56 protein-coding genes and 1 pseudogene (2 of these 57 cut by a window edge) are annotated in these 56730 nt (G+C 64.8%); 32 read left to right on the top strand and 25 right to left on the bottom strand.

The window, feature by feature from the left end:
* The 3 genes from A5753_RS20195 to A5753_RS20185 form a co-directional block, all read right to left on the bottom strand.
* Positions 1–940, bottom strand: partial view of an NAD(P)-dependent oxidoreductase gene (locus tag A5753_RS20195; protein ID WP_067132238.1) — the 5' portion only. The gene continues 161 nt to the left of window position 1, outside the view; the window shows 940 of its 1101 coding nt (coding positions 1–940); the start codon lies at positions 938–940; its stop codon lies beyond the left edge, outside the window.
* 7 nt (positions 941–947) lie between these two features.
* Positions 948–1466, bottom strand: a complete 519-nt coding sequence (locus tag A5753_RS20190) for a nuclear transport factor 2 family protein (protein WP_067132235.1) — start codon at positions 1464–1466, stop codon at positions 948–950.
* Between the two features lie 62 nt (positions 1467–1528).
* Positions 1529–2335, bottom strand: a complete 807-nt coding sequence (locus A5753_RS20185) for an acyl-CoA thioesterase II (protein ID WP_067132232.1) — start codon at positions 2333–2335, stop codon at positions 1529–1531.
* 131 nt (positions 2336–2466) lie between these two features.
* On the opposite strand from A5753_RS20185, the gene A5753_RS20180 reads away from it, so the two are divergent.
* The 5 genes from A5753_RS20180 to A5753_RS20160 all read left to right on the top strand — a co-directional run bounded on the left by A5753_RS20180 (position 2467) and on the right by A5753_RS20160 (position 6956).
* Positions 2467–2850: a DUF1801 domain-containing protein gene (locus A5753_RS20180; protein ID WP_067132229.1), complete on the top strand. Its 384-nt coding sequence runs from the start codon at positions 2467–2469 to the stop codon at positions 2848–2850.
* Positions 2851–2929: 79 nt separating this feature from the next.
* On the top strand, positions 2930–4159 hold the full coding sequence (locus tag A5753_RS20175) for an acyl-CoA dehydrogenase family protein (protein WP_067132225.1): 1230 nt from the start codon (positions 2930–2932) through the stop codon (positions 4157–4159).
* A gap of 14 nt (positions 4160–4173) precedes the next feature.
* Positions 4174–5040, top strand: a complete 867-nt coding sequence (locus tag A5753_RS20170) for a hypothetical protein (RefSeq protein ID WP_067132222.1) — start codon at positions 4174–4176, stop codon at positions 5038–5040.
* A 101-nt stretch (positions 5041–5141) separates the two neighbouring features.
* A complete protein-coding gene (locus tag A5753_RS20165; protein ID WP_067132570.1) occupies positions 5142–6065 on the top strand; it encodes a TIGR03564 family F420-dependent LLM class oxidoreductase in 924 nt (307 codons plus the stop codon).
* Between the two features lie 108 nt (positions 6066–6173).
* The gene (locus tag A5753_RS20160; RefSeq protein ID WP_067132219.1) at positions 6174–6956 is read left to right on the top strand and encodes an SDR family oxidoreductase; all 783 of its coding nucleotides are present in this window, start codon (positions 6174–6176) and stop codon (positions 6954–6956) included.
* On the opposite strand, the gene A5753_RS20155 is transcribed toward A5753_RS20160, so the two are convergent.
* From A5753_RS20155 to A5753_RS20130, 6 genes are all read right to left on the bottom strand, one after another.
* A complete protein-coding gene (locus A5753_RS20155; RefSeq protein WP_067132215.1) occupies positions 6949–9849 on the bottom strand; it encodes an RND family transporter in 2901 nt (966 codons plus the stop codon). The two genes, A5753_RS20160 and A5753_RS20155, sit on opposite strands and share 8 nt — an antisense overlap.
* Positions 9846–10280: an MmpS family transport accessory protein gene (locus A5753_RS20150; RefSeq protein ID WP_304441442.1), complete on the bottom strand. Its 435-nt coding sequence runs from the start codon at positions 10278–10280 to the stop codon at positions 9846–9848. Before A5753_RS20150 ends, A5753_RS20155 begins: the two co-directional genes overlap by 4 nt.
* A gap of 302 nt (positions 10281–10582) precedes the next feature.
* A complete protein-coding gene (locus A5753_RS20145) occupies positions 10583–11191 on the bottom strand; it encodes a TetR family transcriptional regulator (protein WP_067132210.1) in 609 nt (202 codons plus the stop codon).
* A 211-nt stretch (positions 11192–11402) separates the two neighbouring features.
* Entirely contained in the window at positions 11403–12329 is a 927-nt protein-coding gene (locus A5753_RS20140; protein WP_067132207.1) for an alpha/beta hydrolase, read from the bottom strand.
* Between the two features lie 73 nt (positions 12330–12402).
* Entirely contained in the window at positions 12403–13074 is a 672-nt protein-coding gene (locus tag A5753_RS20135) for an enoyl-CoA hydratase-related protein (protein ID WP_067132204.1), read from the bottom strand.
* A complete protein-coding gene (locus A5753_RS20130) occupies positions 13071–13730 on the bottom strand; it encodes a TetR/AcrR family transcriptional regulator (RefSeq protein ID WP_067132567.1) in 660 nt (219 codons plus the stop codon). Before A5753_RS20130 ends, A5753_RS20135 begins: the two co-directional genes overlap by 4 nt.
* 154 nt (positions 13731–13884) lie before the next feature.
* Between A5753_RS20130 and A5753_RS20125 the strand changes: the two genes are divergently transcribed.
* From A5753_RS20125 to A5753_RS20105, 5 genes are all read left to right on the top strand, one after another.
* Complete coding sequence (locus tag A5753_RS20125) at positions 13885–14898, top strand: GTP-binding protein (RefSeq protein ID WP_067132201.1); 1014 nt, start codon at positions 13885–13887, stop codon at positions 14896–14898.
* Between the two features lie 27 nt (positions 14899–14925).
* Positions 14926–15753 (top strand): acyl-CoA thioesterase II, encoded by an 828-nt coding sequence (locus tag A5753_RS20120; protein WP_067132198.1) that lies wholly within the window; start codon positions 14926–14928, stop codon positions 15751–15753.
* Between the two features lie 292 nt (positions 15754–16045).
* Positions 16046–16276, top strand: coding sequence for a DUF6400 family protein (locus A5753_RS20115; RefSeq protein ID WP_067132195.1), 231 nt, complete (start codon positions 16046–16048; stop codon positions 16274–16276).
* Positions 16277–18222: 1946 nt separating this feature from the next.
* Positions 18223–18798 (top strand): hypothetical protein, encoded by a 576-nt coding sequence (locus A5753_RS20110; protein ID WP_156656171.1) that lies wholly within the window; start codon positions 18223–18225, stop codon positions 18796–18798.
* 275 nt (positions 18799–19073) lie between these two features.
* Entirely contained in the window at positions 19074–19505 is a 432-nt protein-coding gene (locus tag A5753_RS20105; protein ID WP_082971402.1) for a hypothetical protein, read from the top strand.
* A 601-nt stretch (positions 19506–20106) separates the two neighbouring features.
* Here A5753_RS20105 and A5753_RS20095 read toward each other — a convergent pair.
* The 4 genes from A5753_RS20095 to A5753_RS20080 form a co-directional block, all read right to left on the bottom strand.
* Positions 20107–22869: an AAA family ATPase gene (locus A5753_RS20095; RefSeq protein WP_067132186.1), complete on the bottom strand. Its 2763-nt coding sequence runs from the start codon at positions 22867–22869 to the stop codon at positions 20107–20109.
* 450 nt (positions 22870–23319) lie between these two features.
* Positions 23320–23928, bottom strand: coding sequence for an LGFP repeat-containing protein (locus A5753_RS20090; protein ID WP_067132183.1), 609 nt, complete (start codon positions 23926–23928; stop codon positions 23320–23322).
* Between the two features lie 246 nt (positions 23929–24174).
* Entirely contained in the window at positions 24175–24972 is a 798-nt protein-coding gene (locus tag A5753_RS20085; protein ID WP_067132180.1) for a PPOX class F420-dependent oxidoreductase, read from the bottom strand.
* 167 nt (positions 24973–25139) lie between these two features.
* Entirely contained in the window at positions 25140–25721 is a 582-nt protein-coding gene (locus tag A5753_RS20080) for a dihydrofolate reductase family protein (protein ID WP_067132177.1), read from the bottom strand.
* Positions 25722–25869: 148 nt separating this feature from the next.
* Between A5753_RS20080 and A5753_RS20075 the strand changes: the two genes are divergently transcribed.
* Both A5753_RS20075 and A5753_RS20070 read left to right on the top strand, forming a co-directional pair.
* Positions 25870–26580 carry a cutinase family protein gene (locus tag A5753_RS20075; RefSeq protein WP_067132174.1) on the top strand — a complete coding sequence of 237 codons (711 nt, stop codon included), beginning with the start codon at positions 25870–25872 and terminating at the stop codon, positions 26578–26580.
* Between the two features lie 51 nt (positions 26581–26631).
* Positions 26632–27075, top strand: coding sequence for a hypothetical protein (locus A5753_RS20070; RefSeq protein ID WP_067132171.1), 444 nt, complete (start codon positions 26632–26634; stop codon positions 27073–27075).
* Here A5753_RS20070 and A5753_RS20065 read toward each other — a convergent pair.
* Positions 27072–27320 carry a hypothetical protein gene (locus A5753_RS20065; protein ID WP_067132169.1) on the bottom strand — a complete coding sequence of 83 codons (249 nt, stop codon included), beginning with the start codon at positions 27318–27320 and terminating at the stop codon, positions 27072–27074. The two genes, A5753_RS20070 and A5753_RS20065, sit on opposite strands and share 4 nt — an antisense overlap.
* 256 nt (positions 27321–27576) lie before the next feature.
* On the opposite strand from A5753_RS20065, the gene A5753_RS20060 reads away from it, so the two are divergent.
* The 6 genes from A5753_RS20060 (at position 27577) to A5753_RS24455 (ending at position 33435) form a co-directional block, all read left to right on the top strand.
* Entirely contained in the window at positions 27577–28284 is a 708-nt protein-coding gene (locus A5753_RS20060; RefSeq protein WP_067132166.1) for a DUF899 family protein, read from the top strand.
* Entirely contained in the window at positions 28281–28757 is a 477-nt protein-coding gene (locus tag A5753_RS20055) for an SRPBCC family protein (RefSeq protein ID WP_067132163.1), read from the top strand. Before A5753_RS20060 ends, A5753_RS20055 begins: the two co-directional genes overlap by 4 nt.
* 90 nt (positions 28758–28847) lie before the next feature.
* Positions 28848–30152, top strand: coding sequence for a cytochrome P450 (locus A5753_RS20050; RefSeq protein ID WP_067132158.1), 1305 nt, complete (start codon positions 28848–28850; stop codon positions 30150–30152).
* 291 nt (positions 30153–30443) lie between these two features.
* Positions 30444–31910 carry a biotin carboxylase gene (locus A5753_RS20045; protein ID WP_067132559.1) on the top strand — a complete coding sequence of 489 codons (1467 nt, stop codon included), beginning with the start codon at positions 30444–30446 and terminating at the stop codon, positions 31908–31910.
* Complete coding sequence (locus tag A5753_RS20040) at positions 31907–33118, top strand: serine hydrolase domain-containing protein (protein ID WP_067132154.1); 1212 nt, start codon at positions 31907–31909, stop codon at positions 33116–33118. The genes A5753_RS20045 and A5753_RS20040 overlap by 4 nt, the downstream gene beginning before the upstream one ends.
* 113 nt (positions 33119–33231) lie before the next feature.
* Entirely contained in the window at positions 33232–33435 is a 204-nt protein-coding gene (locus A5753_RS24455) for a hypothetical protein (RefSeq protein ID WP_067132151.1), read from the top strand.
* Between the two features lie 26 nt (positions 33436–33461).
* Here A5753_RS24455 and A5753_RS20030 read toward each other — a convergent pair whose 3' ends face one another.
* Positions 33462–34094, bottom strand: coding sequence for a TIGR03086 family metal-binding protein (locus A5753_RS20030; RefSeq protein WP_067132148.1), 633 nt, complete (start codon positions 34092–34094; stop codon positions 33462–33464).
* A gap of 51 nt (positions 34095–34145) precedes the next feature.
* Here A5753_RS20030 and A5753_RS20025 point away from each other — a divergent pair, with 51 nt between their 5' ends.
* Entirely contained in the window at positions 34146–34580 is a 435-nt protein-coding gene (locus A5753_RS20025; protein WP_067132145.1) for a MarR family winged helix-turn-helix transcriptional regulator, read from the top strand.
* 64 nt (positions 34581–34644) lie between these two features.
* Positions 34645–35202: an FKBP-type peptidyl-prolyl cis-trans isomerase gene (locus A5753_RS20020; RefSeq protein ID WP_067132556.1), complete on the top strand. Its 558-nt coding sequence runs from the start codon at positions 34645–34647 to the stop codon at positions 35200–35202.
* A 29-nt stretch (positions 35203–35231) separates the two neighbouring features.
* Here the strand turns inward: A5753_RS20020 and A5753_RS20015 are convergent, their stop codons facing one another.
* Positions 35232–35675: a limonene-1,2-epoxide hydrolase family protein gene (locus A5753_RS20015; protein WP_067132143.1), complete on the bottom strand. Its 444-nt coding sequence runs from the start codon at positions 35673–35675 to the stop codon at positions 35232–35234.
* 292 nt (positions 35676–35967) lie between these two features.
* On the opposite strand from A5753_RS20015, the gene A5753_RS20010 reads away from it, so the two are divergent.
* Positions 35968–36621: a heme oxygenase (biliverdin-producing) gene (locus A5753_RS20010; protein WP_067132141.1), complete on the top strand. Its 654-nt coding sequence runs from the start codon at positions 35968–35970 to the stop codon at positions 36619–36621.
* Positions 36622–36652: 31 nt separating this feature from the next.
* On the opposite strand, the gene A5753_RS20005 is transcribed toward A5753_RS20010, so the two are convergent.
* A complete protein-coding gene (locus A5753_RS20005; RefSeq protein WP_067132138.1) occupies positions 36653–37414 on the bottom strand; it encodes an SDR family NAD(P)-dependent oxidoreductase in 762 nt (253 codons plus the stop codon).
* Positions 37415–37836: 422 nt separating this feature from the next.
* On the opposite strand from A5753_RS20005, the gene A5753_RS20000 reads away from it, so the two are divergent.
* Both A5753_RS20000 and A5753_RS24070 read left to right on the top strand, forming a co-directional pair.
* Complete coding sequence (locus A5753_RS20000; RefSeq protein WP_067132136.1) at positions 37837–38520, top strand: GAP family protein; 684 nt, start codon at positions 37837–37839, stop codon at positions 38518–38520.
* Between the two features lie 78 nt (positions 38521–38598).
* Positions 38599–38829: pseudogene (locus A5753_RS24070) on the top strand (aldehyde dehydrogenase family protein); the annotation flags it as partial.
* 5 nt (positions 38830–38834) lie between these two features.
* Here A5753_RS24070 and A5753_RS19995 read toward each other — a convergent pair.
* Together A5753_RS19995 and A5753_RS19990 are read right to left on the bottom strand one after the other, a co-directional pair.
* Entirely contained in the window at positions 38835–40067 is a 1233-nt protein-coding gene (locus tag A5753_RS19995) for an osmoprotectant NAGGN system M42 family peptidase (RefSeq protein WP_067132553.1), read from the bottom strand.
* A 117-nt stretch (positions 40068–40184) separates the two neighbouring features.
* On the bottom strand, positions 40185–41081 hold the full coding sequence (locus A5753_RS19990; RefSeq protein WP_067132549.1) for a CoA ester lyase: 897 nt from the start codon (positions 41079–41081) through the stop codon (positions 40185–40187).
* A 102-nt stretch (positions 41082–41183) separates the two neighbouring features.
* On the opposite strand from A5753_RS19990, the gene A5753_RS19985 reads away from it, so the two are divergent.
* Entirely contained in the window at positions 41184–42107 is a 924-nt protein-coding gene (locus tag A5753_RS19985) for a class I SAM-dependent methyltransferase (RefSeq protein WP_067132133.1), read from the top strand.
* 25 nt (positions 42108–42132) lie between these two features.
* Here A5753_RS19985 and zwf read toward each other — a convergent pair whose 3' ends face one another.
* Positions 42133–43632, bottom strand: coding sequence for a glucose-6-phosphate dehydrogenase (gene zwf, locus A5753_RS19980; protein ID WP_067132130.1), 1500 nt, complete (start codon positions 43630–43632; stop codon positions 42133–42135).
* A 133-nt stretch (positions 43633–43765) separates the two neighbouring features.
* Between zwf and A5753_RS19975 the strand changes: the two genes are divergently transcribed.
* A complete protein-coding gene (locus tag A5753_RS19975; RefSeq protein ID WP_067132127.1) occupies positions 43766–43948 on the top strand; it encodes a hypothetical protein in 183 nt (60 codons plus the stop codon).
* Positions 43949–43978: 30 nt separating this feature from the next.
* Here A5753_RS19975 and A5753_RS19970 read toward each other — a convergent pair whose 3' ends face one another.
* From A5753_RS19970 to hrpA, 3 genes are all read right to left on the bottom strand, one after another.
* Positions 43979–44953: a hypothetical protein gene (locus tag A5753_RS19970; protein WP_067132124.1), complete on the bottom strand. Its 975-nt coding sequence runs from the start codon at positions 44951–44953 to the stop codon at positions 43979–43981.
* Between the two features lie 59 nt (positions 44954–45012).
* The gene (locus A5753_RS19965; RefSeq protein ID WP_255361371.1) at positions 45013–46554 is read right to left on the bottom strand and encodes an FAD-dependent monooxygenase; all 1542 of its coding nucleotides are present in this window, start codon (positions 46552–46554) and stop codon (positions 45013–45015) included.
* 114 nt (positions 46555–46668) lie between these two features.
* Complete coding sequence (gene hrpA, locus A5753_RS19960; RefSeq protein WP_067132120.1) at positions 46669–50598, bottom strand: ATP-dependent RNA helicase HrpA; 3930 nt, start codon at positions 50596–50598, stop codon at positions 46669–46671.
* A 136-nt stretch (positions 50599–50734) separates the two neighbouring features.
* On the opposite strand from hrpA, the gene A5753_RS19955 reads away from it, so the two are divergent.
* The 4 genes from A5753_RS19955 (at position 50735) to A5753_RS19940 (ending at position 53886) form a co-directional block, all read left to right on the top strand.
* A complete protein-coding gene (locus A5753_RS19955; RefSeq protein ID WP_067132117.1) occupies positions 50735–51757 on the top strand; it encodes a YhjD/YihY/BrkB family envelope integrity protein in 1023 nt (340 codons plus the stop codon).
* Between the two features lie 59 nt (positions 51758–51816).
* Entirely contained in the window at positions 51817–52590 is a 774-nt protein-coding gene (locus tag A5753_RS19950; protein WP_067132114.1) for an enoyl-CoA hydratase/isomerase family protein, read from the top strand.
* Positions 52591–52758: 168 nt separating this feature from the next.
* A complete protein-coding gene (locus A5753_RS19945) occupies positions 52759–53121 on the top strand; it encodes a DUF3253 domain-containing protein (RefSeq protein ID WP_231990113.1) in 363 nt (120 codons plus the stop codon).
* 102 nt (positions 53122–53223) lie between these two features.
* Positions 53224–53886 (top strand): cutinase family protein, encoded by a 663-nt coding sequence (locus A5753_RS19940; protein ID WP_067132111.1) that lies wholly within the window; start codon positions 53224–53226, stop codon positions 53884–53886.
* Between the two features lie 5 nt (positions 53887–53891).
* Here A5753_RS19940 and A5753_RS19935 read toward each other — a convergent pair whose 3' ends face one another.
* Both A5753_RS19935 and A5753_RS19930 read right to left on the bottom strand, forming a co-directional pair.
* The gene (locus tag A5753_RS19935; protein WP_067132541.1) at positions 53892–54566 is read right to left on the bottom strand and encodes an IF2 family translation initiation factor; all 675 of its coding nucleotides are present in this window, start codon (positions 54564–54566) and stop codon (positions 53892–53894) included.
* A 28-nt stretch (positions 54567–54594) separates the two neighbouring features.
* Positions 54595–55152: a CsbD family protein gene (locus A5753_RS19930; RefSeq protein WP_067132538.1), complete on the bottom strand. Its 558-nt coding sequence runs from the start codon at positions 55150–55152 to the stop codon at positions 54595–54597.
* A 294-nt stretch (positions 55153–55446) separates the two neighbouring features.
* Here A5753_RS19930 and A5753_RS19925 point away from each other — a divergent pair, with 294 nt between their 5' ends.
* The 3 genes from A5753_RS19925 to A5753_RS19915 form a co-directional block, all read left to right on the top strand.
* A complete protein-coding gene (locus A5753_RS19925) occupies positions 55447–55701 on the top strand; it encodes a hypothetical protein (RefSeq protein WP_067132108.1) in 255 nt (84 codons plus the stop codon).
* 203 nt (positions 55702–55904) lie between these two features.
* Entirely contained in the window at positions 55905–56393 is a 489-nt protein-coding gene (locus A5753_RS19920) for a hypothetical protein (protein ID WP_067132105.1), read from the top strand.
* A 14-nt stretch (positions 56394–56407) separates the two neighbouring features.
* Positions 56408–56730, top strand: the 5' portion of a protein-coding gene (locus A5753_RS19915) for a zinc-dependent alcohol dehydrogenase (protein ID WP_067132102.1). It continues 913 nt past the right edge of the window; the window shows 323 of its 1236 coding nt (coding positions 1–323); it begins with the start codon at positions 56408–56410; the stop codon falls past the right edge of the window.

Below are 56730 nucleotides of genomic sequence, written 5' to 3'. Positions count from 1 at the left end.
GGCCCTGTGATTCGGCGATCCACTGCAGCGTCTGACTCCAGTCGTGCTCTTGGAAATTCAGCAGCGTCTGCGCTTCGGTGGTGTCGTACCAGCCGGTGAAACTCCAGCCGCGGTCATCGGCGGGGTCGCCGGGCAGGCCCGCCGAGGGGCCGAGCGGACCCAGACCGGCGGCGCTCATCAGGTCGTCCTGCAGGCCGTGCTGCAACAGCACATACGTTTCGTTGCCGCCGATGAGCACGACTTTGCCGGATATCGATGCCGCGCGATCGACGCCGTTGGCGAAGGCCAGCGCCACATCGCGCGCATCCACCGCGTGTATGCGATTGTCGCTGGGCATCGAACGCATCAGGACGAGGTAGTCACCGTTGATACCGGCCTGAGTGTCCGGCGAGATAACCCCCGCGAGGCGGAAAAGCGCATAGGGCAGCCCGCTGGCGCGAATCGCCGCCTCGGCAAGCACTTTGTCCTGGCCGTATTGATCGATGGGATTCACTGGGGTGTCCGGGGTGATCCGCTCGGGCTGACGGTAGGGGTTGCGCGATCCGTATACCGCGGCGCTCGATGCCATGAGGAACAGAGGCGGCCGGGGCAGCGCCGAGCAGGCCGTCAACAGATTTTCGGTGCCACCGACATTGACGCGCCGGGCCCGTCCGGGGTTGCGGTAGGACGGCGGGGACACGATGGCGGCCAGGTGGACGATGGCCCCTGGCTTATGGGCGGCGACGAGCTCGTTCACCGCCTCGGCATCCAGGAGATCGGTGTACGTGGGTATCAACGTCCCGGGGTACCCACCGCCGGCGAGTTCTTTCTCGGCGGCGACGGTGTTGTCGTTGCCCAGATCCATCGCGATGACGGTTCGTCCCCGCTCCAGCAGGATCTGCGTGCAGCGCTTACCGACCTGTCCGAATGCGCCGGTGACCAACACGGTGTCGACTGTCATGACCGCGTCACTGATCCATCACCCGGCCGGCGATCTTGCCGATCGCGGTGCGGATTCGGGCCGAGACGTAGATCGAGAAGAACGGCGTCACGATGTCCTCGCGGAGTCGAGTTAGCTTGGAGCTCTTGATAAGCCACTGGCCGGCGAAACTCTCGTACGTCTCGTGGTAGTGGCCGTAGCCGACCAGGGTTACCCCGGGCCCGAATCGGACAACGTCTTGCAGAGCCCATATCCCGCGCGCGGTCGTCGCCGAGGTGAGCTCGATTTCGGGCGTGTGTACCTGGTGGGCGGTGGGCTGCGACGGGCGGCCAAGGGCGCGACGGGTGAACGCCACGAAGTCGTCGGCGCCGGCGATCACCTTGCCGCCGGCTTCGGACGTGTCGCTGACGAAATCGTCGGTAAAGATGGTCCGCCACGCCGCCCAGTCTTTGGTGTCCAGGTAGCGGCAGTAGCGGGCCTTGAGCTGTTTGATCGATTCGATCGCCGGCAGCGTCTCATCGATCAGGTCTTGCGCGCGCTCCGTCATTGCGGCTCGATTCTTTCCGTAAGCGTCTTCGCGTGACGTTTCACTGGCGAAGTGTAAACCCGTCAACCCTTGAAGTAGACGATCTGATGTGTGGTGGCCAGCAACCCGCCGTCGGCGGTCCACACTTTCGCGCTTTGGTCGAAATACCCGCGGGAGAAGCGGTTGGCGTGGGCGGTGGCCAGCACGAAGTCGCTCGCGACGGCGTCGAGTTGAGGCGGATCGGCGTGAAAATACGTGGTCAACGAAATGGTGCCGGACGGGATCAAGCGGCCGCGACGCAGGAACACCCGCGGATAGAAGATGTCACACAGCGCCGCGAGCGCCGGATAGTCGACCGGGCGTCCCGCGCCGTCACGGACCCACAGCGTGGAGGTGGACGAAGGGTTCGGATCGCCGCCCTTGCCGGGCATCGCACCTTCGACGTACCGCATGTCGTAGAGGCTGGTCCATTGAACGAGGCCCGGATCGACCGCAGGCACCTGCTCGGGGGCCGGCGCGTTCGGCGGGTCACTTTCCGTGTCGGCCCAGCTCTCGCGCCGGACCGCGAAGATCGCGGTCGCCGTCGTCTTGATCACATCGTCCTGGCTGAGCTCGACTATCCAGTGCTGATTGGTGCGGTTGGTGCGCGCCGCCCGCAGGGTGAGGTCGAAGTCACCGTCGGCGATGGGGGCGGCGTAGTTGACGGTCAGGGCCAGCGGTTCCCCGATGCGCTCGGGCTGTGCTTCGACGGCCCGCAGCATGACGGCGGCGGTGATTCCTCCGAACGGTCCGACCATATTGGCCCACGCGGGGTGGGTGCGGCCCCGGCTGACGCCCGGAGCGAGCGTCTCGAGCTCGAGGGCTTCGTCGAAGGGATGTGTATCCGTCATAGTGATCGACCGCAGATTACTTGCGGGCCGCGCCGCTGCCGAGCACCGGGGCCTTGGCGTGTGGCCCGCGGCGACCGCCCTCGGTTGATGTACGGTCCTGCCAGCGACAACCTCACCGAAAGCGAGCCCCGATGGCGAAGGACGACGCCCCAGCCAAGTCACCTGCCGAACTGATCGACGCCAGGATCAAGGAATTAGGGGATTGGCGCGGTGAGATGCTCGCTCGCATTAGGAGACTGATCAAGAAAGCCGACCCCGAGGTGGTCGAAGAGTGGAAGTGGCGGGGCGTTCCAACCTGGTATCACGACGGGATGATCTGCACCGGCGAGACGTACAAGACCGTTGTGAAGATGACCTTCGCCAAGGGCGCGTCGCTGCACGATCCCGCGGGTCTGTTCAACTCCGGCTTGGACGGAAACACCAGACGCGCGATTGATTTCCGCGAGGGTGACGAGATTGATGAGAAGGCGCTGACCGCGCTCATTCGCGCGGCGGTGAAGTTGAACGGCTCTTAAGGCGCTCATCTGTACACCCGCAAGGCGGTGCTGTACAGTCGCCCAGCACAAGGTCGACGCTCGAATGAGAGGCCAGCCGGTGACTTCCGAGTCGGTCGAGGAATTTCGGAGCCGGGCCAGGGCCTGGCTGGCCGCGACCATGCCGCGACTCGATCCGGCCAAGGCCGCGCTGCTGGAGCGCGATGAGCTGCCGTCGTGGCATCGGGCGCGAGAACTGCAAAAGCTGTTGTGGGACGGCGGATTCGCCGGGATCTGTTTTCCGCGCCAGTATGGCGGGCTCGGCCTGAGCTACGAATACAAGAAGGCATTCGACGCCGAGTCCCAGGCGTATGAGACCCCGCTGCTGCTCAACGTCCCATCGTTCGCCATTTGCTGCGCAACCATTCTCGACATGGGCAGCGAAGAGCAGAAGCGCACGCACATCGCGGCGGCGCTGCGCGGCGACGAGGTGCTGGTGCAGCTGCTGTCCGAGCCCAACGGGGGATCGGACCTGGCGGGCGTCATCACCCGCGCCGAGCGCCGGAACGGACGATGGATCATCAACGGCGCCAAGACCTGGAGCACATGGGCGTTCGCCGCCGACTACGGTTTGTGCCTGGCCCGGACCAACTGGGATGTCCCCAAACACGATGGGCTGACCATGTTCCTGGTGCCGCTGCACCATCCCGGCGTCACCATCAACCGGATCCAGCAGGTGAACGGCTCCATCGAATTCTGCGAAGAATTCTTCGATGACGTCGATGTCGGTGACGACGCCGTGGTCGGCGAACCGGGCAAAGGATGGGACGTCGCATCCCGGCAGCTGTACCACGAGCGGCGCACTATGGGCGACGGCTCGGAATACACCAGCGGGCCGGGAATTGCTGAGGCCCATGATGTTTCGGTGGATCTGATGTCGCTGATCGGAAAGACGAACCAGGCAGGCAACCTTCGACTCCAAGAAATGGTAGGCCGAGCGCTGGTGCACCGGGCCGTGCATGGCCAACTCAGTGAGCACGTCTTCCATGCCGTGGCCGGCGGCTCCCTCCCGCCCGCCGCGGGATCGATCATCCGCCTCTATATGGCCGAGGTGCACGACGTCGAGACCGATACCGCGCTGGCGGTTGCGGGTTCGGCGGCCGTGGTTGACGACGAGCGCGGGTTGGTCGACATCGGGACGCGCTATCTGGGCCGTCAGACCGCCAGCATCGGCGGTGGCACCACCGAGATGGCACGCAATGTGATCGGCGAACGGGTGCTGAACTTCCCGCGCGAGCGCGCCGACGACCGGGGCGTGCCGTTCAACCAGGTGCGGCGCGGCAAAAGTTAAGGAGGCAAGCGGAATTGAGCGGTCAACCTCGTGACATCCGAGAGTTGATGGGTGATTCCGACGCCTATCGGGACGAACTGTACCGGCGTTGGACAGGCCTGCTGAGCTACCGCTACATCGGCCGCAAGCACTCGTCGATGAATCTGGGGGAGACCGACGACACCGTCATCATCCGCCGTGACATGCGCAACGAAGCGGGCGGAATCATGGTGGCGCCGTTGGCCATTTCCTCCCCGGAGGGCTGTCAGACCGACATGGTCGCCGTGCCCAATCCGGTCATCGCGTCGGTACAGATCGTCGATCCCGGCTACGACGTCAACAGGATCGAGATTGTCGGGTCGGGCATCGTGCACCAGGGCCGCACCATGGGCTACGGGCGCTGCACCCTCGTCGACGCCGACAACCCGAGCCGGGTCATCGCCTTCAACGAGGGTCAGGGCGCGATCATCGGGATACCGCCGGAAGGCCTGGACCGCATGGATGTTTCGGGCACCGAGCTGGTGGTCGAGGACTCTCCTGATCTCCCGCCGCTGTGGCAGGCGTTCGGCGCCAGCCGGCGGGGCGACGGTCACTGGATACTGCCCGAGTTGAGTACCGAACTCGCGTCACCGGACGCCGCGCTGCACATCGGGCCCCAGCATGTCGTCCTCGAGACGGCGGCGATCGACCTCGCCGCCGAAGTCGCCGGGACCAAACAGCTGCAGGTCGTCAGCTGGCATGTCATGTTCATGTCGCGCGGCAAGGTCGGGCCCTTCCGGGTCGAGGGTTCCGCGCACCCGGGGGGATCCGGACGCGTCGGCGTACGCATGCTGCTGCACGACGAGGGCAACGCCGACAAGGCGGTCACCTCCGCCGCGGCGGTCTTCGACATCGTCAGCTGAGCACGGTTTCCTAACCCCGCCTCCGGGCATAGTTGTAAACGGGCCGGGCGGTTGGCGCTAACGTTTTCACAGCGGGGGCGATGCGAAGGAGCGTGACGGTCATGCAGGTTTCTATGTTCGGGCAACTCAGCGGATCGGGCAGCCAATCGCCGATCGACGCGACAATCGCCAACCTTACGATGCTTCGCGATGAAGGCTTCAAGCGGGTGTGGATGAGTCAATTGCCTTACGAGCCCGACCTTCTCATGATCCTGGCCATCGCTCTGCACGAGGTCGACACTATCGAGGTGGCCAGTGGTGTGGTGCCCATCCAAAATCAGCATCCGATGCAGATGGCGCAACGTGCCCTCACGCTCAGCCTCGCCTCCGGTGGCCGGTTCACACTCGGGCTCGGTATGACCCACCAGGCGGTCACCGAGGGGATGTGGGGCATCCCGTGGGACAAGCCGGTGCGCAGGCTGAACGAATACCTCGACGGTCTTTTGCCCCTGTTGGCCGGTGAACGCGCCGACGCGACTGGGCAGACGGTGACCACTCGCGGCGAGCTGATGATATCGGGGGCGCCGCGGCCCGACGTCTACATCGCGGCGCTGGGTCCCCAACTGCTCAAGCTCGCCGGCCGGCGCACATCGGGAACCTGCACCTGGATGACCGGCCCCAAAACGCTGGCCGATCATGTCGCGCCGACGCTGCGGCAGGCAGCCGCCGACGCCGGACGCGAGGACGGGGTGCGCGTCGCCGCATCGCTGCCCATCAGCGTCACCGATGACGTCGACGCCGCCCGCAAGCAAGCGGCCGAACAGTTCGCCATTTACGGCCAACTGCCGTCGTACCGCGCGATGCTCGATCGCGAGGGGTACGCGGGGCCGCAGGATGCCGCCATCATCGGCGACGAGGACACCGTCCGCGGTCGGCTCGACGAACTGCGTGCCGCGGGCGTCGATGAGTACGTCGCGGCGGCATTCGATCCGTCGCCGGAAGGCCGGGCTCGCACGCGGGCGCTGCTGCGGGAGCACGACTCCTGATCCTGATCGGGTGGCCCGGTATTTGGATGTCGCACCTTTCGGCTATGGCCATACATAGCCACCCGTACGTATGGTGCATAGACGAGCCCTCACGACAGGAGAAACGCAGTGGCAGAACGGTTGGCGGGTAAGGTCGCCCTGATCAGTGGCGGTGCCCGGGGGATGGGTGCATCGCATGTGCGGTCGCTGGTCGCCGAGGGCGCCAAGGTGGTGTTCGGTGACATCCTCGATGACGAGGGCAAGGCGGTGGCGGCGGAGGTCGGCAACGCCGTCCGCTATCTGCACCTCGATGTAACCAAGCCCGAGGATTGGGATGCGGCGGTGGCGACCGCGCTGAGTGAGTTCGGCCGCATCGACGTGCTGGTCAACAACGCGGGCATCATCAACATCGGCACGTTGGAGGATTACGCGCTCTCGGAGTGGCAGCGAATTCTCGACATCAATTTGACTGGCGTATTTCTCGGTATTCGTGCCGTGGTCAAACCCATGAAGGAAGCGGGCTGCGGATCGATCATCAACATTTCCTCGATCGAAGGCATGGCAGGAACCATCGCCTGCCACGGCTACACCGCGACCAAATTCGCCGTGCGGGGACTGACCAAGTCGGCGGCTCTCGAACTTGGCCCGAGCGGAATCCGGGTCAACTCAATCCATCCCGGGCTCATCAAGACCCCGATGACCGACTGGGTTCCCGACGACATCTTCCAGACCGCGCTGGGCCGGGCCGCCCAGCCCGTCGAGGTCTCCAACCTTGTGGTCTACCTGGCCAGCGACGAGTCCAGCTACTCCACCGGCTCGGAGTTTGTGGTCGACGGCGGCACCACCGCCGGCCTGGGCCACAAGGACTTCTCCAACGTCGAGACCGACGCGCAACCGGACTGGGTCACTTAGCGGCGGTAACCGGTTCGGCTTCTTTGGCCGGCTTGGGCCAGGGCGACGGAACCGGGCGCTGACGCACCCGTTGCGGCCACCAGAACCACTTGCCCAGCAGCGCGGCAATCGCGGGGGTCATCAGCGACCGCACGATCAGGGTGTCGAATAGCAAACCAAGTCCGATCGTGGTGCCCACCTGACCGATGACCGTCAGCTCGCTGACCGCCATCGTCATCATCGTGAAGGCGAACACCAGACCCGCGGACGTCACCACCGAACCGGTGCCGCCCATCGACCGGATGATGCCGGTGTTCAGCCCGGCGTGGATCTCTTCCTTGAACCGCGCCACCAGCAGCAGGTTGTAGTCGGCGCCGACCGCCAGCAGGATGATGACCGACATCGCGAGCACCATCCAGTGCAGCTCGACGCCGATCAGGTGCTGCCAAATCAGCACCGAAAGCCCGAATGACGCGCCCAGCGAGAGCAAGACGGTTCCCACGATCACCGCCGACGCCACCACACCTCGCGTGATGATCAGCATGATGATGAAAATCAGGCACAGTGAAGCGATCCCGGCGATCAACAGGTCGTAGGTGTTGCCGTCGCTGAGGTCTTTGTAGATCGACGCGGTACCCGCGAGATAGATCTTCGAGCCCTCCAGCGGCGTGCCCTTCAACGCTTCGTAGGCGGCCTTCTTGATCAACGGAATATGCGAAATGCCTTCCTGCGACATCGGATCGCCGTCATGGCTGATGATGAAGCGCACGGCATGCCCGTCGGGGGAGATGAAGTTCTTCATGCCTTTCTTGAATTCGGCGTTGTTGAACGTTTCCGGTGGCAGGTAGAACGAGTCGTCGTTCTTGGACGCGTCGAACGCCTTACCCATGGCGTTGGAGTTCTTCTGCGCCTCGTTCTGCTGATCCTGCAGACCCTTCTGGGTCGAATACATGGTCAGCATCGTTGTCTTCATCGCCTTCATGTTTTCGATCATGGAAGGCATCAGCGCCACCATCTGGGGCATCAGCGTGTCGAGGTGATCCATGATCGGCAGCAGGCTCTCGATGTCGTCGGTCATCGTGTCGATACCGTCCAGGCCGTCGAAGACCGAGCGAAGCGACCAGCACACCGGAATGTCGTAGCAGTGCTTTTCCCAGTAGAGGTAGCTGCGGATCGGGCGGAAGAAATCCTCGAAATCCGCCATGTGATCGCGCAATTCGTTGATGTCGATGGTCATGTCGTGCATCTTCTTGACCATCTGATGCATGTCATTGGTCATTCGCGCCGTGATGCTCTGCATCTTCTGCATGCTGTCGATAGTCGTCTGCATCATGTCGGCCTGGTGCAGCATGTCGGCCATCTGATCTTCTTGGTACTTCTGGTTCATCTGCTGGGTGACGCCCTGCATGCTGATCTGGAATGGAATCGAGGTGTGCTCGATAGGCGTGCCCTGCGGGCGGGTAATGGCTTGCACGCGACTGATTCCCGGCACCCGGAAGACGGTCTTGGCGATTTTGTCGATCACCAAGAAGTCCGCCGAGTTCCGCAGATCGTGATCGCTTTCGATCATCAACACTTCCGGATTCATTCGCGCTTGCGAGAAGTGCCGGTCGGCGGCCGCGTAACCCTCGTTCGCGGGCAGATCGGCGGGCAGGTAATTGCGGTCGTTGTAGTTGGTGCGGTAGCCGGGCAGGGTCAGCAAGCCCACCAGCGCGACCCCGATCGTCAACACCAGGATCGGACCGGGCCAGCGGACGACCAGGGCGCCGACCTTGCGCCACCCGCGAATCCGTTGTGTGCGTTTGGGTTCGAGGGTCTTGCCGAAACGCGTGGCCACCGCGATGACGGCCGCACCGAGTGTCAATGCCGCTGCCACCACGACCACCATGCCGATGGCCAGCGGAATACCCAGCGTCTGGAAATACGGCAGGTTGGTGAAGTGCAGGCAGAATGTCGCGCCGGCGATGGTCAAGCCAGACCCGAGCACCACGTGGGCGGTGCCCTTGTACATGGTGTAATACGCCTCTTCGCGGGTCTCGCCGATAGCGCGGGCTTCCTGATACCGGCCGATCAAGAAGATCGCGTAGTCGGTAGCGGCCGCGATTCCCAACGTGACCAACAGGTTCGTCGCGAACGTCGAAAGCCCAATGAGCTTGAAGTAGCCGAGGAAAGCCACCATGCCGCGGGCGGCCGATAGCTCGAGCACCACCATCACCAGCGTCAGCAGCACGGTGATGACCGACCGATACACCAACAACAGCATGCCGATGATCACGGTGAAGGTGGCTAATGTGATGAGCTGCAGGCTGCGGTCGCCAGCCTCGTGTTGGTCCGCGGACAACGCCGCGGGGCCGGTGACGTAAGCCTTGACCCCCTTGGGCGGCTGCACGCTCTTCACAATGTTCTGGACTGATTCCACCGACTCGTTGGCCAGCGCCTCGCCCTGATTACCGGCGAGGTAGACCTGGACGTAGGCGGCCTTGCCGTCGTTGCTCTGCGCGCCAGCCCCGGTCAGTGGATCGCTCCACATATCCTGAACGTGCTCAACGTGTTTGGTGTCGGCGTCGAGCTTCTTGACCATCTGGTCGTAGTAGGCATGCGCGTCGGCACCGAGGGGATTCTGACCCTCGAGGACGATCATCACCGAGCTGTTGGACTTGTACTCGTTGAAGATCGCGCCCATGCGCTTGGTCGCGACCACCGATTGCGCGTCGTCGGGCGCCATCGACACCGAACGCATCTTGCCGACCTCGTCCAGCTGGGGGACGACGACATTGAGCACCGCGATAAGCGCGATCCAGCCCAAGATGATCGGCACGGCCAACGTGCGGATAATCCGGGGGATCTTGTCGTGCACGGGTTCTTTCACGACGGGGATGGCGTCGGTGCGGGTGTCGTCGATTGTTGTGCTCATGCGGATTTCACCAAGCAGAAGGTCAGGGCGTGCACGCCTTGGGTCATGTTCTCGGCCTTGACTTCGTCATCGATGGTGATCCGGCAGCCCAGGGAATTGCCGTCGCTCTGTGCCGAGAGATTCGGGAAGACCGACGGGGCGGTGGTGCTGAGGACCAACGTCCACGGCAACGGCGCTCCGTCGATGCGCCTCGGGTCGGCGGACAAGTCCAGGTAATTCACGTTAGCCTGGCTGGCCGAGCCAAAGACCTCGTACTTGACGACCTTGGGCTTGAACGGCTTCGAATCGTCGAGTCGCGGGCTGCTCATGATGCCGGTGTCGTGGGCGCCGAAAAACGATTTGACCCTGACAACCGCAAAGCCGCCGACCACCACGACCGCCACGATCAACAGCGGCAACCAGGCGTTGCGCACAAGTCTCGATATCTGCACCTAGGTGGTCCCTTCCCCATCACGCGGTCGTGACGCGGATCAGCGTTTGCGCGACCGGAGGTCGTGGACGGGTGAATGCCCACAAGTCGCGTTGCTCAACAACGGATTACGTCGATTGCTACGGTTCGCGCGCGCTGGGCCGTCAAGCGCGGTGAATGCTGCCCACCCACACCGACTGACGTCCCCGGCATCGACACCCGACTCGCCTTGTTGCTGAAGACTCCCCGGGTACCGCCACCAGCGCATAGTACATGATGTGCATATCTTGCAGTGTATGCAACATTTGCTGCTGGTGTTTCAGGTCACTTTGTGAAGATGCTGTTCACCAGCACGGCGGCCCGCTCAACATAGGGCATCGGCGTGTCGGCCGTTCCATCTGCCTCGCCGCTGGCCCACTTCTCAATGCCGGACCGTACCGCCGTCAGGGCCAGCGCAGAGATCAGCGCCGCCATCTCGTCGTCCGGCTTCATCGCCTGGCGACGCACGATGATGTCAGTCAACTGCTTTTGAAATCGCTCGAGGTCGGCGAGGAACGCCGCCAACACGGCGGGAGAAGTCTTGGCGAGTTCCAGCATGTGGGCCGCGTGTTCGCGTCGCGGCGGCACGTCGCGAAGGTGATGGGCGGCCAGGGTAATCAGCTCCGCAAGCACTACCGAGTAGGGGGCGGGCCCTGCGGCGACGAAATCAGCCACCAGCTCGGGGGGTATGTCCGACGGGCCGTAGGCGAGGGCGGACTCTTTGTTGGGGAAGTAGTTGAAGAACGTGCGCGTAGCGATTCCGGCTTCGGCGCAAATCTCGTCGACCGTGACCTTGTCGAATCCGCGTATCAGCGTGAGGCGCACCGCGGCGTCGCGGATGTCGGCGCTCGTCTGGCGCCGACGGCGCTCTCGTAGCCCTACGGGATTGGCCATACTCATATAGTTGCACGTTGTGCACACTTTGCAGTCAAAAGGTGCCGGGTTCGAGGACGAGCGCGGTGTGCGTTGTGCGCCTGAGCGAACGCATCTGTTCGGGCTTTGGGTGAGTCTGCCGCCGTGCAGGTTGCGACCTAGTCGGAGGTAAGGCTCTCGCGCACAACGTGATTCGATCACCCGCGCCGAATGATGCGCAGCAGGGTGGCGGTCATCCGCTGGCCGCCAGCGCACGCCGCAAATAGTCGCATTGGCTTTCGAAGAACTTGCTCGATATCGGCGCCTTGTCGGCGATCTGGTCGAACGCATGGAACGCGCCCGGAACAATTTCCTCGTGCACCGGCACGCCCGCCTCGCGCAGGCGCCGCGCGTACTCTCGGCTCTCCTGACAAAAGAGATCAAGTGTTCCGACCCCGATCCAGGCGGGCGGCAAGCCCGACAAATCCGTTCGGCGAGCCGGTGCGGCTTCTTCGGGATCGGCCCCGTTGAGATACCACTGCCAGGCGAGTTGATTGTCGGATTCGGACCACATGATGCGCCTGGGCCCGCCGCGCTTGGCGCCGGTGCGATCGTCGAGCATCGGATAGACCAGCATTTGGAACGTGATGTGGATGTCGCTGCGGTCATGCGCTCGCTGTGCGACCGCGGCCGCGAAATGCCCTCCGGCACTGGCCCCGCCAATGGCGACTCGATCCGGGTCAACCCATGGCTGGCGGGCCAGCCACAGCAGGGCCGCGTAACAATCTTCGACCGGGGTCGGGTAGGGATGTTCGGGAGCCAACCGGTGCTCTACCGCGGCAATCGCGAACCCGGTGCGATCGGACAACTTGCGCAAATACTTATCGTCCTGGGCCGCGTGCCCCATGATGGTTCCGCCGCCGTGGATCCACAGCAGTGCGGGTGCGCGGTCGGGAAGACCGGCCGGTCGATGCAGCCGGACACTGACGTGCTCGTTGACGGCGGCGACTGGCACGGTGCGGATACGCCCCGCATTGCCCATCAGGTTCATGACGGCGCGCTGGAACTTCAGACCGCGGTGCAAGGCGTATCCGCGAGGCACGAATCGCGCAGTCTTGCGAAGGCCGGGATCCAATGTTTGGGGAGAAGTGAAGGCGTTGTCGGGGAGCCTGTTTGCCATCCAATGCCCTCTGTTCCCTTGCGCCGGCAACCACCGCTGACCATACAGGAACCGACTCGATGTCCATGAGCAGTTATTGCGGCCCGCTGTGCTGATCGACTAGTGCGCGCACCGCGCTTTCGAACATGGTCTGTTTGATAGCGCCGAGCGTGCCGCGGTCCTTGCCGTGCAGCGGGCGCAGCATGTCGATCGCGGTTTCGGTGACCACGCCCTCGGCGCAGGTGGCGTCGACGATGCCGAATTGTTCGGCATCGGGGCCGCTGAAGCGTCGCCCGGTGGTCATCGAGGCGATGGCGGCGCGTGGCGTGAGTTTGGACTGGATGAGCGCGGCCATGCCGGGGTTGAACGGAATGCGGATGTCTACCTCGGGAAAACAAAAGTACCCGCGGTCGGCGCGCATCACGCGAAAGTCATGCGCGATGGCCAGCATCGCTCCCGCGCCGAACGCATGGCCCACCACCGCGGCCGCGGTGGGTAGGGGCAGGGTCAGAACGCGTGCCAGCAGTTGGTGCACCCGGCCGATGTACCACTGCCCCTGATCGGTGTGGGCGCCCAGCCATTCCAGATCCAGGCCGTTGGAGTAGAACTTTCCGCCGGCCGTTGTGATCAGTCCATGGGCGCCATCCGAGACAGCTTGGCTAATCGCATCGTCGATGTCATCCAGAAATCCAGGGGAGAAGCGATTTTCGTCCTCACCTAGGCCCACGATGGCGACTTTGTCGGCGTAGTCCAATGTGACTGTCATGTGTTTCCCCTTGAGTTCCGCTTGTATTTAGGAAGATTCGTCGCCGAGGTCGGGGGCCCCACCGCCAGCACGGCGCGTACGGCGGCGTGGAGCTGCGCGCGGGCGGTGGTGTTTCCGAGCCGGCCGCGGCGCAGCAGCAGCGCGGTGGGCAGGTCCACGACGCAACTGGTTATCGCGTCGACCGCCGCCGCGTCCTTGCGGTCCCAGAGCGCCATGGCAAGCCGCACCATCAATCCGACAAGAAGCTTGTCGAGTCGTCGCAGGTCATCGGCAACTTTGGCGGGGACGTCGTCGGCGAGCACTTCCTCGCGGCGCACGCGCAGCACGAGCGCTGATGACCCGGGATACTGCTCGGTGAACAGCACCGCCGCGTCGGCGGCGGCCACCACGGCCTCGGCGGGGGCGTTCGGGGCGCCGACGGCGAGCGCCTCGTCGACCAGCGAAGTCTGCACCGCCAAAAATCGCTGGGCCGCCCGCAGCCAAGCCTGGCCCATCAGCCCACCGCGCGATGTAAACGTATGGTACACAGCGCCGTTGGATACACCCACCGCCGCGCTGATCGCTCGGATGGTCACCGCGGTCGGGCCCGATCGTGCCACCAGGTTCTCGACGGCATCGAGTACGGCGTCGGGATCATGCATACGCGGGCGTGGCACGGGAATCATCATAACAGAGCAAATGCTCTACTATAAAATGGCGGTAGATCTGCTCGTGGTGAGCGAGGCGGACCTCTCGCCAACGGCCTCGGGCCCTAACCGTTGGTGCGGCGGCTAGCATCGGATGTCCGGATGTCGATGGGGAGGAAAAGCTTTGGCTGCGATACCCGTTATCGCGCTCACCGGCCATCTCGGAGCCGGCAAGACGACGCTGCTCAACCACCTGTTACGCCATCCCGGCACGCGAATCGGTGTGATAGTCAACGACTTCGGCGACATCAACATCGACGCCGGCCTGGTGGCCGGCCAGGTTGACGAGCCGACCTCGATCGCCGGCGGCTGTATCTGTTGCCTGCCCGACGACGGCGGCCTTGATGAAGCACTCATCAAGCTCGCCGACCCCGCTCGCCGTCTCGATGCCATCGTCGTCGAGGCCAGCGGCCTGGCCGACCCGGTCGCGATCGCGCGGATGATCGGCTTCAGTGAGATCCGCGGGGTCCGGGCCGGTGGGCTTGTTGACGTCGTCGATGCTGTGAACCACTTCGACACCGTCGACTGCGGCACAGTGCCGCCGGTGCGCTATGGCGCGGCGTCGCTGATTGTGGTCAACAAGCTGGACCAGGTGCCTGAACAGGAGCGCTCGGCGGTAATCCAACGTGTCACACAGCGTGCGGCCCAACGTAATCCGCGGATACATGTCGTGGGCACAACGGCCGGCCGGATAGACCCAGCGCTGCTCTTCGACGCGTCCGCCAGCTCCGGACAGGTGGGGCAACTCTCGTTTCTGGACCTAGCGCCCGACCACGACCACGAGCACGACCACGTCCATGCCGATGCCGTCACAGTCAGCAGCTCCGGTTGCGTCGACCCCGATGCCCTGTTCGACCTTCTGGAAGACCCACCGCCGCAGGTGTTCCGGCTGAAAGGCATTGTGGCCGTGCGGCACCGCACGACCGTGCACGACTATGTCGTCAATTTGGTCGGCGGCGCGATCCACATCCGGAAGGCGCCGCCAAGGGCCACCGCCAACTGCCTGGTGGCGATCGGGATGCACCTCGACACCCACACCGTCCGTGCGAGGCTCGACCACGCGCTGCAGCCGGCATCGGGGCCGGCGTCGGCACAGGCATTGCGGCGACTACAGGTATACCGGCGCATCAGCGCTTGAGCCGCGATCCGGCAAGATACGTCGGTGATGTCATCTTCGCTTAGCGACGTGCTCGCAAGCTTGCAGCTTGAGAGGCTCGACCGGTGGCTCTTCGTCGGGCAGCAACTGCCTGCGCCCGCCAACCATATTCTCGGCGGACATATCTCGGCTCAGGCTTTGTTGGCGGCCAGCCACACCGCGCCTGGTCGGTCGCCGCACAGTGTCCATACGTACTTTCTTCGGCCTGGCGATTCGCGTCGGCCGGTCGACTTCGAGGTTGTTGACCTCCAGGAAGGCCGGACGTTCTCGGCGCGGCGGGTTACGGCTCGCCAAGACGGCAAGATCCTGATGGAAGCGATGGCTTCGTTCAAAGTTTTCGATTCAGCGCCCACACCGGTCGTCTACCAACCACCCATGCCCGTGGCTGCGAGCCCGGATTCCCTGCCATGGGTCCCGCCGCACCTCGCGGAGTCCGACGAGAGCACCCGAGGACGCTGGTCGAGCCTGCGCTGGTTCGAACGCCGGACAATCGACACCCAGGACGCTCCGCCCGCACGGGCGCTGATGTGGTGGCGACCCGACGGCGACCTCCCCGACGATCCGGTGCTCACCGCCAGTCTGGTGGCCTACCTGTCGGCGGTGACGTTGACCGAACCGGCATACGTCGCACGCGGTGGTGTCGGGGCCTCGGCTCAGCGTGATCATTCGGTGTGGTTCCATGCCCCGGCGGCCTTGTCGGATTGGCTTCTATACGACCGGTCGTCACCGAGCAGCGCTGGTCCGCTCGCGCTCGCGAGTGGGACGATGTTCAATCGCAACGGCGAACTGGTGTGCACGGTAAAGCAGGAGATGTACTTCCCGCCCAGCACCACTTGACACCGTACGTCGTGTGAGCAGTCAAGAGTGTTGCGCTACAACAATATTCGTCACAGTGACGTATTACGGGCGATGGGCGGGGGAAGGGGAGGGGAGACCGTGGGCCGGCCCGGGGGTGTGCAATCCGGGCACCGTGTGCCGGCGTGCGCAGTGCTCAACCCGCCGTCGAGGGATCGTCGATGCCGCGGAGTGTGACGAACCTCAACCGACGAGAGTGACGTACGCCATAGCGCAATCGGCGTCAGTTAGGCGATCCTAACGGTTCGTTTGCGTAGCTAATGGCTGGAGTGAGATGGCCGACCTCGAGTTCGCCTATGACCTGACCCTCGATGAGGCGCGTAGGCGCAGCGCTGTGCTCGAAGCAATTGGTGACCACTGGGACCCCGTCGCCGTGCTCGCCGAGGAGCAGAAGGCCTACGACATGCTGTATTCGAATCTGGATGACGAGCAGCAGCTGGTCTACGACGAGCTGGTTCGCGCACGTATGCTTCCCGAACGGATAACAGCTCATGTTTCCGATTGATCCGACTGCCGATCACAGCCGCCGCGCATGGTTGCCGTGCCCGTGCTGCGATCACGGCACCAGGTGTGCTGATTGCCGAAGCAGCCGAAACTGCAATACGCACTGGCAGTATCTGTTGAGCAACCGGGGCACATTGGTGCACCTGCAGTGCTCGGATTGCGGCTATCTTTGGTCGACCGACACGCATCGCCGCGCGCGCTCCAAGCGTTAGGGCACAAGCCGCACTGACACGCGGCTAACCTCGAATACCAATCTCGTTGCGGTACCCAGCTATTCGTCACAGTGACGTATTGACGTCATTGGGCGGGGAGGGGATGGGGCCCGGAAGCGATCGTCCCCGGCGGCCCCATGTCATCCCCGTAGGGCGCCACCTGACGCTAAGCGTGCTCCATGGGCGCCGGAGCGTGCTGGGCGACAAGCCAGACCGGTCCGACGCGGTGCACCAAAGTAGGCGCGGTTCAAAACAATTCGTCACGGTGACGTATTGAGGTCGGTGTCGCCTTGGGTGCGGAAGGGGCAGACAGCCTCGTTCGTTGCACCCGACGCGCCGCACGTTCAATGGTGCGCGACGTTCGACCTACCCACCCGCCGGGGCCGCGCATCGGCCTGGTGGGTAGCGCGCGGTAATGCGGGGGCGTTCGGGCAGCCGAGGTCGTGCGGTGCAAAGCCAATGGCGGGGGCTTTCCTGATCTCGACATCAGCTTCTACCGATAAGCGACATTATGTTAAGTATGAGGCGCGCCGTCTTCAATCAGATGAATCAGCTCCATCGCAAACGCATGTTCCCCACTCCGTCGGACAAGTGACCGAACATGCTGGTTGACGGCCTGTTTCGAGAAACCTGAGCAGCTGAACCAGGACGTGGCGCGCAACCGGGGAGAAAAATGCTTTCGAGTTCTACTGGGGCAAGCGCCTCGCTTGTGTCGAGATCGACCTCCCTAACGCCGACGAGCGGCTCGTCCGCGACCTCCTCGCCGAGGCCTGGGACCACAAGAACCCCGGCCGCCTGTAGATCGCCCCGGTCACCCCATCCGGCCACTACGCAGCCATGACGAGTTCACCCGCGGGGTACATCTACCTCCCAGCACCTGGCGTGAGGTTCCTCGGACCGTTTTGCGTAACGCCGGGGGTGAGGTCAATCTGACCGGGACCAGTACCGAATGGACTGTGGCCGTGTCCACCGCCGCCGCCGCCCCCGTGACCGCAGTAATCTACGTCCGTAACGTCGTTAGAACAGGGCAGGGCTTGTGCGACGCCGGGGCCGCCGACTCCGGCGAATGCCAGACCGCTGAACGCCAGCATGGCGGCGGGTATAGCGATAAAGGTGCGCTTGATCATTGGGCTTCCTCGGTCGGGAGTGGGCATATGCGCCACTCAACTCATTCTCATTTCAGGCTTGCAGGCGGCCAACGGTATCGCGGTGAGACGGGCGGGTAAATAAGTGATTTCCCTACAGTTTCAGGAACGCCGGGCCGATCCAACTGTTGATGTACACGTTTGACCTGATGCCTGGCTGGACAGCCAACGGGATGGTGCCCCGCAGTCTTGCACCGCTGTATTACCTGCTGGGACAATGATTTCCGCCGAGGGGCAGGCATTCACCGAACTATCAGTAAGGGCAAGAGCCCCATGCTCGGTCTCAATTGGTCGTCGATATGAGGATCCACCAAAAGTGTAGGGAAAATCCTGATTCGTCGAGGCTCTAGCCCCGCTAGCGTCGAACTGCCGGAAGCGTGATGGCACCCGCGCAGAGAGCGACTGCGAGCCATCGGGCCGAACGCACGTCGCGCCACCTACCCATTGAGAGGAGAGACATGGGTCTGGACCGATGGTTTTTGCGGACAGCTCCATCCCGGCAAACGGAGTTGTATCTGCTGCGTCGCCGACCACGCGCGACTGCCTTTGCCACAGCCATCGAGCTTGGAGGAGCGAAGAAAGGAAGGCCAGTGAGGTCAGACCAGGTAATGACGGCGATAGCTGGAGCGACACTGGCGGCCAGCTTGGCCATATCCGGTTGTAGCAACAGCACAACCGACTCGTCGCCGAAGTCAACACCTGAGGACTACAGCAAGTTGCTAATCAAAGCCTCGGACATTGATTTGCCGGGCGACACCTTCACCTCGCCCAAACCAGCACAGGGCGTTCCGAAGGGCGCCGCGGTCGGGTTCTGGAACCGCGATCACTCGCGGGTGATCGACGACCGGATCATCATTGCGCCGGATTCCGCCACCGCTGAGAAAGCCTTCGAGGCGGAGAAGAAGAAGATATCGACAGCCCTGCCCGATACCACGTTAACCGACGCTCCCGTTGGACAAGGTGGAGCGCTGGGGGTAGCGAAGTCGAAAGACGGTTCCAAAGCAGTGAACACCATTGCGTTCCACGAAGGGCAGGCCGTCGTGACGATGGAGTTGGACAGTCCCGCAGATGATCCGCTTTCCCAAAATTTTGCGATTGCCGTCGCGCAAAAGCAGGACGCTGCAGTCAAGAGCGGCTTGTCGGATAAAACTGCGCCGCAGTCGTAACTCTTAGCGACTGAGGTGCATGCGGTCGGTAAAACCAGGTCCCAGAACGTGTTCGCACGAACTGTGTGTTGGGGAGCTCTACCCCGCTCGCATCGAGCTGCCGGAAGCGTTATGGCGCCCGAGCAGAGCGCGGCTGCGAGCGGTCGCGCCGCACCCGCGTCGCGTCACCGACTTTGAGAGGAGAGAACGGAATGGGTGTATACGAATGGTTCTTGCGGACAACTCCACCCCCACAAACGGAGCTATTTCTGCTGCGTCGCCGCCCATGGTTCGGGGTGTTTGAGGGTCTCAATCCCTTCTCCATCGGTGATCTGATAGAGCGCCCGTTAGCGCGACTGGAACTCACTGAGCGGACGGTGCGCTGCACCCTGGTGAGGGGACACAAATTGAAACATGCCGGTTGGCTGGCACGGCGACTGCAAATCCCCGATCTTGCGGAGCGTGTCAAAGCCGGCCACGACGTGACGGTGTTCGAATTCCCTCGCGACGCCTATCACATCAAGTGGCCAAAGCTCAGCGCGTGCAGTCTCTTCGAGATCAGCGAACCCTCATCCCCGCCGTGGATCGTGTCCTTCGGCATGCCGCGAGACTACGAACGCGAGTCATGGCTCGCGTTCTACGACTTCTTGATGATGGCGGAGCGACGGCAGTGGCGCGAGGCGCTGAGTCCGACGGGGCGCCAGCTTCCGCGAGTAGGCGAGAGCTGAGAAAATTGACGCGTCCTGGTTTGGCCGGAGCCGATTCTCAAACTGTTTGGGCCCGAAGTGTTCTCGCGCCGTGGTGGGTGAGCTGGCTGGTGAGCGCTGCGCTGACCGCAGCCACGCTCGTTGCGATGGCGGCGCTCCGGTCCCCGAACTTGTTCACCATCACCGGATGGTCGTGGGGACTGCTCGCCGTGGCGGGGTTCAGTCTGCTCATTTCTGCGTCGGTTATTTTCCTTCAGCGCCCGATGCGCCAGGCTACGCTGCGACACTGACGGGACTCAGCGCCGAGCAGTGCGCCCGGGTCGGTAAGGCATTGCGCCGCGGAGACGGACATGGCGGTTACCAGTTGTAGGTCGGCTATTAGCATGTCCCGCCGGGTGGCACCGAAGGCCTGCTCATTTCACTTGGCAAGCACCGCGTGTGGAGAGCATGACTGAGCGACCCGATCGCGGGGGCGACTGTACCGCGACGTCACCCTCCTCGGGCACGCACACAGCAGCCGGCCGGGCTGATCCGTTCAGCGGGGGCACCGGCGTCACCGCAAATTGCGCCTCTAGTGCGCGTCCGTGATTGGTCGATTGCCGGTGTCGTCCTCGCACGGATCCTAATCCGTATCGGATTCGAGTTTCGAAGCTTGAAGTTTTCGGTAGAGCTGCGTTCGGGAGCGGATGTTGAGTTTGCGGTAGATGTGGCTGAGGTTGACTTCGACTGTTTTGGCGCTGATGAACAGCGTGGCGGCGATGTCGCGGTTGGTCATTCCTGAGACAGCCAGCTCGGCGACGCGCTGTTGCTGCGGGGTGAGCCCGTCGGAGCTCCGTTTTCCCAAAAACCCCCGTGTCAGTTCGGTTTTCAGGCGCTCCACCCACAACGTGGCACCGAGTTGTTCAAAGGTTTGCAGGGCCTCTCGCAAGGTCGCCTTGGCGGTGTCGCGGTGGCGCTGTCGACGTTGCAGCTGGCCTAGCAGGAGTTGCGTGCGAGCGCGTTCGAACGGCATCGGAAGGCGTTGGTGTTCTGCCATGGCGAGGTCGGCGGTTGTGGTGGCGGCACTGAGGGCACCGCGCCCGGCCTGCAGCATCGCTCGACAGCGTGCGCCGGTGGCCAACATCCATGGGCGATCAAGCCGGCGGCCATTGCGCTCGAGGGCTTCGATCAGCGGCTCCGCCTCGTCGAAGCGACCGAGACCGATCATCGCTTCGATGGCATCGGGAAGAAATGGCGCGACAAAGATCTCGGTTCCCTCCGACGCCTCGTTGAAGGCACGCAACAGAGGCTCGAGCGTGTGCAGCGCGGCATCGTGGTTACCCACTGAGACATCAAGAAAGGCCAACGTGGTGATCGGCCACACCGTCACCAGGCCCGGAGAGTCGCACCGCTCGCCGACTGCGAGGGCCTGACCGGCGTCTCGCCGGGAGTCGTGCTCAAGACCGGTGTACGCCGCGGCTGCTGCCCGCAGCATGAGGGCCACCGATAGCGGCAAGTCCCGGCCCAGCTGTTGCGCACGCTCCATGGCGTCGTCGGCGGTCCGAGTTGCCTCAGCGAAGTCACCGCGCCATATCTCGTTGAGACCGCTGTGGAATGCGATCAGAATCAGTTCGCTTTCCTCGCCGCGCTCGATGTAGCTGCGCCTGATCGCGCGCATTTCTAGTCGCGCCTGCTCGAGACGACCCGTCGCGGCCACCAGTATCGCGCTGTGCATCCTCGGGCGCAGCTGCGCCGAGACCGGCACTTCGGAGTCATCTAGCTCAAGTGCGCGCTGCAGGCGGGACTCGTCGAGGCCCCCGCCGAGCAGGAATTGCACCAACACTTTCATGCCCAAAGCCTGGCTCAGAAGGTCTGGTTGGCCGTGTGCCTCAGCGCTGGCGACGGCGTCGTCAACGCTTATTGCGGCACGATCGCGTTGGCCGACGTTGAGTAGCGCGAATGACAGCGGGACCAAGATGAGGGTACGTAACGCCAGATCGTTCCCCGCATCGGCGAGCGCGCGGTCCAGTAGTTTGGCGGCCTCTCGTGAACTGCCATCGAGCAAGCTCCACTGGCCCAGCAGCCGCAATGCCGCCGCCCGCAGCCTTGGCGGCGCAGGACGTTCGACGGTTTGCTCCAGTACAGCCCGGGCGCGCCCGGCATCGCCGGCGTTGAAGTGGTAGGCCGCTGACTGGATGCGGCGCTCCGCGGTATCCCCGCCGAGGCCAATTGCCAGCTCCAGCAACTCGGCGGCGGCGGCGGGCGCGCCCCTGGCCCGCGCCATCTCTGCTGCGGCGTCAAGTGCTTCCACAGTCTGAGGCTCGCCTGTGGCGTCGGACAGGGCAAGGTGTCGGGCGCGCAACTCCGGTTCTGCGACGAGTTCGGCCAGACGCCGGTGCATTTCGCGGCGGCGGCGAGGAGGCGCTGCGCTGTAGACGCCGTGCGCCAGAATCGGGTGGGTGAAGCGCAGCTGGTTTCCGGCGATGGCCACCACCGCTTTGATCTCGGCATCACCGAGCGATTCCACCACTTGATCCGGAGTCGAGTCGGTAGCCTGCGCCACCACCGGCACCGTCGGATCGGGGAGGCTGGCCATGGCAAGTAGGACGTCCTCGGCACCGACCCGGCTGATCCTCGAACGGACTAGGTCATTGAGGCTGCTCGGCAGGCTCAATCCGGAGGTGCGGCCTTCGGCAACGAGTTCCCGGGTCAACTCCAGCGCGAAAAAGGGGTTCCCGCCCGCGATCTCATGAATGCGCAGGAGGGTGGGACGCGCGACCGACCTACCCAGTCGCGTCAACAGAACCTGATGTAATTCTCCAAACGTCAACGGCTGCAATCGAATTCGGCGCACATTAGCTGGGCTGGGCAGCTGCAGCTGCGATGCAGCCTCCGCGGTACGGCTCGTGCACACCAAGGCCGCACCGACCGGGAGCCGTCGCGCCGCGAACGACACCACGTGGGCGCTGGAGGTATCCACCCATTGCAGGTCATCGATCGCGATCAAAACCGGGCTTTGAGCGGCCAACCGGGAGACGACGGCCACAAACCCCGCCGCCACTGCCCTGGGGTCGATCTCATGGGCGTCCACACGGTGCCGCAACAGCGCGCCATTCAGGGCTCGCCGCTGCGGCGTCGGCAGGTCCGCCCAGCTTGAGTCATCGACATCGCTGAGCAGGTCGGCCAATAGGGTGTAAGCCAGCACCGACTCGGCGGCAGCCGCACGGCAGCTCAGCGTGCGGAAGCCACGCGCCCGGGCCTGGCCCACGGCCTCGAGCCAGAGCGTCGTCTTACCGATGCCCGGCTCGCCTTCGAGAACCAGGGCACACGGCTGGCGCGGCACCGAGTCAATAAACTCCGCAAGGACTTGCCTTTCCGGTCGCCGGCTGACGAACTGCTCCGCCATATCGAGTCCTCGGTCCGGCTGTTAGACGGATAGGGCCGCACGGGCAGAGGTAGGTCGCAACAACGGCTGTCGTTGTAGCCGCTCGACACCCATATTCCTCGCATCCTTCTGCTTACAGGCGCGCGTCGCGGCCACCCCGCCATGTGCGTTGGGGACGCAAGTCGGTCGTCACAGGCACGATTGTCCTGTAAACAGGCTAAGACAGTGCGCCGAGTTTGGGGTCGCAATCCGACCCTTTCGCGTGGAAGCCGAAATCCGCCGTGCTCCCCACAACCTAGTGTGGAATCACCTTTGGAGCCGGCCCCCTCGGCGATATCCAAGCAACGGACCGCCTGGCCGTACACGTTCCCCCGTTGGGGACTTATGACCGTTCGCGAAGACGCTCAAGTACCTGCGCGATCGTATCGCGCATCAAGTCAACGATTTGCAGTTGATGAACGCCTGATTCGGCTACAGCCCGGATGGGACAACCTTGCCGTCCACCGTCACCTCGACCTGGCCGGTCTTCGTGTTGTACTCGATCTTGCCGTGCTCGAAGTTCGACACGAGCGAATCGCCGACGGCGTTCTCGTCGCTGATGGGTAAGCCCAGCGGACCTGCCGAACCGTTAGTTCCGGTGACCGCGGGCGTGCCGTCCGGGTCGCGTGGGATGTTCCAGGCCTCCCGGATCTTGCCCAGGGTGATATATGCGGGCGTGCCGGCCTGGTCGTTCTTGGCGGTTATCGCGCCGCCCTGGAATTGTTGGAATACCACGCCGCTCTCCCGCTTTCCCGCGTTGCGGTCACCCGTGAGCGGCTTGCCGAGAGCCTGTCTCTGATTCTCAGTTGCCGACGAGTATTTGGCAGCGATCGGGCCGGTCAGAGTCACCTCGACGTCTCTATCCCCGATGAGCTTCACCTCGGTGGGCGGCGCCGGGGCTGTCGACGTGGAGGTGGCGTTCGCCCCCACATGAGGCGATGCCGAGGCGTCGACACTCTTGCTGTTGCTGCAGCTCATACTGATCAGCGCGACGGCGGCCAAGCCGGCGACTGCCGCGTGGCGGTTTGCGATCGTTTTCATGGCTTCCTCGCGTCTTTGTGGTGTGGGTCAGGTTGCGGCTGACCTCCTCGCCCGGCCCGGACTAAACCGAACCACTTGAGTGGCGTCGGGCGGTCGCGATCTTCGTAGCTTGAACGAACTTACAACCCGGTTGTAGACGGCGAGCCAGAGCACGTGAGTACGGACCACCGGTTGATCGGGTTCCTCAAGTTGGACCGGTGGGTCGCCGATGCAGCCAGCATCCGATCAGGATTTGGCGCGGGCGTTTCACTGCGGAGTCAACTCCGCGTGTACTGTGCGGCCGAACTTGGATCGCATGAGCCGGTGTGCCGACGGCACCACCACGCCATGCAAAAAGGGATACTTCTGCCGCAGCAGACGTCCCGCCGTCAGATATTCGGCCCCCTCCAACAGGCGCACGCTACCGGATTGCGTTGATCCCGTCGGCTTGCCCAATGCCGTGGCTGGGCAGAATTCGACCATGGGGTTACGCCGCATTCGGCGCACTTTGACCGCCCGCTCGAAACTCCGAAAGTAGGCTCGGTCTCCGTCCACCACGATGCTGACGGGGCTAGAACCTGGCCTCCCATCCTTTCGAAAGGTGGTGAGGCTGATGGTCTTCTGCCGCACGAACGGCGTCAACGCCGAAGTGGTTGCCGTGCCAACGGTGCCCACAACATAGCCGAGTTGGCGTAACCGCAGCACGAACGCCAGTGCGAGCGCAACCGAGACCGCTCCGAGGATCCACGCTTGCGAGGCCGAACCCCCCTCGTCGAGGTCCACAATGTGGTTCACCGTGTGCACGGTGTTGGCCACAATGAAGCCGGCCAACGCGGTGGCCAACGCATCGGCCCAGACGAGTGCGAGCAGCAAGATGACGCCGAGACCTAGCTGGAACGCACCGACGTCATGCAAGAAGTGCCGGTGCGCGCCGAATCCGACAGCATCGGCGAATGAAAGCGGGTCGATCAGGCACCAGACCCCGATCCCCGCGGTGGCCACCCCCACACCCGACGTCAGCGCGACCAGGTACAGCCGCGCCAGCGTATTCCAGCGATTCATCATGCCGCCCTTCCGACGAGATCATGTGCTTCCTTGATCGCTAGACGGGATGTCTGGTCGATACGTGACGCCAGGCTCGACGCCAGTGCACTCGTAGAAGAACTGCACCGAAGGCGCGCCTTACCCCCGTGCAGTGCCGATACTCGGGCGGTTGACGTGAATGGACGGGCTCAGGGGTGCAGGCTGGGACGGTAGATGAGTTCTTGGATATGGCCGTCCAGCGTGCGACTCTCGATCAACTCGAGGTCGAAATCGGCCGCACCCCGAAAGATTGGAGCATCACCGGTCTGACCGGTGATCACGGGAAAGAGCGTCACCTGGACGCGGTCGACCAAACCGGCGGCCATCAGCGCACGGTTCATCGACAGGCTGCCGTGCGATCGCAACGGCACCTCGGACTCCTCCTTGAGTCGGGCGACGACATCGACGGCGTCGCCGCTCACAACGGTCGCGTCAGGCCAGTCCAAAGGTCCTTCCAGGGTGGTGGTTACCACCGTCGCCGGTAGGTGCCTCATTCGCGTGACCCACGGGTCGCGCACGTCGGAATCCTCGGAGCTCTCCGCCAGCATTTGCGCGAAGAGTCGATATGTGTTGGCGCCGAATATCATTCGCTGGTTCTCGCCATACAACGCGAGGCGGTGGTCGAGCAGTTCGGGGCCTTGCTTGCCCCAGTAACCGCCCCAGTCGCCGCCGCTGACACCGCCGAAGCCGTCGAGGCTGGAAAAGACGTCGAAGGTATAGGTGGCAGTCATTGATGATCTCCTCGAGTGCGGTCGATGGCGCGTTGGGGATACAGACTGGAAGCCATGGCGAAATTAATCGCGTCAACTCAAATGGATTCAGTCCGCGGTGCCGGGCGGTCCCGCGTTTCGGCGGACAGGCGTCTGGGCATTCGCAGGCATGAGCTCGCTACGGTCCATCTTGTTTCTCGCTACTGCGGTAGTAACAGCCTGGGCGGGGATAATTTGCGCACCCGTCCCGGCGGCTTCCGCCGAGCCATGTCCCGACGTCGAAGTGGTGTTTGCCCGCGGTACCGGAGAGCCGCCTGGGGTCGGCGGGATTGGGCAGGCGTTCGTCGATGCGCTCAGATCGCGGGTGGGCAGCAAGTCGCTGGGGGTCTATCCGGTCAATTACGAGGCGAGTAGTGACTTCAACGGCGGCCTCGCCTTCGCCAGAACCGTTGTGGACGGGATCAGGGACGCCGGCACGCATATCGAGTCGACGGCGTCGAACTGCCCAAACACCAAAGTGGTGCTTGGCGGGTATTCCCAAGGCGCCGCCGTGGCCGGTTTCGTCACTTCGGCTGCCGTGCCGAAAGAAGTGCCACAGGAATTCGCGTCGTACGTGCCGCAACCGCTGCCGCGGTCGGTAGCTGATCATGTGGCCGCAGTCGTCCTATTCGGAACACCTTCCAATGAGTTCCTGCGCGGTGGCGGCGCGCCGCCCATCACGATCGGTCCCCTCTACGCAAGCAAGACCGATCAGTTGTGCGCCCCCGATGACAACATCTGTGACGGCGCACCCCCGGGGCCGCCCAGCATCGCGCACACTCTGTACGCGGCGAACGGCATGGTTGACCAGGGCGCGGATTTCGCTGCGCAACGGGTGTAGCGGGCGTCGTTTCCAACGCGAGTCCGGCGCCGGTCATCGTAGGCTTTGGAAATGCGTTCGTATTGTCGTGCCGCCGGGTTGATCGCCAGCATCGTTTTGACCGGCGCCGCCCCGACGGCATGCACCAAGAGCACGACCGGTCAAGCGGTACACACTACTGGGGGCACCACCTCGCAGATCGCGACGTCGTCATCGCCGGCGTCGACCTCGGCGGCGCCCACCGGTCAGCCGGTCGGCACGGCGGTCATGAAGGTAAGTGGCGGTAGCGCCCCGGTGACCATTCATTACCGGATCAACGGAGGCCCGGAGCAGACCGAGTCCAATGTGCCACTGCCGTGGGAAAAGCAGTACTCCGTCTACAACGAGGTGCAGTCGCAGGTTAGCGCCGACGGTGGGGACGCCGCGCTCACCTGCACGATAATCATGGATGGCGACAAACTAGTGGCCTTGAAGAGTGAACCGCGGCCCACATGTAGCTTCGCCTACTGGGGCTAGGCGTCAACGCTACCGGGATCGTGCGCGGGAGGCTCGCCGTCGGCAGGCCGCTCGTAGGCCGTTGCGGGCGGCGGCGGTACCGGCGGCAGTCCCCCTCGATACATGTCGAGATATGGTGAGGCGTAAGGGTTTTCCCAGGGCTGCACGCCGGCGCGGCGCCTGCGAACGTAAGTCACAATCAGGGCGCCGCAGGCCACGATGAGAAAGCCCAGCAATAATGCTTTGGCGATCAGCAGCGCAGTCATGAAGCGGATTTTAGCCTTCTAAGTCGCATGGTCGTTGCCCGACGACCCGGCCCTCGAACTGCGTCGTCTCCCCCGGTTTCCGGCTATCCGCCAAGACTGACGCACCCGTCCCCTAACCGGGGAGCCGTGCGCGGGTCAGCCGGCCGGTGGACGGCATTCGTTGGCCTGCGCACGCGTTCGACAAGCTGCCGATGAATTTCGGGCGGTCCACCAGTCAGACCTTTGAAACGGTCAAACCGAGAGCGAAGGTAAAGCGATGTCCTCCCAAATCACGGCCTTGCCGCCGGTCGTCGACCACCAAACCTGGCGGGCAGCACTGGACGAATTACGCAAGCGTGAGAAGGCCGCCACCCGCGAACTGGATGCGATCGCCGCCCAGCGGCGGCGGTTGCCGATGGTCGAATTGGCTGACTACACCCTGGTCGGCGCCGACGGTGCAATCCGCCTGGCCGACGTCTTCGACGGCCGATCGCAGCTGATCGTCTACCACCACATGTGGTCCGACGGCGCCGAGTGGCAGTGCGGCGGTTGCACGGGCTTTACCTCGCAATTCACCCGACTCGAGTTCCTCGACAACTACGATGCCCGGTTCGTCATCGTCACCAACGGACCGATCGAGGAAGCGCTCGCCTACAAGCACAAGGTCGGCAATCGCATGGACTGGTATTCGTCATCGCAGAGCACGTTCGCCGCCGACATGGACGCGCCGCCGGGCGGTGGTTTCGGTGTGAACGTGTTCCTGCGCGACGGCGAGACGGTTTACCGCACGTGGCATACGAACGGGCGGGGCACCGAGCAACTCAGTCACTCGTTCGGGTTGATCGACATCCTGCCGTGGGGTCGCCAAGAGGAGTGGCTCGATTCGCCAGAAGGCTGGCCCTCGCGGCCCACCTACTCGGGGTGGCTCGACTCCCCCGCTATTGCGGCGGCCTACGGACCCACCACGAACGAGGACAACCCATGAGCGCCGACGCCGAACGCTACGTCATCACTCGCACCATCGCCGCCACCCCGGCCGAGATTTTCGCCGTCCTCGCCGACCCATCCCGCCACAGGAACACCGACCCCACCGATTGGGTCCGCGACTCGGTGGACACCGTGCCGATCACCGGCGCGGGACAGATCTTCGCGATGAACATGTACCTGACTCAAGCGGGCGGGGACTACATCACGCACAACCTGGTCAACGTGTTCGAGCCGGACCGCGCCATCGGCTGGATGCCGGGGGTGCTCGACGACACGGGCAACCACTCTGCGGGCGGCTGGTTCTGGCGTTACGACCTTGCCCCGAAAGGCGACCGCACCGACGTCACCCTCACCTACGACTGGAGCGGCACGCCGCAGGCCTTCCGTGATCGAGTCGGCGAGATGCCCATCTTCGGCGAGGATTACCTCGTCGCGTCGCTGGCCGAGCTAGAGCGCTCGGTCGCGAGCTGATCGGTCGGTCGCCTGTCGTACCCTACCCGTGCCAACGACTTCGGCGCGCGCCTCTATCCATCGGGCACGTCAGGGGCGAACAATGCGGGGATGGACCTCAAAACCCGGTCGCATTGGCTGCTCGGGTATGGACTTGCTCGTGCGACGCTGAAGCTGCTCGCCCGTCGCGGCGATCCCTTTGCCCAGTTGGTGATCGATAACAACCAGCCCGATAACGCGCATCACCTAGTCGACCGGATCCGCGAGCGCGGGCGTATGTCGCCGGTGATCGGTGGCTGGGTTACCGCTGATGCGCAGATTGTGCGTGAGGTGTTGCGTGACAACAGGTTCCGGACGGCGAAGCCCCACGATCGGTCGCCGTTTCGTGTCGCTGCGCGGGCGCTGGACAAAACCAATCCCGGTGTGCTGAATGGTCTGGAGCCGCCGTCTCTGCTGGTCATCGATCCGCCCGAGCATGAGCGCCTACGACGCCTGGTATCGCGGGCGTTTACTCCGCGGGCGATCGACCGGCTGCGTCACCGCATCAACGAGATCGCCAACGCCCTGCTCGACGATCTCGACGGCCAGGGTCGTTGCGACTTGATCGCCAGCTACGGCTCTCAGATCCCTATCCAGGTCATCGGCGAGATGCTGGGAATCCCCCGCGACGAAATTCCCTACCTGCACCGATTGGCCGAACCCGGCGCCAAACTGCTCACCACCACGGTGCCGTCGTGGAAGGATTTCCAGACCGCCCTGACGGCGTTGCGCGAATTCGAACGCTACAGCGATGCGCATATTCAGCGGCTGCGCCGCAGCGGGGGCGACGACAGCATCTTGTCTGCGGTCCTGCGGGAAAGCGATTTGACGGCCCTTGAAGTCAGGATGTTCGCGGGTCTGTTGCTCGGTGCCGGATTCATCACCACCACCCATGCTTTCGGTAATGCCGTCGTGACGCTCGTCCATCACCCTGACCAATTGGCCCGCCTCCAAGCCGATTCCGAGGGTTGGCCCAATGCGGTCGAAGAGACGTTGCGCTACAACGGCGTAGCTCAATTCGGGGCGCGGGTGGCCACCCGAACACTGCAAATCGACGACCGGACCGTGCGTGCAGGCTCGACCGTCTTCCTCAGCATCGCCGGAGCCAATCGTGATCCAGCCGTCTTCGAACACCCCGACGAATTCGACATCGCCCGTGTCAACGCTCGCGAACACATCGGGTTTGGCACCGGCGTGCACGCTTGCCTCGGCGCGCCGCTCGCTCGCATGGAACTCAACATCGGGCTACAGGCGCTCTTCGAGCGCTTCCCCCAACTCACCCTTGCGGGCGAACCGATTCCTAACAACAGCACCCTGTTGCACGGAATCAGGTACCTTCCCATCGATCTCGGACCCGCCAGAGTCAACGCCGGCTAGCGCGTGTCAACGATTTCCAGACCATCGCACGGTGGTCGGGTGTTTGCCCATCAAGAGGTCAAACCAGTTGTGGATCAACGATATAACCGGCGACCCGCGCCCTTGGGGCACGGTGTACTGCCCGGTTGACTGGCGCCATTTCGGAGTGTTCACCTTCGACAGGGGCACGGACAGAGCGCACACTGATCGAATGGAGGTATGTCTTTTCATCGCCGCCGCGCTCACCGCACCGGCTCTGGTCGCTCCGCGAGCCGCTCGCCGGTGTCGTGCCTCGACGTCACCCCGGTGGCGATGATGGCCTCCGAGCCGCGCCGCGTACTGAACGGCCTATCGGACATCCGCGCGTTTTTTCACACCAACAAGGTGCCGCTGTACTTCATCTCGCCGACCCCGTTCAACCTGCTCGGGGTCGACCGCTGGATACGAAACTTCTTCTACCTGACCTACTTTGACTCTTTCGAAGGCACCCATTCACGCGTTTTCGTCCCCCGGCGACGCGACCGCCGAGATTTCGACTCCATGGACCAAGTGTGCAGCCACCTGCTGTCGGATCCCGAGACGCTCGAGTTCATCGCGGGCAAAGGACCCGGCGGCAAGTGCTGCTTTGTGATGCTGAACGAGGAAATCCAGGCCCTCGCACGGGCGGCAGGCCTCGAGGTCATGCACCCGCCCATCGAGCTGCGCCAACGCCTGGGCTCCAAGATCGTCATGACGCGCCTGGCCAACGAGGCGGGTATACCGAGCGTGCCGCACGTGATCGGACGGGCCGGCTCCTACCAAGAACTCCTGACCCTCGCAGAAAGCGCCGGATTGGGAGACGACCTTGTCATCTCGGTCGCCTATGGCAACGCCGGCAGCGGGACGTTCTTCGTGCACGGCCAGCGCGATTGGGACGAGCATGCCGGTGACCTGGCCTCGCAGCAAGAAGTCAAAGTCATGAAGCGGATCCGCAATGTCGAGGTGTGCCTCGAGGGCGCCGTGACGCGCCACGGCACCGTCGTCGGCCCCGCGATGACCAGTCTCGTCGGTTATTCGGAGCTGACACCGAGCCGGGGCAGCTGGTGCGGCAATGACATCTGGCGCGAGGTCCTGCCACCCGCGCAAACCCACGCCGCGCGAGAAATGGTGGGAAAGCTGGGCGACGTCATGCGCCGCGAAGGGTACCTCGGATACTTCGAGGTGGACCTTCTGCATGACCTCGACGCCAACGAGCTCTACCTCGGCGAGGTGAACCCACGCCTGAGCGGCGCGAGCCCGATGACGAACCTGACCGCCGAGGCCTACGCCGACATGCCGCTGTTCCTTTTTCACCTGCTCGAGTACATGGACGTGGAGTACGAGCTCGACATCGATGAGATCAACTCGCGCTGGGAGCGCGGCTATGGCGAAGACGAGGTCTGGGGCCAAGTGATCATCACGGAGACATCGCCAGACGTCGAGCTGTTCACCGCGACGCCACGCACCGGGGTGTGGCGCATCGACGACGACGGCCGAGTCTCCTTCTCGCGGACCGCCAACGACTGGGCCACGCTGCTTGACGGCTCCGAGGCCTTCTACATGCGTGTCGCGGCACCCGGCGACTTACGTTCCGAGGGAGCCCAACTCGGCGTGCTCGTCACCCGCTCCCACCTGCAGACCGACGACTATAAGCTCAGCGAGCGCTGCCAGCGCTGGGTCAAGGGCATGAAGGCGAAGTTCACCTCAACGCCCCTGACGCCGGCCGCGCCGATCGTCTCGCGGCTCGTCGCGCGCGCGTGACCGAGGACCGTACGCGTGGCGCCCCGGCCGGCATCTCGCTGGACAACTGGCTGTCGGCTCCATATGCGAGGTGGTCTTTCCAGCACGTCGAAGACTTCGTCCCGACTGCCCTGATATCGCGCGGGACCGGAGTTGTCGCGGCGTTGCCGGCGGCCACCGCTCCCCTGTCGACGATCCGGGTGACCAGCAACGGCGGAGTGGCCACCACCGTGGGGGCGGTGATGGCCACCACCGGCACTGACGGGTGGGCCGTCTGCCACCGCGGGGCGATGATGGCCGAGGAGTACCTCGGCGGTTTTGGGCCCCAGACGCGACACCTCCTGTTCTCGGTGAGTAAGTCACTGGTGGCGACCGTCGTCGGCGCGCTGCGCGGAGCCGGCACGATCGCGCTTGATGCGCCGGTGACGAATTACGTTCCCGCACTGGCAAAGTGCGGCTACGCGGGCGCGACGGTGCGTCATCTGCTGGACATGAGGTCTGGCATCGGCTTTTCGGAGAATTATCAAGACCCGACCGCTCAGATTCATCTTCTCGACCAGGCGATGGGCTGGGCGCCCAAGAGCAGCCCCGGCGCTCCCGCGACGCTGCAAGAATTTCTGTTGACATTGGGGCGCAAATCCGCCCACGGTGGCCCCTTCGAATATCGTTCGTGTGAAACCGATGTGCTGGGCTGGATCTGCGAAGTCGCCGCCGGGCGGCGAATGCCCGAACTGATGTCTCAACTGCTGTGGAGCCGCATCGGGGCCCAGTGCGACGCCACGATCGGTGTGGATGCCTGCGGCACCGGGTTTTTCGACGGCGGCATCAGTGCGTGTCTCAGCGACATGATCCGGTTCGGTTCCCTGTACCTGCGCGACGGTGTCTCGTTGACCGGCCAACAAGTGGTGCCGGCGGCGTGGATCGCGGACACCCTCGATGGCGGCCCCGATTCGCGTCAGGCGTTCGCCGCCAGCCCCGACGACAACGAAATGCCCGGCGGGATGTACCGCAACCAGATGTGGTTCCCCTATCCCGGCAACGACGTCGTGCTGTGCCAGGGCATGTGCGGTCAGATGATCTACGTCAATCGCAGCGCGGAGCTGGTTGCCGCCAAGTTGTCCACCCACATGGACTCTCATGAGCCGCACATGCTCGACACGTTGCGCGCATTCGATGCGGTGGCACGCGAATTGGCTGGAAACACTGGCTGGCCCGCCGGCGCACGTTGAGAATTTCCCCGAGCCGCTTTAGCGAACATCGGCTATTCTGCTGTCTGTCTTGCTCTGCAGCGGCCACTTTTGACGGATCTCATTGCGCCGCAAGAGATAGGAAGGGGAATCAAATGCCCTCACCTCGAAGGCTGGCGACAATCGCTGCCTCCGTCGTGGTCGCCGCTGCAGTCGTGGGCAGCCCCGGCAGCGCGGCCGCGACCCCACAAGACGACGCGTACCTCGCGCAATTGCGCGCCGTCGGAAGCCTGGTCAACGCCGCCCATTCGATCTATTGCCCCAGCAACGTGTGCGACGCCCCCAGCATCTGCACCTGACAGTCAGGGCCATCGGCGGCAAGAGGTCACGCCGGTTGTTTGTCGGGTGCACTCCATGCCGGCGAGCGACCGAGATGACGCAATAGGCGGTCGAAGCCGTTCCCTTCCGGCGCTTGGTCGAGCGCCGGCCCAAACGGGGCGGAAGCGCCGGTGCGGTAGTCACCGCCCGGAACTTGTAATCCGAGCACCAGCGCCGCGTCAATCACGTTGTCGGGCAACTTGAATGGGATGCCAAGCGCGCTGGCCACATCCCAGCCGTGCACGACGTAGTCGATGAAGTGAAACCCGATCGCCTGCTCGAAGGGAAACACGGCGCCCTCGCCGAAGTCGGGTAATTCGAAGGGCACGGCGAGCGTCTCGTCCTCGGCGATCACCGAGAGCAACTCGCAAGCTGCGGCCGCATAACTGCCCGCGGGGTCGGCCGCTACCGCGTCGATCACCGCAGACGCCTCCCACACCGCGGGATCGGCGCCGGCGCCGTAAGCAGCCGCGGCGAACCCTCGATGCTGCGCGGTCATATGGGCCAGCAGTTCAAGCAGATTCCAGTCGCTGCATGGGGTTGGGCGCTCGAGGTCGCTGGTGCTGACCCGCTCGACAAGGTCGATAGTGGCCAGCACCGCCTCGCGATGGTGTGCCCGCAGAGTATTTATCATATACATAGTCATATCATAAGCATACGCATATAATCCCAATTACTCTACTATCGCAACATGAGCAAAAGGCAGTCCCGACCTGACCTTGCGGCGATGCTCGGACCGTTGCTGCGCGAACTCGTGGCTGCCGAGCTGCCGATTCTTGAACGCCACGGACTATCGATGTGGGGTTACACCGTGCTGACCGAGCTGGACAACTCACCGGTGCGCACTCAAGCCGCCCTGGCCGCGGCTATCGGCGCCGATAAGACGCGCATCATCGCCGTCCTCGACGATCTGCAACAGCTTGGGTACATCGACCGGCGTCCCGACCCTGAGGACCGTCGAGTCCGGCTGCTGGAGTTGTCAGAGCGCGGACGCGCAATAAAAAGGCAGGTGCAGCAGGCGATTCAGCGTGGCGAAGAGCATTGGCTTTCCCAGCTGACGCCGTCGGACCGCAAGTCGCTGTTGCGCATTCTTCAACAACTCACGCCTCGCCCGGCGGGTGAATGACCTCCGCACGGATTTGTGGTGCCCCGCGACTGTTGAGGCAGGATATGGCTGTAGCGTGACGGCCGTGAAATCCTCCCGGATCTTTTCCTCCGCCGCGCTTGCGGCCGCCGTCGCAGCAACCGCCATGACGCTCGCCGGAGCGGGCCCGGCCACCGCGGCCGGCTCCTGCCCTACCGCGGCACCGCAGAACGGCGGAACGCCCGACTGGACGCTGAGCGGCACCACCGGCAGCGTCGCGGTCACCGGGTCCACGGATGCGACCGCTCCGCTGGTGAACGTCAGCGCGCCGTTCAGCGTAAGCCAAACCCAGGTGCACACGCTGCACGCCGGGGACGGACAGGTCGTCTCCAGCACCGCGAGGGTCTCCGTCTGCTACATGGGCGTCAACGGCCGCGACGGGTCCGTCTTCGACAGCAGCTACCAGCGCGGCGCACCGGTCGACTTCCCGCTGACCGGAGTCGTGCCGGGCTTCCAGAAGGCCATCGCAGGCCAGAAAGTTGGATCCACGGTCGCCGTCGCGATGGTCCCCGCGGATGGCTACCCCGAAGGTCAGCCCAGCGCCGGAATTCAGCCGGGCGACTCGCTAATCTTTGCCATCAAGATCCTCGACGCAACGGGATAGCGCGGCCCCTAAAGCCGTTGCGCCACAGGTCAATCGTTTAATGGTGCGAACATAAGCGCCGGATCTATCCCGAGTTGTTGCGCGACGTGGGTGGTGTCCCAATACTCGCGCCAGTGAGTTATCGCACCGTTGCGGACCTCGAAAAGCGCTGTGACATGGAACGTGACCGCGACGCCGTTCATGGCGTTCACGTCGACCCGCTCGACGATGACGGTGTCGCTATCGGACACGATCGTGCGGATCTCACTCCCCTCGATCATTCCTGTCGACAGGCTGTTGTGCTTCTCGAGTTCGGCTCGCGCCGCGTCGCGTCCACGAACCACCGATGAGAGCGGCACGTGGAGTTGCCAGACGAAGTCGTCGGCCATGAGTGCGGTCATGGCGTCGATGTCCATGCTCTGGCCGTATGCGGCATGAATGAAGTCGACGACGATCTTTTCGTTGTCGTTCTTGGGCGCAACACTTTTCGCCATCTCGCGTCCTTGGGTGATCGTAGTTCGCTATTTTCGAACTGTAGATGGCCGCCACCGTATTCGGCGCCGATATACGAGTCGCTTAACGAGAGGCCAGGGGCGGCGCAGCGTGATGGTGGTGATGTCGTCGTCGGTATGGCCCGATGCCATCGCCGTCCAGATCCGGGTCGCCGCCGAGTCACCCGCGGCGCGCTCGTAATGGGCCGGCAGCACCACTCGGCTTTTTGAGCTCTGCATGCATCCGCTGCAGTAACCGCCTCCGCCGGGATCATCAATGTAGTCTGGGCAGGTCATGCGCCCGATCGCCGTCCCAACATGCCGCCGCCTGTCGGTCGCGATGAAGGAAGGCTCGGCGGCCGAACACGACGCCGCCGAGCGGAGTCCATTCATGTCCGAGCTGCTCGCCGGCCGGATCGGCGCGGCGGGCTATTCCGACTACCTGCTGCGATTGCGCGTGGTGTACGCCGCCCTGGAGGGAGCCGTGCGGGCCCGCCGTGACGATTCCATGGTGGCTGCCGTGTACGACCCCGCCTTGGAGCGCCTGACCGCCATCGATGCCGACCTCGGACACTGGCTGCCCCGGGGTGCCGAACGGGAAGCCGACTCCCCCGCCGCGGCCGCCTACGCCGCGCGGCTCGGCGCTCTCACGTGGGGTGGTGCGCTGGTGGCACACCACTACACGCGCTATCTCGGCGACCTCTCCGGTGGCCGGGGTATCGGCAAAATCCTGGACCGGACGTTCGAGCTGCGCGGCGCCGGCCTTGCGTTCTACGAATTCCCGGTTCGGCCCAAACCGTACAAGGACGCCTACCGGGCTCGCCTGGATGCCCTTAGCGCCGATGCCGTCGAGATCGATCGCATCGTCGGCGAGGTGAAGTTCGCCTTCGGACTGAACCAGGCCCTCTTTGATGAATTGGCCGACGACATCGTGGATGATCGGCGCTGAAGCACGCCCATCCGAGAGCCCAGCCGACGCGTCAGACTTGGTTGAATCCGCCGTCGGCGGTCAGCGTCGATCCGGTGGTGAAGCTGGACAGATCGCTGGCCAAAAACACTGTGGCATTGGCGATCTCGGTCGGATCGGCGAAGCGGCCCAGCGGGATCGTGGCGATGCGGCCGGCGCGGAACTCTTCGATCGACGCTTCGGGATCGGTTTGCGCGGCCAGTGCGTCGCTGCCGGGGGTGGCCGTGGAACCGGCCACGATCACGTTGACCCGGATGTTGCGGTCGGCGAGTTCGTTGGCCCAGGTGCGGGCCAGTGACCGGACGGCCGCCTTCGTAGCGGCATAGATACTCAGTCCGGCACGGCCACGATCGGCGGTGGTGGAGCCGGTCAGGATGATGGAGGCACCGTCGTTGAGCAGTGGCAGCGCCTTCTGGACGGTGTGGACGACTCCCTTGACGTTGGTGGTCAGCAGCGCGTCGAGGTCGTCATCGGTGATCTCCCCCAGCCGCGCCACCCTCGTCGATCCGGCGTTGGCCATCACGATGTCGAGGCCCTTGCCGGTGGCCGCGACCTCGGCGTACAGCCGATCGAGATCCCCCGGCGATCCGACGTCGCCGGCTACGGCGGTGGCGCGCGGCCCCAATTGCTTTGCCGCATCATCGAGTTCGGACCGACGCCGGCCCGTGATGAACACCCGGTCGGCGCCTTCGGCGAGAAACCGCTGCGCGGTGGCCAGCCCGATTCCCGAGTTGGCGCCGGTGATGACCGCGGTCTTGTGGTCGAGCAATCCCATTCAGTTCTCCTGAGGTCGGCGCGACGGGCTGCGTTCGCTCATTCAACGCTCATTTGTTTGCACGCCAGGCTATTTGGTCGCCTTCGCGGTATTCGCGTAGACCCCGCATGGCGAGTTCGGTCATCGTTGGCGCCCGCGCCCCCTCCCTGATGTGATGTCACCGCTTGACTGCGTCAACCGCGGCATCGAAGCCCGCGCGCCGCCGACGACTCGATAATGCCGCTCATGACTTGCGCTACCACCGTCGCCCCCGCGCCAACGGAGGTCAGAGCACGACGACCGTGGAAACTGGCAGCCCGAGCCGACCAGCTCGCACTCGAACTCGTATTGTTCGCAGCATGATCGCCGCTTTGATCCCGTGGTCAGCGTGCAGCCCGCTGTGGCCAGCCGGGGAATCCGCACACTAGGCCCGGTATAGACGCGTGGCGGCTCTTGCACTGGCGCTTGCCGGTCTGGCACTGCTCGACTCGCTGAATGTGCTCAACCTGGGAGTGGTCTCGGCCGTCATCTTCGACAGCCGGCTGGGGCGTCGGTCACCAATGCCCGGTGCCCTGAGCTACATCGCGGGCGTGTTCGCGGTGACGACAACGTTCGGCGTGTGCACCGTGCTAGGCATCGGCTTCATCACAGAGGTGCTCGACTTTCACCTGACACCGGCGATTCGCTTCCGGGGCGAACTGCTGCTGGGCATCGTGCTGATCGGTTTGGCCTACTTCCCGCTGACCGCCCAATCATCGGCACCAGGGTGGGCGCTGGCGGCGATGCGGCAACGACCGTGGCTGCTGGGATTCCTGGGGTTGGCGGTGGGCAGTGGTCAAGCCCCGACCGCCGTGCCCTACCTCACCGGGTTGGCGATGATCGCCGCGCTGCACCCCAGACCGTCGCTGTGGCCACTGGTCGTCATCGCCTATTGGACGATCGCTCTCTCGCCGCCCCTGCTGATCCTTAGCCTGTCGATGAGAAACACCATGCGAGCCAAGCGGATTCAGCGCGCGATCGTGCGTGCCCTCACCCGCTATGGCCCGATGTCGGTGCGACTGTTGTTTCTGGTTTTTGGCACCGGGCTCATCGCCGATGCATTGGTCAACCACAGCGCGCTCTGGTGACGCACCACGACTGCTCATGTCTCGCACAGCGGATGTTCGTAGACACCACGGGGTTCTGCCGCATTCACTTAGGAGCCTGCCAACAACAGCACCTACGGGCTGGCCGCGACCGTATGGACCAAGGACCTTGGCCGCTCCCATCGGCTGGCCAAGCGGCTCAAGGCCGGAACCGTCGGGCTCAACTGCGCCTTCCCCTACGACCATTCGATGGCGTTCGGCGGCTACAAGCAGTCGGGATGGGGCCACGAGTCCGGCAAAGCCGGCATCGAGACGTACCTACAGACGAAGATCGTCTGGGCACAGATGTAACGGCCTCAGGCCTGGGGTCCCTCCGGCGGCCAGTGCGTCCCGGGCGACGCCTCGCCGGGGCTCTCGAAATCGCCGCGGGACAGCGGCACCCACCGCTCGCTTGGCGCGGGCTGCTCTGACGAGGGGAAGTCGCGCAGGCTGCCGGTCGGCTTGGCGTCCCACTTGGCGAACGTCAATGGGGTCTGCAGCCAGACGTGCAGCAGATGATAGGCCGCTTCCAGCGAATCGATGTGGGTACGCTCCCAGCCGTGGCTGCCGTCGAGTCCGAAGCCGACCAGCGCGGCGCGGGTGTTGGCACCGGCCTCTATAGCCGCCGCTGCGTCGGACCGGTAGTAGCGAAAAATGTCACGCGCGAACGGAATTCCCCGCTCGTGGGCGAGCCGGCAAAGCTTCCGGGTCAGGTGATAGTCGAACGGCCCGTGCATGTCGGCCATCGGGATGGTCACGCCGTCCTCGAGGGAATGCTGGCCGGGCGCGCACACCGCGTTGTCCACCGAGACCAGCTCCGCGACGTCCGCGGGCAGGCCGTGGCTGGCCCCGTGGCCGACCTCTTCGGTGATGGTGACCATGATCGTGGTGCGGTGCGGCAACACCACTTTGTTCTCGGAGAAGTTCTTGGCCAGAGCGAGCGCGATCGCGACGCCCGCCTTCCCGTCCAGGTGGCGGGAGACGATGAAACCGTCGGCGGTGAGCTCGGGGCTGGTGATCAGCGCTACGAAGTCACCGATTTGCAGGCCGAGCCGCACCAGGTCTTCGCGCGTGGACACCTTGCGGTCGATGCGAACCTCGACGTGCTCCCAGTTTGTGGGTTGCGTGTCGATCCCCTCACCGAACGCGTGTCCGCTGGCCTTGAGCGGCAAGACGGTGCCGGTGATGAACTCATCGGGGTCGTCGATGAAGATGCGCACTCGGGCGCCGGCGGCGAACCGCGCCGAAAAGGTGCCGACCGGCACCAGTTCGAGTCGGCCGTTGTCCTTGAGTTCGCGGACCATGCAGCCGATGGTGTCGGAGTGTACGACCAGTGCCCGGTCGATCGTCGGGGACTCGCCCGGCAGCTCGGCGGTCAGTGCGCCGCGCCGGGTCAGCGTGAACGGCACGCCGAAGTCGTCGAAGATGTCGCCGATCACCTGCATCACCGCGTCCGTACGTCCCGCCGGGCTCGGGGTCTGCAGTAGCGCGAGCAGCGTGTCGATCATCCACGCGCGGTCGGCCTCGGCCATGGCCAGGGTCTGGCCCACGTCAGCTCCTTTCGAGTCGTCTCCGAACGCGTTCAACCTACCGTGTGACCGGCACCGAACGCCCGCTGCGGCTGCCGTCACGCACCCGCAGTGACGTACCCGACATGTGCACGGCGCCTAGGAGGCGGATTCCATCTCGGAGATCAGATCCGACAGGGTGAGGATTCGCTGGGCATCGCGAACGTGCAGGCTCTCGATCATGCGGCCATCGATCGTGATCACGCTGGTTCCGGCGGCCTGCGCCTGCTCGTAAGCCGAGACGATCTTGCGGGCGTCGTCCACTTCCTTGCGTGACGGACCGAACAGCTCATTGGCCGGGGCGATCTGCGACGGGTGAATGAGGGTCTTGCCGTCGAATCCCATCTCGCGCCCCTGCTGGGCCTCGGCCCGGAATGCGGCGTCGTCGGTGATGTCGTTGAACACCCCGTCCAGGATGACCTTTCCGGCCGCCCTCGCTCCCAGCAAGGCCAGGCCGAGGGCGGGCACGGCGGGTGCGCGCCCCTGGACGTGCAGACCGTGCAGTTCGTTGACCAGGTCGTTGGTGCCCACCACCAATCCGGCCAAGCGATCGCTGGCCGACGCGACCTCCTCAGCCCGCAGAAAGGCCCGAGGTGTTTCCATCATCACCCACAGCTGCAACGACTTCGGCGCCCCCAGCGCGTCGAGGACGTCAGCCAGCGCTTGAACCTGTTGACCCGTCTCGACTTTCGGCACCAGCACGCCGTCGGCCGTCGATGCGGCCACGGCGGCCAGGTCGTCGTCATGCCAATCGGTGTCCAAGCCGTTGATACGCACCACGACCTCGCGGGGCCGGTAACTCTCCGACGAGATCGCCTCGCACACGGTCGTCCGGGAGTCGGCCTTCGCGTCGGGCCCCACCGCATCCTCGAGGTCGAATATCAGCACGTCCGCCGGCAGCGATTTGCCCTTCTCCAGCGCGCGGGTCTTGTTGCCGGGTAGGTACAAGGCGGATCGGCGCGGGCGCAGGGTCGGTGTCGTTGGTGCGGGTGGCATAGCCAGAAAGTACCCTTCGGTACGGGTGGTGTAGTCGCCGGTGGTAAACGGTGCCAAGGGGAATTGACCGACGCGGCGGGTGAATTGCGAAAGGGGAAGCGAATGTCATCATTTGGCTCGGCGCGCAGCGAGGGCGACAGCTGGGACCTGGCCTCCAGCGTGGGCGCGACCGCGACGATGGTGGCTGCCTCGCGGGCGCTGGCGTCCCGAGAGCCGGACCCACTGCTTGACGACCGGTTCGCCGAGCCGTTGGTGCGCGCGGTCGGGCATCCGTTCTTCACCCGCATGCTGGATGGCCAGATCCCGCTGGACACCGACGACATGCCGATGACGCTGCAGCAGCGACGCGAGCAGATGACGGTGCGGACCAGATTCTTCGATGATTTCTTCGGCGCTGCCACCGCCGCCGGAATCCGCCAGGCCGTCATCTTGGCCGCCGGGCTGGACGCGCGAGCCTATCGGTTGCCCTGGCCTTCGGGCACCGTGGTCTTCGAGGTCGACCAGCCAGAGGTCATCGCCTTCAAGAGCGACACACTTGCCCAGATCGGTGCCGAACCGACCGCCGAGCGCCGGACCGTCGCTATCGATCTTCGAAACGATTGGCCAACCGCTCTGCGCGACAGTCGCTTTGACGCCAACGCCCCTACCGCCTGGATCGCCGAAGGCTTGCTGCCCTATTTACCGCCCGAAGCCCAGGACCGGTTGTTGGACAACATCACCGCGCTCAGCGCCCCGGGCAGCCGGCTGGCTACCGAGAACATCACCGACATGAGCGTCTTCACCGACGAACGGGCCCGGGCGATGCGCAGAGCTTGGCGGCAGCACGGACTGGACATCGACGTCGCCGAGCTGGTCTGGCTCGGGGAGCGCCGCCCCGCCGCTGAGCACCTGGCCGCCACCGGCTGGAACGTCACCCGCCACTCCACCGAACAGGTGTACGCCGACTACGGATTCGTGTTACCCGACAACGAAATCCTGAAGCAATTTCGCCACGCGATCAGTTACCTCAGAGCCGAATTGGCCTGAGGCCGCAGGTCGTTGAGCTGCTTCGCTAGGACTTGGCCTCGCGCCACTCGCGCTCGAACGGCAGCCGCCACGCGTTGGGTGCGATCAATTGGTGAATGGCGTTCGGACCCCACGTGCCCGGCTGATACAGCTTGGCCGGCGGCGGATCGGTGAGCAGGTCTTCCGAACGCTCCCACAATGATTCGATGCCTTCCGCGGTGTTGAACAGCGTGTGGTCGCCCCGCATCGCATCGAGAATCAATCGTTCGTAGGCCTCCAACACATCCACGACCGTCTCGATCTCCTGTGAAGAAAACTGCATGGACAGTTTGTCCAGCTTCATGCCCGGCCCGGGCCGTTTGCCATAGAAGGACAGCGAAACCTTCGAGTTGTCGGCAAGGTCGAACGTGAGGTGATCGGGGCCTTGCGTGCCCACCCCGGATCCGGGCGGGAACATCGTTCGTGGGGCCTCTTTGAACGCGATCGAGACGACGCGAATGCCCTCTGCCATCTTCTTGCCGGTGCGCAAGTAGATGGGCACTCCGGCCCATCGCCAATTGTCGATTCCCACCTTGAGCGCGATGAACGTCTCGGTGTCGGAATCTTTCGCGACGCCCTCCTCGTCGCGGTAACCGCTGTACTGGCCGCGCACCACGTTGGAGGGCTTGACCGGCAACATCGACCGAAACACCTTGTTCTTTTCCTCGCTGATGGCGAACGGTTCGAGCGCCGTCGGCGGCTCCATCACCGTGAACGCCATCACCTGGAACAGGTGGGTCACCACCATGTCCTTGTAGGCGCCGGTCTCTTCGTAAAAGTTCGCCCGCTGATCCAGACCCAGGGCCTCGGGGATGTCGATCTGAATATGGTCGATGAAGTTGCGGTTCCAGATCGGCTCGAACAGGCCGTTGGCGAAGCGGAACGCCAGGATGTTCTGCGCGGCTTCCTTCCCCAAGAAGTGGTCGATACGGAAAATCTGGGATTCTTCGAAGGTTTCGTGGACGAAGTCGTTCAGCGCCACCGCGCTGGCCAGGTCGGTGCCGAAGGGCTTCTCCATCACCACCCGGGAGCGCTCGACGAGCTTCGCGTCGCGCAGCATGGTGATCACGTCGCGCGCCGCTTTAGGGGGGACCGACAAGTAATGCAGCCGCCGCACGTCGCTGCCTAGATTGTCTTCGGCTTCGGCGACCGCCTCGGCGAGGGCTTCCGGTCCCGCGCCCTGCGGCACGTAACAGATGATCTTTGCGAAGCTGGCCCACTGCTCGGACGTGAGCTTGTGCGTGCCGAACTCGTCGATCGCGTTCTTTGCGACCTCGCGGAATTCGTCACTGCTGATGTCTTCGAGGGATGTCGCGATGATTTGGATGTCGGGCGCCAACTCGGACTGATTCAAGTAGGCCAGGCCGGGAATCAGCTTTCGCTTCGCCAGATCGCCCGTCGCGCCGAAAAGGACGATGACGTGCGGGTCGAGCCGATCGGGCTGGTGGCGGCGCTTGCGGGCGTCGGGAGCGGGATAAGCGATGGTCTGAGGTTTCTCGGTAGCCACTCTTGCGATGATTCCACCACGGCGGCGCTGTGTCTCGTATGTTCTGACGGCTCCCCGAACTGGTTAGCGAACGCGCGATCGGGTATGGAATAGCGGGGGCTCCCGGCGCCGGAGCCCACCCCCACCCCGGCCAATGGAAAGCGACATGACCAAACCCGACAAAGACCCGCTGAGCCGCGCTCAAGAGCTGGAAAACATCGTCGACGAGCTCGAGGAGAAGGTTACCGAGGAAAGCGAAGCCGAAGGCGTTCCCGGCAACCGCAGCGACCGGGAACAAGCGGCTGCCCGAGGCACCACCAGCGAGCCGCCGGACTAACGGGTCGCGGGCTAGCTCACGTGAACATCCTCACTCGCTCGGTAGGTCGATGGCGTGGGCCTTCAGCGTCGCCAGCATCCCGGCCGTCGGCCATTCGTTGGCCCGGTAGCGGACCGGGTTGATTCCCGCGACGGGAAGAATGCCCACCACGTCGACCACCGTCGGGAACGGCACGGTGAACTTGTCGGACACCTTCGACGGGTCGCCGACCAGAAACGTCACGTAATCGGTTTGCGGCAACTCCCACGAAATGCCCTGGCCCCACGCCGCCGTGGTGCGTCGGCCCCACGCCGTCTCGATCAGCTGCGCGTCGCCGACGTATTGCGGGAACAACTCGCGCTCGTAGTGCTCCCGCAAGAACTCGGTCTGGTGACTGTATTCCTTTGCGGCCAAGAGGCTTCGAGCCCTCAACGCCAAATCGCGCAGGGGGTGCGGGCCGGCCTGATCAAATGGCGCGATGACGCTGCCCTCGACCGTGTAGCCCTGCGGCGAGATGGGCTGATCGGCGTCGAGGTACATCTGCTCGGCGACCTCGAAGAGGTCCGCCGCGTTGTCGGGCGCGTCGGTGCCCAGTATCAACACGCCGTCGCCAGGGAAAAAGACCAGTGGACGGGGGCCGTCCGGCACGGCAAGCGAACCCAACCAACCGGTCGCGAGGATCATCGAATCGACATAGGTGCCGCCGTCGGCGTCTTTCAACAGGAACTTCTCGCCCGGCTGCAAGGTCTGCTGATGCGCGGAAAGGTTCTCCCTGGCCGCCGCGAAGGCCTGATCGCCGCTGATGCCCCAAGCGTCCGTTTCTGCCGGGGTCACCATGGCCCGCACCGTGGGCAGGTCGACCACGACCATCTCGTTGATGAAGGGGAACACGGGACGGACCCAGGGCAGTGCCCCGGTGTTGACCAAGTGGTTGACGTAGCTTTGCGGACGCAGCACCGGCCTCAGCAAGGGGCCGGCCTCGGCCCAATCCATGGGCGGCGGCGGTTGGGCGGTTGCCATATTCAGCTGCTTCCTGCTCTCGAACAGCGAACACGCACGTTACACCCCGCGTCGGCCGATACAAGTCACCATTTGCGTTGCGGGGGTTGGCCGTGCGCCGGGGCGTACGGCCCGACCCAGGTGGCGAGGGCGTCGCGTAACGCGGGGTCGGTTCCGGCGCCGGCCCATGCGACGTGGCCGTCCGGACGGATCAACACCGCGGGCGGCTCGCTGACCGCGCCCAGCACCGGAAGCACGCATGGGGCAACACTTTTCGCGGACACCACCCGGACCCTCTCCTGCCAGGGCTGAATGTCGATGCCGTCGGTGTGCCCGAGATTCAGCAGCAGCGGGCGGGCGTCTCGCAGCAGGTCGAACACGCGCAATGGCCCGTCGGCGGTGACCAGGTCCAGGTCGGGCATCCTGCGGCCGACCAGCGGGTGTCCCCCATCCAGGTCGTAGTGGATGTCCAGGCCGGACATCATCGCGGCGAAGCATGCGCGCGGTTCGCCCATGCCGAGTAGGTCGGACACGGTGTCGCGCAGTGCCTTGGTACGTTCGTCGGGGCGAAGGAGCGCCATCTGCGCCAACGCGTTGCGCAGCACGCGCTGGGCAACCGGGTGCCGTTCGGCGTGGTAGCTGTCCAGGAGGCTGTCCGGCGACGTCCCGTTGACCACCTGGCCCAGCTTCCAGCCCAGATTCACCGCGTCCTGCACGCCGGTGTTGAGGCCCTGCCCGCCCACCGGGTGGTGGATGTGTGCGGCGTCGCCGGCGAGCAGCACCCGCCCGCGACGATAGGCGGCGGCCTGCCGCGCCGCATCGGTGAACCGGGAAAGCCAAGCGGGACTGTGAATCCCATAGTCGGTCCCGTATACAGCGACGAGCGCCTCTCTCAAGTCGCGCAGCGTGGGTTCGGTGGCTGGCCCAAGGTGGGCCTCGGTGACCATGACCCGAACCGGCCCGCCCTCCTCGGCGGTGGACAAGGCGTGGACGCCGAGCGCGTCGTGGCGGATGCCCCATTGCGGGGATTGTCCTGGCCCTGGATTCATTTCGACCTCGGCAAGCAGATAGCTCGTCGTCGCGTCCCATCCCGGAAATTCGATGCCGGCCGTCTTGCGGATGACGCTGCGTCCGCCGTCGCAGCCGACGAGATACTGCCCGCGCATCATCCGGCCATCGGACAGAACAACGTCGACGCCGTTGCCGTCCTGGGCGAAGGTCGTTACCTCTTCGCCGCGGTAGATCGGCACACCGAGCTCGCCGACCCAGTCGCAGAGGATGCGTTCGAATTCGTTCTGCCACAGCGCGAGTCCGTACGGATGCCGGGTGGGAAAGTCACTGATGTCCAGCCGGATCTGGGCGAACCCGGCGACCTGCGCCACCTCGCCCCGGGACAGGAACCGATCGGCGATGCCGCGCTGGTCGAGGACTTCGATGGTGCGCGAATGCAGACCGCCGGCCCGTGCCCCGATCAGATCCTGGCTGGCGCGCCGCTCAACAACGGCGGCGTCCACCCCCGCCAACGCCAATTCCCCCGCCAGCATCAATCCCGTCGGTCCGCCCCCGGCGATGAGCACCGCGTGCTTGATGTCGCCGGGCGAGTCCTCCGATGACCACGAAACATCCACTTCGCCACCCCGATTCGCTTGAATTCTGGTCGAGGACAGCGATTTTGCATCATCACCCGGGCCTTGCGGCAAGCCCCCATGTGCGCTATAGGTTGAAAGTGGCGGGGAAAATAATCAACAACGGTCGCGCACCGCGTCGATCGCACGGTAGATCCGCTGCTCGCTGACCGGGCGCGGCGTCCCGAGTTGCTGGGCCCACAGGCTCACCCGTAGTTCCTCGATCTGCCGGGCGATATCGCGAACGTCGGCGGCCGCCTTCGCCGGCTTCGGCAGCTCATGTACCAGTTCGTCGTAGGCCACCTGCACGGCGTGCACCTGTTGCATGCGCTCCCGATCGGCCTGGCCGGCGTGGGGAAGCCCGTCGAGGCGGCGACGGATCCCCAGGAGGTAGCGGGTGAGGTCGGCGAGGTGGGTGGCCCCCGTGGCGGCGACGAAACCGGCCGGCAACAGCCGATTCAGCTGCGCACGGATGTCGGCGACCGCATCGGTCCGACCGGGCGGAGGATTTGCGGGCAACAGGAGTTGCACCTCCTGAGCGACGGTCAGCACCTTTTCGACGCGGCCCACGATGTCGAGGGTGTTGGGCAGCAGGGACTTTTCCGCCCGCTGTTGCAGCGCGACGAATTCCACGCGCGTCCACACCGGCGCCGCCACAAGCGCGTCGGTCGCGGCGTCGGCGCAGTCGTCCAGCAGCGCGGGCAGATCACCATCCGGGTTGGTTCCCAGAGCCAGTCGGGTGCGTGGATCGAGTTGACGTGCAATGGCTTTGATCGGTGAAGCGACAGTGAGCCGCACCAGCCGCCGGATGCCGGGGCTCATCGCCTCGTCCTGCTCGACCGACGTGGCGAACACGCGAAGGTCGACGGCGCCGCCGGAGTCGACGAATGCGGGAAAGCCCCGCACGGTGCGCCCGTCAATCGTGCGTTCGACGACGCGGGGCAGTTCGTCGACGTTGTCGGGCCAGCCACGCAGGCCCGCACGCTCCAGTTCGCCCGCGACCGCGTGCGCGACGGCTTGGCGGGCCGGTGTGGTGAGGCGTTCCTGCAGGGACCGCAGATCCTTGCCGCGGGCCACCTCGGTGCCGTCCCCGGCCTCGATCGCGAAGGTCACCCGCAGGTGCGGCGGCAGCTTGTCCAGGTCGAAGGCGTCGATCGGCACCAAAATTCCACTGCGACGGCGTAATTCGCGCTGCAGCGCCGGCAGCACCGGCTCACCGGTCGGGTCGATTGCCGCCAGCACCGCCCGCGCAGTGTCGGGTGCGGGAACAAAGTTGCGCCGCAAGTCCTTCGGCAGTGACCGGATGAGCGCGGTCACCAGCTCCTCGCGCAGCGCCGGCACCTGCCAGGCGAACTCGTCGCCGCCCAAGCGCGCCAGCACGTCGATCGGCACGTGCACAGTGACGCCATCGTCGGCGGCGCCGGGCTCGAATCGGTAGGTCAGGGGCAGCGCGACATCGCCCGTTCGCCACGTGTTCGGTCGATCCGTGCCTGCGGTGTCGTCGGTTCGCAGCAAGTCGGCGCGGGTGAAGGTCAACAGGTCCGGTGTCTTGTGTCGCTGCTTCTTCCACCACGGGTCGAAGTGGCGGGCGGAAACGACATCGGCGGGAATGCGGGCGTCATACAGCGTGTAGACCTCGTCGTCGCCGATCAGCAGGTCGCGGCGGCGGGCTCGCTCCTCCAGCTCCTCGAGTTCGGCCCGCAGCCTTGCGTTGTCGCGAAAGAAGTCGTGACGGGTTTGCCAGTCGCCTTCGACGAGCGCGTGCCTGATGAACAGTTCGCGCGCCACGGCCGGCTCGACCCGGGCGTATCCCACCCGGCGGCGCGCAACCAGCGGCAGTCCATACAACGTCACCCGCTCGAATGCCAGTACCTCGCCGCGTCTGGCGTCCCAGTGCGGTTCGCTGTAGGTCCGCTGCACCAGGTCGCCGGCCACCCGCTCCACCACCTCGGGCTGGATGCGGGCGGCGGTCCGCCCGTACAGCCGGCTGGTCTCGACCAGCTCCGCCACAACTACCCAGCGGGGCGGCCGTTTGGTGAGTGCCGAGCCGGGCGCCAGCACGAAGTGCGAGTTGCGCGCGCCCAGATATTCGCGGGTGTCTTCGCGGCGCATGCCCACATGCGACAACAGCCCCGCGAGCAATGCCGCGTGCACCCGGCCGGGATCCGCCAACTCCTCGGACGCGTCTTCGACGATGCCCAAGTCACGCGCGATGCTGCGCAGCTGCCCAACGAGATCCTGCCATTCGCGGATCCGCAGATAGTGCAGGAACTCGGACCGGCACATCCTCCGAAAGGCATTGCCGGATAAAGATTGCCGTTGCTCACGCAGGTAGCGCCACAGGTTGAGGTAGGACATGAAGTCGGAATGCTCGTCTGCGAACCGGGCGTGCTTTGCGCGGGCTGCCTCCTCGCGGTCGCTCGGTCGTTCCCGCGGGTCGGGAATCGTCAGCGCCGCGGCCAACACAAGCATCTCGCGCACGCATCCTTCGGTTTGTGCCTGCAGGATCATCCGGCCCAGCCTCGGGTCGACGGGAAGTCGCGCGAGGCGGCGGCCGAGGTCGGTGATGGCGCCGTGCTGGTCGAACGCGCCCAATTCCTGCAGCAGCTGCACGCCGTCGCGAACGCTGCGCCGGTCCGGCGGATCGAGAAAGGGGAACTTGTCGATGTCGCCGAGCTGCAACGCCGCCATCTGCAACAGGACGGCGGCCAGGTTCGTCCGCAGGATCTCGGGTTCGGTGTAACGCGGCCGCGCCACGAAATCCTGTTCGGAGTAGAGCCGGATGCACACGCCCGGTGCGACCCGGCCACACCGGCCGGCGCGCTGCGCGGCCGAGGCCTGCGAGATGGGCTCGATCGGCAGCCGCTGGACCTTCAGGCGTCTGCTGTAGCGCGAAACACGGGCGTTGCCCGGGTCGATGACGTAACGGATCCCGGGCACGGTCAACGACGTCTCGGCCACGTTGGTCGCCAATACGACGCGGCGTCCGGTATGCGGCGCGAACACTCTCTGTTGTTCGGCGGTCGGCAGCCGGGCATACAAGGGAAGCACCTCGGTGTGTTTGAGCGCGCTCAAAGCCTCTGCGGTATCGCGGATTTCGCGTTCTCCAGACACGAAGACCAGGATGTCCCCCGGCGGCTCGGCATCGAGTTCAGCGATGGCGTCGACGATCGCCTCGACCTCGTCGCGGGTCTCGGTCCGCACGATCTCGTGATCGGGATCGTCCGGGTCGTCATCGGAGGCGGAAGGCACGACGATCTCCAGCGGCCGGTAGCGCACCTCGACCGGATATGTCCGCCCCGACACCTCGATGATCGGCGCGTTGTCGCTGAGCACATGTTCGGCTCCGCCGAAGTGCGCCGCGAAACGCTGCGGCTCGATCGTCGCCGAGGTGATGATCACTTTCAGATCCGGGCGGCGCGGCAGTAACTCGCGCAGGTAACCGAGCAGAAAGTCGATGTTGAGGCTGCGCTCGTGCGCCTCGTCGAGGATGAGCGTGTCGTAGCGCAGCAGGCGGCGGTCGCGCTGGATCTCGGCGAGCAGGATGCCGTCGGTCATCAGCTTGATCAGCGTCCGATCGCTGACCTGGTCAGTGAACCGCACGGTATAGCCGACGGTGTCGCCCAGCGGGCCCCCCAGCTCGTCGGCGATGCGCTGGGCGACCGTGCGGGCGGCCAACCGGCGGGGCTGCGTGTGCCCGATGGTTCCGCGGATGCCGCGGCCGGCTTCGAGACAGATCTTGGGCAGCTGGGTGGTCTTGCCCGATCCGGTCTCCCCGGCGATCACCACCACCTGATGCGCCCGTACCGCCTCGGCGATTTCCTGCCGCCGCTCGCTGACCGGCAGGTCGGGATAAGTGATTGTCGGCACGGCGGCTTGACGGGTGGCGATCACCGCCTGCGCCGCCGCGATCTGCTCGGCCAATTGCCGCAGTTTCTCGGGCGAGGCGCCGCGCAGGTTCTTCAGGCGCCGGCCGATTCGGGCGGCGTCGCGCAGCGTCACTCCGTCGAGCTGTTTGCGCAACTGCGCTGCAGACGGTTCGGCCACTCCGCACAGAATAGGCACCCGCCGGCCGGACACCGCAATGCGTCGACCCACGGGCTGGGTTGATGGTCGCCGAATCCGGGTATCAGGTGGCGAGCGCATCGAATTGGATGCCGGCTTGCGGGGGAAGTGATCGGCGATGGTCGGTTGGCTGGACAGGCTGCAGCGACGGAATCGAGTCGTCGGGGTGATCGTCGGTGTCGTCTACAAGTACAACGACGATCAGGGTGGTTACCTCGCCGCCCTGATCACCTACTACGGGCTGGTGTCGCTATTCCCGCTGTTGCTGCTGTTGACCACCGGCCTGGGGGTGGTGTTGGCCGGCCGGCCCGATCTGCAGGCACAGGTGCTGCGCAGCACCCTAAGTCAGTTCCCGGTACTCGGCGACCAGCTGCACCATCCCCAGGGGCTCAGCGGCGGAGCGGTGGGCGTGGTCGTGGGCCTTCTCGGCGCGCTCTACGGCGGTCTGGGCGTGGGGCAGGCGCTGCAGAACGCGATGGACACGGTGTGGGCGGTGCCGAAGCACAAGCGCCCCAATCCGATTACCTCCCGCCTGCGCAGCCTGCTGTTGCTGTTGGTACTCGGCTCGGCCGCCGTCGCGGCCACCGTATTGGCCGCGGCGGGCCACGCCACCGGAGCGCTCGGCATCTTCAGCAAGATCGGCCTCGTACTGGCCGCAGTGGCAATCAACGCAATGATCTGCCTGGTGGCCTTCCGCGTGACGACGGCGCGCGCGCTGACCTACCGGCAAGTGCTACCGGGAGCGGTTGCCGCAGCGTTCATTTGGCAGATGCTGCAGTGGTTCGGTGCCGGCTATGTGGCGCACACCGTGAAAAGGGCCAGCGCAACCAACAGTGTGTTCGCACTGGTGTTGGGCGCGTTGGCGTTTCTGTTCCTCGCGTCGGTGGCACTGGTGATGTGCGCGGAGGTCAATGTCGTCTTGGTGGAGCGGCTCTACCCGCGCGCCCTGCTGGGCGCGTTCAGCGACGACGCGGATCTGACGACGGCGGATCGGCGGACCTACACCAAGAAGGTCAAAGCCGAACGAGTCAAGGCCTTCGAGCGGGTACACGTGCATTTCGACGACGTCAAACGCCTGCCCGCGAAAACCGTAGAGCGCCTTGGGAGTTTCCACGACTCTCACCGCCCGCGCACACCATGACGATGGGTTTGTCACCGGCTCACCGCGAGGGTGGGGGCGCGGCGCAATAGTCTGCAGTCATGAGTCTGGTCACCTACGAGCTGCAAGACCACGTCGCCACCATCACCCTGAACCGCCCTGAGGCGCGCAACGCCATCAACGGTGCGCTTCGCCAAGACCTGAACGCCGCCTGGGATCGCTTCCGCGACGACCTGGACGCGTGGGTCGGGATTCTGACGGCCAACGGCGGCGTCTTCTGTGCCGGCGGCGACCTCAAGGACGGTGAAGGCTCGGTTGGCACCTTCGGCGGCACCTTCTGGGAGAAGCCGACCATCAACTCGTTCGAATCCGGCATGGAATTGTTCAAGCCGACCATCGCCGCCGTGCACGGTCCGTGCATCGGCTACGGCGTGACCGGGGTCCTGTTCTGCGACTTCGTCATCGCCAGCACCGAGGCCACGTTCTGCTTTCCCGAGGTATCGATCGGGGTGCCCACCATCGTCGGAGCCATCCGGCTCCCGCATCGAGTGGGCTGGGCCAACGCCATGGAGTTGCTGCTGACCGGAAAACCCATGAGCGCCGAACGGGCCAAGGAAATCGGTCTGGTCTGGAAGCTGGTCGAGCCCGATCAATTGCAGGCCGAAGCCCAAGCGTGGGCCCGCACCCTTACCGAGGCCGCGCCGCTGGCACAGCGGGCGACCAAAGAAGTGGCGTGGCGAACCGCCGACATGGGCTGGATCGAATCCGTGCGCTTCGGCGAGACCATGCGCAAGGTGGCCGGTGCGACCGAAGACGTCGCGGAGGGCCTGCGTGCCTGGGCGGAGAAGCGCAAACCGCAGTGGCGCGGCCGGTGACGCCCGGTTCGGGTGTCAGAACGCGTAGCGCAGCCGGCAGCCCGGCAGCGTGACCGCGAGCAGGTCGGTCAGGTCCTGCGGTGCTGATGCGCGTTACGAGAGTGGGCGGCATTGTCCATCCAACGCCTGCGCGCCGGGCGCGGTTCCAAGTGGCGAACGGGCGGTGCCGTGGCCTTCACTGGTGAGGTGGCGGGCGAACGATTGCGTGCCGAGCTAGGGCGGGTGTCAAGCGGTGGCGGCCGAGGCGCCGACCATGCCGAGATCGCCCTCGGCGACGGGCCGATGAGACAGCGGCTCGAGTCGTCGATCCAAGCGCTGGCCGAGCATCGTGGCCCGAAGAGCAGCATCTGCCCGTCGGACGCCGCCCGTGCGATAGGCGGCGACAATTGGCGCGAGTTGATGGACGACGCGCGGGAGGCCGCCCGACGGCTCGCCCGATCGGGCGACGCGGAGATCACACAACGCGGCGACGTCGTCGACCCCGACGGCGAATGGACTGGCCCCATTCGCATCCGACGCGCCCGGCCTTGAATATGACTGGTGCGGCAACCACATCCGTCTGCTGATCACTGCTCTCAGCCGTTGCGCCAACCGCCGGGACTGCCGCGGCCGACGATATGACAGGATCTCGGCATGAGTGCACGCAGACTTGCTCGGTGGGTTGGAATGTCGGTTGTGACGACGTGGGCGCTGCTGAGTGCACCGTTCGCCATCCCCACCGCCGTCGCCGATGGGTGCTCGGACGTCTCGGTGGTTTTCGCCCGGGGCACCCATCAGGAGCCCGGGCTCGGCAACATCGGACAGGCGTTCGTCGACTCGCTGACGTCGCAACTCGGCGGTAAGTCCGTTGATGTCTATGCAGTCAACTACCCCGCCAACGACGACTACCACAACAGCGCCAACGCCGGGTCCGCCGACGCCAGCGCGCACATCCAGGACGTCGTGGCCACCTGCCCGAATTCGCGGATCGTGCTTGGCGGCTACTCCCAGGGCTCGACGGTGATCGACCTGGCCACCAACGCGATGCCGCCCTCGGTGGCCGATCATGTCGCCGCCGTGGCCCTCTTCGGCGAGCCGACCAGCCAGTTCTCCAGCATGCTCTGGGGCGGCCAGCCGCTGCCGACGATCAACCCGGCTTATGGCTCCAAGGTCACCAGCGTGTGCGCGCCCGACGATCCAATCTGCTCGGGCGGCGGCAACATCATCGCGCACGTGACCTACATCGACACCGGGATGACCGCGCAGGCCGCGACATTTGCGGCCGACAAGGTCAACCAGGCTGCGCCGCGCGCCTGACAGCGTCAGTCGTTCGCCCGCTCCTCTTGCCGTTGCCGCTTCTCGGCGGCCGCCAACTCCGCCACCCGATCCGCCTCGGCGCGCTTGTCCGCGGCCTCGCCGAGCTTGTCCTCGGCGTCGTCGATTTCTGACGCCGCAGCCTCGGCCGCGGCCTTCTCGGCGGCTCGAGTTTTGTCTTCCACCTGACGCTTGGCCGCCTCGGCCGCCTGTTTGCGCTGAGAAGCCGTCTCGTCGGCGCGCTGCTTCGCCGCGGCGCTTTGCTGTTGCGCCGACTGCGCCGCCTCGCGCTTGCGCTGCTCGGCAGTGATACGTGCCTCTTTGACTTCCTGTCGGGTGGCCGCCTGCGTTTCCTCGCGCTTTTGAATCGCCTCGTCGCGGGTGCTCTTCAGCTTGGCATCGGCCTGTGCCTTCCTGGCCGCGGCCTGTGCGTCCAGTTGCGCCGCGCGGCCCAGGGCATCGCTGCGTTCGACCAGAGCCGCCCCCCGCTCGACGAGCGTCGTGTCGCCGAGCGCATTTCCGACGGTGGTGTCGAGCAATCCGAGCGAGCGCTCGTACAGCAGCCGCGCCGGTGCTTCCGTAGGGATGCGGTTGACGACATGATCCTCGATCAACTGCAACGGGATTCGAGCGAGTTGGTATTGAAATCGCAGCACTGCCAGCGGGACATCGGAAATCTTCATCAACTTCTCCTGAGGGTGAGGCCCGCCGTCACGGCAGGTCGGCTTCGTTGGTCACGTTCTGGGCCTGCCGACGCAGCCGGTCGGCCTCCGATTCTTCGTTGCGGGCGACCTGGACCGAGGTCTGGTGCTCGGCGACCGCGTCGACTATTTCCTCGGATGCCTCGCGGATTTCTGCGCGCTCATCGGCCTCGGCCACTTGGATATCGCGCTCCGCGTCCACCTCGGCCTGGGTCTTCGCCGCGGTCGCCTGCTGATGCGCCGCCCGGTCGGCGGCACGGTTCTGGGCGGCCGCTTGGGCCTCGATCGAATCTTCGGCGGCGACGGCCGCAGCGTTCGCCGACAGGCGTTGTCGGGCACCCTCGACCCTGACTTCGGCCGCCTCCTCCTGGGCTTGGTTGACCTGGGCTTCGGCCACGGCCTCCGCCGCATTCGCTTCCTTGCGTTCGTGCGCCTGGGTCTGCTCCAGTTGACCCTCGGCGGTCAGCGATTCGTTGCCCGTCACTGCGCCGGCGACCTCTTTGGCTTTGCCTTTGATCGAGTCGATCAGGCCCCTACGCGCTTCGTCGGCCTTGTTCTGCTCACTCATCATTCTCCTTGCGGCGTTGGCCAGAAACCTTCGTTTGTGTCTGGTGTGTGGTTCCACGAATTGGGCGGATCAAACACGGCGTGTGTCAGGTCACTGAATGCCGACCGTCAGCGATGCATGGGAATTCTTGAAATAATAAGCGGCCCACTACATTTCGTGCCAGTAGTCCGGTGTAGTGCCCGGACGCGCGACATGCCGACACGCTGCCCGGCACGGCCATCGATTCCAGCAAGCTCGCCCGCGGAACTGCGCCGGCCGGACGATCGCCGCGTCCCTTAGGCTAACGTCGACCCTATGTCCAAAGTCTCCGGCAACGACCTGATCGACGACGTCAGCCCTGGCGACGTCATCTCCGTGGACCGCGGCTCCGGTGAACAGCCCTACAAAGTTGTCTTCAAGAATCCCAGCGACGCGGGTTATCTCATCACGTTCGAGAGCGACGCCGGCGAGACCTTTCAGCTCGAGCTGGCGGCCGGCACCCGAGTGAAACGGTCGCTCGAGGCGAAGTGGGAATCTGCGCAGAGCCCCACGCCGAACTCCGAGAACTAGCGGCGCAGCCATACGCGCTTGGCCGGAAGGTGTTGACGCACAAACATTCCGATGGCCAGCGCATCCGTCGCCCCAAACACATTCCGGCAAACCGGGCGCTGACACCGCTGATTCCGCGGATGGCGTCGCCAACCTCCGTGCCCACCTGCCGTTTGGGTGGCATCTAGGCGGGTACCGCAATGCTCCAACGGAGGGAGCGCGCGGTGAGCTATGTGAAGATCGCGAAGAACCAAGTGCTGGGCGTGGTGAACAAGGTCGTCGACATGCGGCGTCGCCACACCAGGGCGCAAACGGTCACCATCGCTTGCCCTGTCGAGCGAATCGAGCAGTTCTGGCGCGACCCCGACCAGCTGTCCGTGGTACTCGGTGACATCGTGGAAGTCGACGCCGACGGTCCAGACCGCTATCGCTGGCGGCTCTCCGCAGGGTCCGACGTGGCCTGGGACTCAACCTTGGTCGCGGAGACCGCCGGAGTTCGTTTCGTCGGCAACGGTAACCAAATCGTCGTCCACTATCGACCGGCTCCGCACGAGCTCGGCACCGAGGTCACCCTGTGTCTGGACACACCCGCGCCCGCGCTGTTGTCCGGCGCGGCGGCCTTCAAGATCCTCTACCGGTTACGGGCCCTGATGCAGACCGGCGAGGTTCCGACTATCCAGTCCAACCCGAGCGCGCGGAACTCCGCGCGGTAAGCGAAAGGCCGAGCATGCGCGCACTGTGCTGGAACGGTGTCAACGACCTGTCCGTGGAAACTGTCGATGACCCCAAGATCCTGAATCCGCACGACGTCATCGTCGAAGTCCGGGTCACCACGACCTGCGGCTCGGACTTGCACTTCATCGACGGGTATTTGCCGGGCATGCGGGCCGGCGATGTGTTCGGGCACGAATTCATGGGCGTGGTGGCGGAGGCCGGCCCGCAGGTGCGCGAGATCCACGCGGGTGACCGCGTCGTGGTGCCGTCCTTCATCGCCTGTGATCGATGCTGGTACTGCGATCACGAGTTGTATTCGTGCTGCGACACAACGAA

It is taken from the genome of Mycobacterium sp. 852002-51971_SCH5477799-a (genome assembly GCF_001667145.1).
Classification (GTDB): domain Bacteria; phylum Actinomycetota; class Actinomycetes; order Mycobacteriales; family Mycobacteriaceae; genus Mycobacterium.
Note: the sequence above shows the minus strand (reverse complement) of the source record. Positions and strands in the feature narration are given on the sequence as shown.

Coding starts and splice junctions, on each gene's coding strand:
- A5753_RS20120 (WP_067132198.1), top strand. CDS start 14,926: ATGTCATCTTCGCTTAGCGACGTGCTCGCAAGCTTGCAGCTTGAGAGG.
- A5753_RS20145 (WP_067132210.1), bottom strand. CDS start 11,191: ATGGCCAATCCCGTAGGGCTACGAGAGCGCCGTCGGCGCCAGACGAGC.
- A5753_RS19935 (WP_067132541.1), bottom strand. CDS start 54,566: ATGAAGATTTCCGATGTCCCGCTGGCAGTGCTGCGATTTCAATACCAA.
- A5753_RS20180 (WP_067132229.1), top strand. CDS start 2,467: ATGGCGAAGGACGACGCCCCAGCCAAGTCACCTGCCGAACTGATCGAC.
- A5753_RS19990 (WP_067132549.1), bottom strand. CDS start 41,081: ATGCCACCCGCACCAACGACACCGACCCTGCGCCCGCGCCGATCCGCC.
- A5753_RS19950 (WP_067132114.1), top strand. CDS start 51,817: ATGAGTCTGGTCACCTACGAGCTGCAAGACCACGTCGCCACCATCACC.
- A5753_RS20025 (WP_067132145.1), top strand. CDS start 34,146: ATGAGCAAAAGGCAGTCCCGACCTGACCTTGCGGCGATGCTCGGACCG.
- A5753_RS20115 (WP_067132195.1), top strand. CDS start 16,046: ATGGCCGACCTCGAGTTCGCCTATGACCTGACCCTCGATGAGGCGCGT.
- A5753_RS20050 (WP_067132158.1), top strand. CDS start 28,848: ATGGACCTCAAAACCCGGTCGCATTGGCTGCTCGGGTATGGACTTGCT.
- A5753_RS19955 (WP_067132117.1), top strand. CDS start 50,735: ATGGTCGGTTGGCTGGACAGGCTGCAGCGACGGAATCGAGTCGTCGGG.
- A5753_RS20155 (WP_067132215.1), bottom strand. CDS start 9,849: ATGAGCACAACAATCGACGACACCCGCACCGACGCCATCCCCGTCGTG.
- A5753_RS20080 (WP_067132177.1), bottom strand. CDS start 25,721: ATGACTGCCACCTATACCTTCGACGTCTTTTCCAGCCTCGACGGCTTC.
- A5753_RS24455 (WP_067132151.1), top strand. CDS start 33,232: ATGCCCTCACCTCGAAGGCTGGCGACAATCGCTGCCTCCGTCGTGGTC.
- A5753_RS19985 (WP_067132133.1), top strand. CDS start 41,184: ATGTCATCATTTGGCTCGGCGCGCAGCGAGGGCGACAGCTGGGACCTG.
- A5753_RS20090 (WP_067132183.1), bottom strand. CDS start 23,928: ATGAAAACGATCGCAAACCGCCACGCGGCAGTCGCCGGCTTGGCCGCC.
- A5753_RS20065 (WP_067132169.1), bottom strand. CDS start 27,320: ATGACTGCGCTGCTGATCGCCAAAGCATTATTGCTGGGCTTTCTCATC.
- A5753_RS20190 (WP_067132235.1), bottom strand. CDS start 1,466: ATGACGGAGCGCGCGCAAGACCTGATCGATGAGACGCTGCCGGCGATC.
- A5753_RS20140 (WP_067132207.1), bottom strand. CDS start 12,329: ATGGCAAACAGGCTCCCCGACAACGCCTTCACTTCTCCCCAAACATTG.
- A5753_RS20075 (WP_067132174.1), top strand. CDS start 25,870: ATGAGCTCGCTACGGTCCATCTTGTTTCTCGCTACTGCGGTAGTAACA.
- A5753_RS19940 (WP_067132111.1), top strand. CDS start 53,224: ATGAGTGCACGCAGACTTGCTCGGTGGGTTGGAATGTCGGTTGTGACG.
- A5753_RS19975 (WP_067132127.1), top strand. CDS start 43,766: ATGGAAAGCGACATGACCAAACCCGACAAAGACCCGCTGAGCCGCGCT.
- A5753_RS20060 (WP_067132166.1), top strand. CDS start 27,577: ATGTCCTCCCAAATCACGGCCTTGCCGCCGGTCGTCGACCACCAAACC.
- A5753_RS20185 (WP_067132232.1), bottom strand. CDS start 2,335: ATGACGGATACACATCCCTTCGACGAAGCCCTCGAGCTCGAGACGCTC.
- A5753_RS20055 (WP_067132163.1), top strand. CDS start 28,281: ATGAGCGCCGACGCCGAACGCTACGTCATCACTCGCACCATCGCCGCC.
- A5753_RS20045 (WP_067132559.1), top strand. CDS start 30,444: ATGATGGCCTCCGAGCCGCGCCGCGTACTGAACGGCCTATCGGACATC.
- A5753_RS20095 (WP_067132186.1), bottom strand. CDS start 22,869: ATGGCGGAGCAGTTCGTCAGCCGGCGACCGGAAAGGCAAGTCCTTGCG.
- A5753_RS20010 (WP_067132141.1), top strand. CDS start 35,968: ATGCGCCCGATCGCCGTCCCAACATGCCGCCGCCTGTCGGTCGCGATG.
- A5753_RS20015 (WP_067132143.1), bottom strand. CDS start 35,675: ATGGCGAAAAGTGTTGCGCCCAAGAACGACAACGAAAAGATCGTCGTC.
- A5753_RS20005 (WP_067132138.1), bottom strand. CDS start 37,414: ATGGGATTGCTCGACCACAAGACCGCGGTCATCACCGGCGCCAACTCG.
- A5753_RS20085 (WP_067132180.1), bottom strand. CDS start 24,972: ATGATGAATCGCTGGAATACGCTGGCGCGGCTGTACCTGGTCGCGCTG.
- A5753_RS20070 (WP_067132171.1), top strand. CDS start 26,632: ATGCGTTCGTATTGTCGTGCCGCCGGGTTGATCGCCAGCATCGTTTTG.
- A5753_RS20135 (WP_067132204.1), bottom strand. CDS start 13,074: ATGACAGTCACATTGGACTACGCCGACAAAGTCGCCATCGTGGGCCTA.
- A5753_RS20165 (WP_067132570.1), top strand. CDS start 5,142: ATGCAGGTTTCTATGTTCGGGCAACTCAGCGGATCGGGCAGCCAATCG.
- A5753_RS19930 (WP_067132538.1), bottom strand. CDS start 55,152: ATGAGTGAGCAGAACAAGGCCGACGAAGCGCGTAGGGGCCTGATCGAC.
- A5753_RS20030 (WP_067132148.1), bottom strand. CDS start 34,094: ATGTATATGATAAATACTCTGCGGGCACACCATCGCGAGGCGGTGCTG.
- A5753_RS19925 (WP_067132108.1), top strand. CDS start 55,447: ATGTCCAAAGTCTCCGGCAACGACCTGATCGACGACGTCAGCCCTGGC.